The sequence below is a fragment of the Mycobacterium sp. ENV421 genome, from assembly GCF_002887815.1.
GTDB lineage: Bacteria > Actinomycetota > Actinomycetes > Mycobacteriales > Mycobacteriaceae > Mycobacterium.
This window is the reverse complement of the sequence record NZ_PDHO01000002.1, coordinates 284,626-341,012: the sequence shown is the minus strand read 5'-3', so window position 1 is coordinate 341,012 and position 56,387 is coordinate 284,626. Positions and strand designations below refer to the sequence as shown.

The following is a 56,387-nucleotide window of genomic DNA, read 5'->3' as shown; positions in this document are numbered from 1 at the left end:
ACCTGGTCGGCGCCGACGCGCTGATCCTGCTGTCCGACATCGACGGGCTCTACGACGCCGACCCGCGCAAGTCGGACGCCCGCTTCATCCCGGAAGTGACCGGGCCCGACGACCTCGGCGGGGTGGTGGCCGGTGAAGGCAGCCGGCTGGGCACCGGCGGGATGCGCTCCAAGCTGTCCTCGGCGCTACTGGCCGCAGACGCCGGAGTTCCGGTTCTGCTGGCCGCATCGGTCGACGCCGCAACCGCACTGACCGACGCATCGGTGGGCACGGTGTTCGCACCGCGGCCCGACCGGATGTCGGCGCGGAAATTCTGGGTTCGCTACGCCGCCGAAGCGTCCGGCGCATTGACGCTCGATCCCGGGGCGGTCCGTGCGGTGGTCAAGCAGCGCCGGTCGCTGCTGGCCGCAGGCATCACCGGGGTATCGGGCCGATTCTTCGGCGGTGACGTCGTCGAACTGCGCGATACCGACGGTGACATGGTCGCCCGCGGGGTGGTGGCCTACGACGCCGGTGAACTGACCACCATGATCGGCCGCTCGACCTCGGACCTGCCTGCCGAAATGCGCCGTCCCGCAGTGCACGCCGACGACTTGGTGGCCGTCTAGCCACGCGAGCGTGTTTGGTCGCCGAAGTATGGCACTCGCTCGATCCCACGGTGGCCACCGGTGCACCGATGCATCGGAACTATAGGTTCCATTCCAGGGCAAGCAGCGCTAGTCGACCCTCAAGCGGAATCGACCAGCCCGTCTGAAACCCACTATTGGTGATGTCAACCGCAACGCTGACGCTCTCATGGGTAGGTGTGCTCACCTTGGCGACCGCCGAGTAGTTGCCGAGCAGCGTAGGGGTCACATCCACTGAATCGAAATGGAAACCGTACTTCGAATAATTCGAATCCGTGTCGAAGTAGCTCTGCAGACTCTGCCGTACTAGGGCACCCAGCTGCGCGTCGCCGCCGAGAGCAAGGTCGTAGATCAGTGAGGCGACAGGTGCGCCCACGATGGGAATCAACCCGATTGTGTCAGCCACTATCTGCCCGATTTCGTTACCGACTCGGCCGGCGTCGAGTGATAGGGCTGCGGTGACCAACTCAAGGGTGTCGACCGCCATCTTGACGGCGTTGATGACAGTGCCGACGAACGGAACCCAGCCGATAGAACTGTTGAACCCGTTGAAGACGAGGTCGAGCGGCAGGTCGGCCGCATCAGCCGACGCCATACCTTCGGTCCGCGTGCCTGTCGAGCGTTCGACTGCAGAATTGGATAGGGCAGCTGCGGCGACTGATACGGCAGCTGGGCCGCCGGTGTCGTCGTTTTTGATGGTGACGGATGTGAAGTTGGTGGTGCCGATGATGGCGTTGGTTGCGGTGTTGAGGAAGACGTAGAGGGTTTCGTCGTTTTCGTAGGTGGTGTCGCCGTAGATGGTGACGGGGATTGTTGCCTGGGTTTGGCCTGGTGTGAATGTGAGTGTGCCGGTGGTGGATTGGAAGTCTTCGCCGGCGGTTGCGGAGTCGAGGACGCTGCCGACGGTGTAGTTGACGGTGATGGTCTGGGTCGACGCGCCGGAGAGTTGGACGGTCAGGGGGACTGTTGTGGTTCCGCTGTTGCCTTCGTCGACTGGGGGGACGTAGCCAACGAGATTGGCCGTGACGCCGCCGGTGTCGTCGTTTTTGATGGTGACGGATGTGAAGTTGGTGGTGCCGATGATGGCGTTGGTTGCGGTGTTGAGGAAGACGTAGAGGGTTTCGTCGTTTTCGTAGGTGGTGTCGCCGTAGATGGTGACGGGGATTGTTGCCTGGGTTTGGCCTGGTGTGAATGTGAGTGTGCCGGTGGTGGATTGGAAGTCTTCGCCGGCGGTTGCGGAGTCGAGGACGCTGCCGACGGTGTAGTTGACGGTGATGGTCTGGGTCGACGCGCCGGAGAGTTGGACGGTCAGGGGGACTGTTGTGGTTCCGCTGTTGCCTTCGTCGACTGGGGGGACGTAGCCAACGAGATTGGCCGTGACGCCGCCCGTGTTGTTTTCTTTAACCGTGATGTTGACGGTGGCAGGCGTCGACGCGACGCCGTCGGTGGCGGTGTAGGTGAAGCTATCGGGACCAACGTAGTTGGTAGTCGGCGCGTATACGAACGACCCATTCGGATTCACGCTGACCGAACCGTGGGATGGCCCTGTCGCCAGAGCGGCGCTGAGCGGATCTCCGTCAGGGTCGGAGTCGTTGGTCAGCACATCGCCGGTGATGGCTGTGCCTTCTACGGCTGTGAAGTCGTCATTGCCGGCCACGGGCGCTTCATTGATCGATGTGCCCAGGATCGTGACGGTCACAGTCTTGGTAGCGGTGCGCACGCCGTTCGATGCGGTCACCGCGATGGTGTCGGCGGTCGCGTCGGAGAGACGTTGTGCGTGAGTCGGGGTGTAGGTGAATACGCCGGTTGCCGCGTCGATGCTGACTGCTCCGCCGCCGGTGCTTGTGGTGACAACGCTGTAGGTGACGGAGCGTCCAGCAGTGTCGGTGAACTTCGCACTGCCAGTCACGACGCCCGTCGTCGGGTCCGGACTGTTGACCAATGCCGTGCCTGCCACCGGGGTTCCCGGGTCGAGGGGAACCACCACCGTCACTGACCTCGTCGAGAGACCGCTGTGCACGGTGGCGACGAAGGCGTCGGTGGTGGAGCCAGTTGCAGCTTGCCGGGCGGCTTCCGTCGGCGAGTAGGTGTAGGTGCCGTCGTCAGTCACGGTCACCGTGCCCTGGCTAGGGTCGGTCGCCGTGAACGTTAGGCCATTGCCCGTGGCAAAACCCAGCGATCCGGCGACGGCGCCGGTCACCGGATCAGGTGTCCCTACTGTTGGGGTACCGGGGCCCGGAGCTGGATCGAACGTATTGCTAACGCTCTTGGCAAGTGAATATAGCGCTCGCTGAAGAGGATTCGTCGGTGCCGGACCGGTAGTTGTCGCGCCGCTCAATGACAGAAGTATGCCTACTACCACTCGAGCCAGCGGAGCCAGCGGGGATGTCGACCGTCTGGCCGTCGCCGCAGCGATCGGTGTGCTGGTATCGATTGCGATGGCCGCGGACGCGGCCGTAGGCGCCGACGCCGACGGCGTAACCTGTCCTGCGCCGGTTGCCGCTGATGACGCCGCTTCTGACAGCGCGGACGGGGCTTCGTCAGCGGTCGACGCCGACGAGGAAGTCGTTGATTCGGTTGGAGTGCGGTTTATGTTTGACCCTGTGGGAGCGGAACGAGTCGCGCGCCGTGAGGTGCGATCGGAGTGTCCACTGCGTTTGGCTGCGGTGGTGTCCTTGCCTCGTGTGCCGGTCAAACCGGATTTCTGGGGCCGGGACGATTGGCCGGTGCTCTTGGAGTGTCCGGGAGCCTCCGACCCCGCCGAGGTGGATCCATGCCCGCTGGTATCGGCATTGGCCAAGGCCAGGCTTGATGAGATGCCCATCCCGACGCCCAACGCGACGGCCAAAGCTCCCACGCGACCCACATTCCGACCAGCGCCCACTATCGGTTCCTCCCGATATCTCTGCCATACGCCGAAATGTCGGCGGCGTTAAATATTGCACAAATAGCCAGCGGTTTTCCAAACAGTTCACAGCAACTGCGATGGTTCGTACTGGAGGCTCTCGCGTTCGACTGGTCAAGGAAGCGGAGATTGAACGTGACCCAGCGGCGCCGCTAAACGTTGGTGTCCGGTATCACCCGGGACATGGTCGCCCGCGGGGTGGTGGCCTACGACGCCGGTGAACTGACCACCATGATCGGCCGCTCGACCTCGGACCTGCCTGCCGAAATGCGCCGTCCCGCAGTGCACACCGACGACTTGGTGGCCGTCTAGGTCGCGGAGGTCAGGCCGGACAGTTCGTCGGCCAGCAGCGCCAGCATCGGCGAACAGCCGCTGTCCACTGTGACGGTGGCCAGCGCGTCACCGCGCGTGGGCCCGCGGTTGATGATCGCGACGGGCATGCCCGTCGCGGCGGCGTGCCGCACGAACCGGTAGCCGGAGAACACCGTCAGCGAGGACCCGGCCACCAGCAGTGCGTCGGATTCGTCGACCAGTGAATACGCCTGGGCCACAACATCTTTGTGCACGCTCTCGCCGAAATAGACGATGTCGGGCTTGAGCATGCCAGCGCACGACGGGCAGTCGATGAACCGGAACGACTCGGTATCGGTGACCATGGCGTCCGCGTCGGGGGCGACGGCAATACCGCCGAGCCGTTCGGCGCGTTCGGCGAATCCCGGGTTGGCCGCCTCGAGTTCGTCGGCCAGCGCCGCGCGCGACATGGTGTACCCGCAGTCCAGGCAGACCACGTGCGCGTAGGTGCCGTGCAGGTTGATGACATTGCGGCTGCCCGCCTTGGTATGCAGCAGGTCGACGTTCTGAGTGATGATGCCGGTGACCACGCCGGCGCGCTCCAGATGGGCCAGCGCCCGGTGCCCGGCATTGGGCATGGTCTGGGCCATGTGGCGCCAGCCCAGATGATTGCGCGCCCAGTAACGCTGCCGGAACGCCTGACTCGAGGTGAACTGGCGAATCGTCATCGGATTTGCCGGCGGCGAATCCGGGCCGCGATAGTCGGGAATGCCCGAGTCGGTGGAGATCCCGGCACCGGTGAGCACGGCCACACGCCGGCCCGCCAACAACGAGACCAGTTCGGGGCTTTCCACGCCCTCCAGAGTAGGCGGGCTAGCCGAAGTTGGTGAGCGGGCTCAATACGTCGTGAGCGAACTGCGTGATGTTCAGCGTCGGGTTGCCGTCCGGATAGCTCACGGTGGCCAGCAGATTGGCGCCGGCATCGACGAAATCGCCGTCAGCACGACCCTGATGAGTCGACGACGTCACCAGGATGATGCCCGAGGTGCCGGCCTTCTTGGCCAGCGGCACCGAGAACTGGGCGTTCTGCACCGTGCTGTTGGCCCGGTCCTCGACGATGATCCGGCTGTCCGGAAAGTTCAGCATCAACAGCATCCGGCGCATCTGGGCGGCTTCGGTCACGCCGTTCTGCGGGTTACCGCCAGTGACGATGATCGGCGAGTGCGGGTACATCTGAGCGACCGCTAGCCCGGTCAGCACCCGGCGTCGCAGGATCATTCGCATCGAGCCGTCGGGTAGCAGGCCGTAACCCAGAATGACGATCGCCGGATTGGAGAAGTCCTTGGCCGCGGCCACCGGCTCGGCGTGGGCAGCCGGCACAACCTCGCCGATCAGCGTGGCGACAACCAGGAGCGCGGCGCCGCAAGCGGCCTTCCATCGACGACGCACGCTTCCTCCGACCCGTTTGACGGTGCTGCTTGCGTAATCGCGCGGGTCTGCACAGGTGTTACTTGCGTCGCATCGGTCACAGGTGTTCCATAGCCCGCGCCATCGCCGAATGCTCGAGAAATTCGTAGTGCACCGGTGAGTACCGCTGGCGCTGGTGCCGAGCTTCGGTAGCCGCCCGATGATGAGTGAGCCACCGCTGCAGCAGCCCCGCCTTGGTGGACGGCATCGCCGCGGCGGCCGTCAGCATCTTGACTTCGTGCTCGGTGATGAGCACGGTCGGCCGGGTGTCGACGATTCGAGGCGTCGGTTGGACAGGTGCGTGTATGGACATTTCGATCCCCCAATCTGTCGGCCGGCAACTCCGGCCATGGGGCAAACGTACGACCGCAGGCACCGGTGGGGGCGCGTAGATCGCTACTCGAAAACGGCGCGGAACCCCGCAAAAGCCATGCGCCACAACACGAGTAGCCCTGTGACCCAGGTCACCGATGATGTGCTAGCTAGTTAGCGCTTATGGCGAGAACTCGTTGAGCATGGCGTTGGCCCAACGCATTTGGCGTAGCGACTGGGGATGACAGTGTTGCGAGAGATCACTCAAGGCAGGCACTTCTCGGCCGTGACGATGTCGGCACTCATGTTGCGTTGCATCATCGCCAGGGCGGCTGCGCCGAGGTCCGTATCGATGTGCGCCGCCGCGTCTTTGGGCACCATCACCGAGTAGTGGCGAACATAGGCGTCCAGGGCGCTGTAGAGGATGCACTGTTCGGTGACCTGCCCCGTGATAATGACCTTGTCGACGTCGAGCCGAGTCAACAGGTAGTCCAGCGGGGTGGCGTAGAAGGCGCTGTGCCGCACCTTCGTCATGATCCGGGCACCCACGTGCGGGGCGATGGGGCGGACCAACTCCGGCCGGGCCCCGTCCAGGGCGTTTCGAACGAGGTCACTGGGCTCGGCAGTGAAATCGCCGTAGTTGTCGTTGACGTAGATCAGCTCGACGTCGTCACGGTCCCTGGCCTCGGTGATCAGGTTAGCCAAGGGTTCGACGATGTCGGTGACGTTGCCGGCGAGCATGTCGGCGTCGGGATGTTGGTAGGCGTTGAGCATGTCAACCACCAACAGCGCGGTATTGGACATGTCCCGGCGACCACCCGCTCAGGGCCGAAAGACACGTCGGAGGCGTCCGAACGGGTGGTTCCCGTTCCGCCGCGGGAGTGACGGGCAACAATAGGGCCATGGATTTCTACTCCGCCTACCGGCACGGGTTCGTGCGGGTCGCTGCCTGCACACACCACACGGTGCTGGCGGACCCCGCAGCCAACGCCGAGTCGGTGCTGCGGATCGCGCGGGCCAACCACGACGACAGCGTCGCGGTGACGGTGTTCCCCGAGCTCACCTTGTCGGGCTACTCGATCGAGGACATCCTGCTGCAGGACTCGCTGCTCGACGCCGTTGAAGACGCCCTGCTCGAGGTGGTCGCGGCGTCGGCCGATCTGTTCGGCGTGCTGGTGGTCGGAGCGCCGCTGCGGTATCTGCATCGCATCTACAACACCGCAGTGGTCATCCACCGCGGTGCGGTGCTCGGGGTGGTGCCGAAGTCCTATCTGCCGAACTACCGCGAGTTCTACGAACGTCGTCAGGTCGCGGCCGGTGACGACGTGGCGGGCACGATCCGCATCGGTGGTGTCGACGTGCCGTTCGGTCCGGACCTGTTGTTCGCCGCCGACGACGTGTCCGGGCTGGTGTTGCATGTCGAGATCTGCGAGGACATGTTCGTCCCGATTCCGCCGAGCGCCGAGGCAGCTCTGGCGGGTGCGACGGTGTTGGCGAACCTATCCGGTAGCCCGATCACGATCGGCCGGGCCGAGGACCGCAAGCTCCTGGCCCGTTCGGCGTCGGGGCGCTGCCTGGCTGCCTACATCTACGCCGCGGCGGGCGAGGGGGAGTCCAGCACCGATTTGGCGTGGGACGGCCAGACGATGATCCACGAGAACGGCCGTCTGCTGGCCGAATCCGAGCGATTTCCGAAAGGGGAGCGACGCTCGGTCGCCGATGTCGACCTGGATCTGTTGCGCTCCGAGCGGCTCCGGATGGGCACCTTCGACGACAATCGTCGCCACCATCAGGATCGGTTGAAGGCGTTCCGGCGCATCGGGTTCCGCCTCGACCCGCCGAGTGGAGACATCGGATTGATGCGCGAGGTGGAGCGCTTTCCGTTCGTGCCGAGCGATCCGCTTCGCCTGGAGCAGGATTGCTACGAGGGCTACAACATCCAGGTCGCCGGTCTCGAGCAGCGATTGCGGGCACTGAACTATCCGAAGGTCGTGATCGGGGTGTCCGGCGGCCTGGACTCGACGCACGCCCTCATCGTGGCCGCCCGGGCCATGGACCGGGAAGGCCGGCCCCGCAGCGACATCCTGGCGTTCACCCTGCCGGGGTTCGCGACCGGTGAGCGCACCAAGAGCAATGCGATCAAGCTGTCGCAGGCGCTGGGAGTCACGTTCTCCGAGTTGGATATTCGAGACACCGCCACGCTGATGTTGACGGAGATCGGTCACCCCTTCTCCCGCGGCGAGAAGGTGTACGACGTGACCTTCGAGAACGTGCAGGCAGGGCTGCGCACCGACTACCTGTTCCGGATCGCCAATCAGCGCGGCGGGATCGTCCTGGGTACCGGCGACCTCTCCGAACTCGGCCTGGGCTGGTCGACCTACGGTGTCGGCGATCAGATGTCACACTACAACGTCAACGGCGGAGTGCCGAAAACCCTTATCCAGCACCTGATCCGGTGGGTGATCTCGTCCGGAGAGTTCTCCGATGAGGTCGGCGAGATTCTGCAGTCGGTCCTCGACACCGAGATCACCCCCGAACTGGTGCCGACCGGTGAGGACGAGGAGATCCAGAGCAGCGAAGCCAAGGTCGGCCCGTACTCGCTGCAGGATTTCTCATTGTTTCAGGTGTTGCGATACGGCTTCCGGCCGTCGAAGATCGCGTTCCTGGCCTGGCACGCCTGGAGCGATCCGGCCGGCGGAGCCTGGCCGCCGGGATTCCCCGAAGGCAAGCGTCCGGCCTACTCGCTCAAGGAGATTCGGCATTGGTTGAGTGTCTTTGTGCAGCGCTACTACTCGTTCAGTCAGTTCAAGCGGTCGGCACTGCCGAACGGGCCCAAGGTGTCGCACGGCGGATCGCTGTCGCCGCGCGGTGATTGGCGAGCGCCGTCGGACATGTCGGCGCGGATCTGGCTTGCCGAGATCGAGCAGGAGATCCCGGAGGACTGATCACCGGCAGCAATCGTCTCCGCGCGACAGGCTGAACTACAGCCTGCCGTCGATGCGCAGATCCGGATGCACCCAGTCTGGCGACCGGCGTTCCTTGAACGCCATGAAACCTTCGATGGACTCCGGCGATCCGAGACTGCGCTGCATGCCGATCCGGTCGTACAGCCCCAGATAGTTGTCGATGCTGGACTTGACCACCGAACGCGCGACCGGAGCGGTGCGGCAGCACTGGGCGAGGATGTCCCGTGCCGTCTCGGCCAGTGCGTCGTGTGGAACCACCCGGGCGACCATGCCCCAATCCAGCGCCTCGTCGGCGGTCAGCGTGCGGCCGGTGAACATCAGGTCGCGGGTCCGGACCGGGCCGATCAGCCGGGCCAGCATCTGGCTGTAGTAGGTGTCGGCGATCCCGCGGTAGAGCTCGGGGACGCGAAACGTCGCGCGGTCACTGACCACCGCCATGTCGGCGCACAGTGCGATCTGCAGCCCGCCGCCCTGACACAGTCCGTTGACGGCAGCCACCACCGGCTTGGCGGACTGCCGCAGCGTGTCGAACGGCAACGCGTCCATGCCGAGCGCCGCCCCGAACGTGAGCCAGTTGTCCACCCCGCCGCCGCCCATGTCCCCGCCGGGGGCGAACACGTCGCCGGTGCCGGTGATCAGCAGACCGGCCAGGTCCGGGTCCGCCGCGACGTGGTTAACCGCGTACTTGATGCCGAAGTACATCGCCGGCGTCATGGCGTTGCGCGCCTCGGGGCGGTCCAGGGTGCACACCCCGAACGCGCCCTCCCGGGTGAATTTCAGGAACGGGGTGCCGAGCCAGTCGCCCTCGGGCGGCCGCGGACTGTCGCTGTGTGTCATCGAGTGCACACTATCGCCCCAACCGTAACGAATTCAGTACCGGGTGAGGGCGTCGTCGATCGCCTCGCTGCGTGGTGCGCAATCGCCTGCGCCGGCGATCAGTGTCGCCAGCGACCCCGCGGCGCAGGCCCGCCGTAGTGCGCGGTCACGGCCGCTTGCCCAGCTGGCGGCGAGCACGCCCGCGAAGACGTCGCCTGCGCCGGTGGTGTCGATCGCCTCGACCTCGGGACTGGGGACGTCGACAGCGCCGTGCGGCCCACGGTACGTCGCGCCGCGGGAACCGCGGGTCACCACGAGATGTTCTGTCGGCCAACGCCAGTGCGGTTCCTCGGCCTCGTTGACGATGACGACGTCGGTGACATCGGCCAGCTCGGCCAGTCCCTGGTCGGCGCTGACCGGGGAGGCGTTGACCATCACCGTGGCCCCGACGGAGCGCGCCTCCCGGGCGGCGGCCACAGCCGTCGCGACCGGCACCTCCAACTGAACGAGCAGCACGTCGCAGTCCGCGATGACGGCGCGGGCAGCCGCGTTGAGCGTCAGATGCCCGTTGGCTCCGGGCGCCACCACGATCATGTTCTCGCCGTGGTCGTCGACCAGGATGACAGCCCGGCCGCTGGCAACCGACAACGCCTCAACACCGTCGAGGCGAACGCCGTTCGCGCGCAGATGGGTCCGCAATTCATCGCCCTCCCGGTCGGTGCCGACCGCTCCGACGAACTGCACATCGGCGCCGGCGCGGGCCGCGGCCACCGCCTGGTTGCCGCCCTTACCGCCCGGGGCGGTCACCACCGACGAGCCCAGAACCGTCTCGCGGGCCCGCGGCAACGCGGCTACCCGAAAGAATTGATCGACGTTCACGCTGCCCACCACGCACACTCGTGTCACGGAGTCCACGCTAGCCCCCACCTGCCGGTTGGTCGGGAGACCGATATCCTGGGCGAATGAGTGTCGAAGCACCGTCCGTGGACCAGGGCTTGCGCGGTCAGGTTCACGACGCCGCCCGCCGGGCGCGGGTCGCCTCACGCACCCTCGGCACGCTAACCACCACCATCAAAGACCGCGCCCTGCACGCCGCCGCGGACGCCGTGCTGGCCCACGCGGATGCAATCCTGGCCGCCAATGCCGCCGACCTCGACGCCGCACGTGCGGCGGGCACCGCGGAGGCCATGCTGGACCGGCTGGCACTCAACCCGCAGCGCATCGACGGCATCGCCGCCGGCCTGCGTCAGGTCGCCGGGCTGCCGGACCCGATCGGTGAAGTGTTGCGCGGCCGCACCCTGCCCAACGGGCTGCAACTGCGCCAGCAGCGGGTCCCGCTCGGAGTCGTCGGGATCGTCTACGAGGGCCGGCCCAACGTGACCGTCGACGCCTTCGGACTCACCCTCAAATCCGGCAACGCCGTCCTGCTGCGCGGCAGTTCCTCGGCCGCCAACTCCAACGCCGCGCTCGTCGCCGCGCTGCGCGGCGCCCTGGCCGCCGAAGGCCTGCCCGAAGACGCGGTCCAGCTGCTGCCCAGCGCCGACCGCGCCAGCGTCACCCACCTCATCCAGGCCCGCGGGTTGGTGGACGTGGTGATCCCGCGCGGGGGCGCCGGCCTGATCGACGCCGTCGTGCGCGATGCCACGGTGCCGACCATCGAAACCGGCGTCGGCAACTGCCACGTCTACGTGCATTCCGCCGCGGACATCGACGTCGCTGAACGAATCATCCTCAACGCCAAGACCCGTCGGCCCAGCGTCTGCAATGCGGCCGAGACCCTGTTGGTCGACCAGGCGCTGGCCGACACCGCGCTACCTCGCCTGGTCGACGCCCTGAGTCGGGCCGGCGTCACCGTCCACGACAACCCGACCGAGGATGACCTGCGGGCGGAGTTCCTGTCGATGGACATCGCGGTGGCCACCGTGGCCGGCCTCGACGCCGCCATCGAGCACATCAACACCTACGGCACCGGGCACACCGAGGCGATCGTCACCACCAATCTCGAAGCGGCGCAACGGTTCACCGAACGTGTGGACGCCGCCGCGGTGATGGTCAACGCCTCCACGGCATTCACCGACGGCGAGCAGTTCGGCTTCGGAGCCGAGATCGGCATCTCCACCCAGAAGCTGCATGCCCGCGGCCCGATGGGTTTGCCCGAATTGACGTCAACCAAGTGGATCGTCTGGGGAGACGGCCACACCCGACCTGCCTGAGACGACAACAGGAGAATCCGTGACTGAAACCCCGGCCCGCCCGGCGCCGCTGTTCGCTGACATCGACGATGTCGCCAAGCGGCTGGCCGAGACCGGCTACCTGCCCGACACCGCAACCGCCACCGCGGTGTTTCTCGCCGACCGGCTGGGCAAGCCCCTGCTGGTCGAGGGGCCGGCCGGCGTCGGCAAGACCGAGCTCGCCCGCGCGGTCGCCCAGACCACCGGGTCGGGCCTGGTACGCCTGCAGTGCTACGAGGGTGTCGACGAGGCCCGCGCGCTTTACGAGTGGAACCACGCCAAGCAGATCCTGCGGATGCAGTCCGGGTCGAACGACTGGGATCAGGCCAAGTCCGACATCTTCAGCGAGGAATTCCTGCTGTCCCGCCCGCTGCTGACCGCGATCCGGCGCACCGAACCCACCGTGCTGCTGATCGACGAAACCGACAAGGCCGACATCGAGATCGAAGGCCTGCTGCTGGAGGTGCTCAGCGATTTCGCGGTCACCGTGCCCGAACTCGGCACCATCACCGCCTCGCGCACTCCGTTCGTGGTGCTGACCTCCAACGCCACCCGGGAGCTGTCCGAGGCGCTCAAGCGTCGTTGCCTGTTCCTGCACATCGACTTCCCCGACCCCGACCTCGAGCGACGCATCCTGTTGTCGCGGGTGCCCGAACTACCGGAGTCGCTGGCCGCCGAACTGGTGCGGATCATCGGGGTGCTGCGCGGCATGCAGCTCAAGAAGGTGCCCTCGGTCGCCGAGACCATCGACTGGGGCCGCACGATCCTGGCCCTCGGGATGGACACCATCGACGACGCAACCATCGCCGCGACGCTCGGGGTGGTGCTCAAGCACCAGTCCGATCAGCAGCGCGCCACCGGCGAACTTCGGCTGAACTAGCCCGATGGCCGTCCGCAGGGTGCGTCCCGCACAGCCGCTGGCCCCGCACGGGTTGCCCGGGCATCTGGTGGGGTTCGTCGAAGCGCTACGCGCCCAAGGTATCTCGGTGGGCCCCTCGGAGACTGTCGACGCCGGCCGGGTGCTGACGGTGCTGGGGCTGGGGGAGCGGGAAGCGCTGCGGGAGGGACTGGCCTGCGCGGTGCTGCGGCGCGCTGACCACCGGCAGACCTACGACGCGTTGTTCGACCTGTGGTGGCCTGCCGCGCTGGGCGGCCGCACCGTGCTGGTCGACGAGGATGCCGACGAGGAGCCCCAGCAGGGCCTGCCGCCCGAGGACATCGAGGCCATGCGGGAAATGCTGCTGGACCTGCTGGCCGACAACCCCGACATCGGCGACATGGACGAGCGGCTGGTCGCGATGATCGCCCAGATCGTCGAGGCGTACGGCCGCTACACCTCGAGTCGCGGCCCGTCGTACTCGTCGTATCAGGCGCTCAAGGCGATGGGACTCGACGAGCTGGAAGGCCGGCTGCTGGCCGGCTTGCTCGCACCGCACGACGACGACCCCACCCCCACGCAGGAGCAGATCGCCAAAGCGCTTGCCGCGCAGAAGATCGCACAACTTCGCCGGATGGTGGAGAGCGAGACCAAGCGGCGCACCGCCGAACAGCTGGGCCGTGACCATGTCCAGATGTACGGCATCCCGCAGCTGTCCGAGAACGTGGAGTTCCTGCGGGCGTCCGGGGATCAGCTGCGCGAGATGCGCAAGGTCGTCGGCCCGCTGGCGCGAATGCTGGCCACCCGCCTGGCGGCCCGCCGTCGTCGGTCCCGGTCCGGTGCCATCGACCTGCGCAAGACCCTGCGCAAGTCGATGTCGACGGGGGGTGTGCCGATCGACGTTGTGCTGCGTAAGCCGCGCCCGGCTCGGTCGGAACTCGTTGTGCTGTGCGATGTCTCGGGTTCAGTGGCGGGCTTCAGTCACTTCACCCTGCTGCTCGTCAACGCCCTGCGTCAGCAGTTCTCCCGGGTTCGGGTGTTCGCCTTCATCGACACCACCGACGAGGTGACGCACCTGTTCGGTCCGGACGCCGACCTCGCGGTCGCGATCCAGCGCATCACCCGCGAGGCGGGGGTGTACACCCGCGACGGGCACTCCGACTACGGCAACGCGTTCGTCTCGTTCACCGAGAACTTCCACAACGTGTTGTCGCCGCGCAGTTCGCTGTTGGTGCTCGGCGACGGTCGCACCAACTACCGCAATCCGGCCGTGGAGGTGCTGGCCCACATGGTCACCTCGAGCCGTCATGCGCACTGGCTCAACCCCGAGCCGCGGCACCTGTGGGGCAGCGGCGATTCGGCGGTCCCGCGCTACGAAGACGTCATCACCATGCACGAATGCCGGTCGGCCAAGCAGCTTGCCGCCGTGATCGACCAACTGCTGCCGGTCTAGCGCGCCTACCCCTCGCCCAAACCGACGTTTCGCCGAATTTGTGCGAGTGGAGCCCGACGCAACGTCGATCTCGGTCTAGTCGCTAGGCCCTGGGCGTCGCGTCGCCGCCGGTGCGCCGCGACCAGATGTACAGCGCCCACATGACAATCGGCAGCAGAAAATCAGTCCACAACGGGAACCCGATGTTGTACGGCCGGGTGTTGTTTTCGGCCAGCCAGTAGTAAATGTGGCCGGCACCGTCGCCGAGGTACTGGATGGTCAGCACAATGATCGTGCACAGCCAGAAGTGGCCGCGAAACCAGTACGCCAGGATGCCGACGACGCCGATTGCGGTGTCGCCCATCGCGTTCTCCCATTGGAAACCGCCATTGCCGCGGGTGTAGCCGATCAGTTCCGCCGTGTGCGGGCCGTCGAAGATGTGGAAGGCGGCGCCCAGCAGCGACGCGACACCGACGACTGTGACCATCCACCACACCATGTGGACGTCGGCCGGGTTGCGGTCCCTATGACGGCGACTCTGAATCAGGGCACCGATCACCGCGATCAGAGCGGCAACGACTGTGGGCATAGCCGATCATGACATGCGCCAGCCCTGAAAGATCCGGCCTAGCTCGCCTTCTTGGCCGACGGCCGCGCGCTGCCGCCGGTGGACTTCTTCTTCGGTGCAGCGCTGCCCGACGAGTCGCTCGACGCGGCGCTCTTCTTCGCGCCGGTGGCCTTCTTGGCGGGACTGCCGGCTTTCGGCGTCGACGCGGCCGCCAGTGCGCTCACTTCAGGTGTGCTCACCGCCGGCTTGCTCACCTCGGCTGTGCTCGCCTCCGGTTCGGCTGCCGCCGCCGTCACGGCCTTCGGCGCGGCGCTGGGCGCAGCGGGCAGGCTGGGGAAGGCGGGCAGGCTGATGCCCGGCAGCAGTTGGGCCCTGGTCGGCGTGCTGTAATCGGCGCGGTTGTAACCCATTTCGATGAACTTGCGCAGGACCGGATCGATGGCGCCAAGTATCGGGTCCGGCACGATTCCCTTGAGCGGCATCAGCAGCGGGACCAGCGGGGTCCGAATGAGGTAGTACGTGGTGTCGCCGTGCTGTTGGTAGTACGCGCTGCCGCCGGCCTTCGCGGCCTCGATGTCGGCGGCGGTGAGCTCGGTCTGGGTCTGACCATGGACGTAGATCATCCCCATGATCGCGTTGACCGTTGCCAACAGATTCAAGGGGTAGGTGGGGAAGTCGGCCCAGCCGTCGTACTGGCGGGCGACGTCCACCGTAGTATCGCCGTTGTCTGGAGTCGCCCCGCTCACGCTGATATCGAGGACCGGAATGTACAGTCCGGCAAACCTTTCCAGAATTCCACCGTTGGGTCGGCTCGGGTTCTCGACGAGGACGAAGGTGTTCCCGGTGCCCTCGGGGTGGGCGGCTTTGTAACGGGACAGCACCACCGCGCCCTGCGACAGTCCGAAGATGACGTCGCCCTGGGGGTCACGCGCTTCGACGTTCTGCACGCCCTGCGCAACGGACTGGTTCCACGTTTTGTCGAAGATGTAGTTGTTCGACACCGGCCAGAAACCGGCGTTGTAGGCGATGTTGCCTGCCGAGGTGGGGGTGGCCGCCGGGGTGTCGGTGCCGTCGAGCACGCGGGAGATGAAATCGCGGTACTGCTGGTCGGTGGGGGTCCAGCCGATATTCGTGCCGCGCAGATAATCCACGGTGGCGGCGGTCAACACCGGTGCCGACGACACCGTCGGCGTCAGCCCCACCGCGACGGCCGCGGCCACAGCCACCACACTGGTCACAGGCACAGATATCCGTCGGCTACCGAGCTTCTTCATCACAGGCCCCCTGATCGGCATAACTCGACTCGGGGAAAAGGCTACCTGAACTTTAGTGATATCCCTCACGTGCCTTTGCCAGGGCACAGAGTCCGCGACCGATCGCGAGCGTGCGGAAACGCACCAGCGCCTCCCGTAAGCTGGTCAATCGTGGTTTCCTCGGCGCGGCGCAGGCTCGGCGTGATGGGTGGGACGTTCGATCCCATCCACAACGGCCACCTGGTTGCGGCCAGTGAGGTCGCCGACCTCTTCGAGCTGGACGAGGTGGTGTTCGTACCCACCGGCCAACCGTGGCAGAAGTCCCGGGAGGTGACCCCGGCCGAGGATCGCTACCTGATGACGGTCATCGCGACCGCCGCCAACCCCCGGTTCTCGGTGAGCCGCGTCGACATCGACCGTGGCGGAGCCACCTACACCAGCGACACCCTGCGCGATCTGCGCGCGCTGAATCCCAACGCCGACCTGTACTTCATCACCGGAGCCGACGCACTGGCCTCGATCCTGTCCTGGCAGAACTGGGAGGAACTGTTCGCGCTGGCGAAGTTCGTCGGTGTCAGCCGGCCCGGTTACGAGCTCAACGGCCAACACATCGTCGCCGCGTTCGACCAACTGCCCGAGGAGGCACTGAGCCTCGTCTCGGTGCCCGCCCTGGCCATCTCATCCACCGACTGCCGGCTGCGCGCGGCCAAGAACCGGCCCATCTGGTATCTGGTGCCCGACGGCGTCGTGCAGTACGTGTCCAAGCGCCACCTCTACAGCGACTTGGGCCAGGTGGACCGTCTGTCCGTCACCACAATCGAGGAGACCACCACGTGACCGCGTCCGACGAAGCCGTCCAGATGGCGACGGTGGCCGCGCGGGCCGCCGCCGCCAAGCTCGCCCAGAACGTCGTCGTGATCGACGTGTCCGGCCAGCTGGTGATCACCGACTGCTTCGTGATCGCCTCGGCGTCCAACGAGCGACAGGTCAACGCGATTGTCGACGAGGTCGAGGAGAAGATGCGGCTGGCCGGATACAAGCCGGCCCGCCGGGAAGGCACCCGCGAAGGCCGCTGGGTGCTCCTGGACTATGTCGACATCGTGGTGCACATCCAGCATCAGGAGGAGCGCAACTTCTACGCCCTGGATCGGCTGTGGCGGGACTGCCCCTTCCTGAGCGTGAACCTGGATGACGTTGAGGTCGAGGACGCTCCATGAGGGTGCGCAGGCTGGTGATGCTGCGCCACGGACAGACGGAGTACAACGCCGGAAGCCGTATGCAGGGCCAGCTCGACAGCGAGCTCACCGACCTGGGCCGGGCTCAGGCTGTTGCCGCCGCCGAGGTGCTGGCCAAGCGTCAGCCCGTCCGCATCGTGTCCTCAGATCTGCACCGCGCCTACGACACCGCAGTGGCGCTGGGGGAGCGCACCGGCCTGCGGGTGGAGGTCGACACCCGGCTTCGCGAAACCCACCTCGGCGACTGGCAGGGTATGACCCACCACGAGGTGGATGCCGTGTCGCCAGGTGCGCGGCTGGCGTGGCGCGACGACGCGACCTGGGCTCCGCACGGCGGCGAGAGTCGGGTTGATGTTGCCAACCGCAGTATCCCGCTGGTCGCTGAATTGGTTGCCGCAGAACGCGAATGGGGCGTCGACGAGCCCGACCGCCCGCTGGTGCTGGTGGCCCACGGTGGACTGATCGCTGCGTTGTGTGCCGGGCTGCTCGGGCTTCCGGTCGGGAACTGGCCGGTGCTGGGTGGCATGGGCAACGCGAGTTGGGCGCAGCTGTCCGGACACGGTGCCGACGACGCGGTCTTCGAGGACATCCGCTGGCGTCTCGACGTGTGGAACGCTTCGGCGCAGGTGGCCAACGATGTCCTCTGAGTCGACGTTGCTGATCTTCTGCGACTCCCTGTCCTACTACGGTCCACAAGGCGGCCTGCCCTCCGACGATCCGCGGATCTGGCCGAATATCGTTGCCCGTCAACTGGGTTGGGATGTCGAACTGATCGGCCGCATCGGGTGGACCAGCCGCGACGTCTGGTGGGCGGCCACCCAGGATCCGCGGGCGTGGGCCGCGCTGCCCCGTGCCGGTGCGGTGATCTTCGCGACCAGCGGGATGGATTCGCTGCCTTCGCCGCTGCCCACCGCGCTGCGTGAGTTGATCCGCTACGTCCGGCCGTCTTGGCTGCGCCGCTGGGTGCGCGACGGCTACGGCTGGGTTCAGCCGAAACTCTCACCGATCGCGCGCCCGGCGCTGCCGCCTCATCTGACGGTGGAGTACCTCGAAATGACCCGCGGTGCAATCGACTTCAACCGCCCCGGCATTCCGATGGTCGCGTCGGTACCCTCGGTGCACATCGCGCCCACCTATGGCATGTCCCATCGCGGCAGGCCCGGCACAGTTGCCGCGATCAACGAGTGGGCGGCGCAGCATGACATTCCGGTGGTCGATCTGAAAGCCGCCGTGGCCGAAGAGGTGCTGGCCGGCCGCGGCAACCCGGACGGTATCCACTGGAACTTCGAAGCGCATTCCGGCGTCGCCGAGCTGATGCTCAAGGCCCTCGCCGAAGCAGGCGTCCCACTCGACAACCCGCACCGCTGATCCATGGCCGTCGTCGTGGTCACCGATTCGTCGGCTCGGCTTCGGACCGATGATGTCCGCGCCTGCGGTATCCACGTTGTGCCACTGCACATCTTGGTCGACGGCCGCGACCTGCGCGACGGGGTCGACGCGACCCCGGCCGATCTGTATCAACGCGGTCATGTGACGACCGCCGGCGCGACACCGAGTGAATTGTCCGCGGCCTATCGGGAGGCTTTGCGCGCCAGCGACGGTGACGGGGTGGTGGCCGTGCACATCTCCGGTGAGCTATCCAGCACGCTGGGGGCCGCCGAATACGCGGCCCGCGAGTTCGACGGCGCCGTTCGGGTGGTGGATTCCAAGTCGACGGCGATGGGCACCGGGTTCGTCGCACTGGCCGCTGCGCGTGCCGCGCTCGGCGGAGCTGACCTGGAAGCCGTTGCTGCCGAGGCGGAATCGGCCGTGTCGCGGGTGCGGGCCTACATCGTGGTCCAGCGGCTGGACAACCTGCGCCGCAGCGGCCGGATCGGTGCCGCGGCATCCTGGCTGGGCACGGCACTCGCGCTCAAACCGCTGCTGCGCCTCGACGAACAGGGCCGGCTGGTGCTGGCCCAACGGGTGCGCACCGCATCCAAGGCGCAGGCCGCGATGATCGAGCAAGTCCTCGAGGTGGTGGGTGAGCGGCACGCCGCGCTCGCCGTCCACCACATCGACAGTCCCGACGCTGCAGGAGAATTGGCCGCCACGCTGGCGTCGGCGCTGCCCGGTTGTTGGGACGTGGTCGTCACCGACCTGGGCCCGGTGCTCGGCGTGCACGTCGGCGCCGGCGCGGTGGGAATCGTCGTCGCACTCGATCCCACCCCGCCGGATCGCCTCACGCCTGCTTGAGGGCTTCGATCTCCAGGGTGATGGTGACCTTGTCGCCGACAACCGCGCCGCCGGTCTCCAACGGCATGTCGATGTCGATGCCGAAGTCCTTGCGGTTCAGCACCACTGACGCCTCGAACCCGGCGACCGCGCCGTGCCCCATGCCGGGGTTCACGCCGTTGAACTGCACGGGAAGGCTGATCCGGCGAGTCACACCCTTGAGGGTGAAGTCGCCCTCGAGCCGGTAGGAATCCCCGTCGGGGACCACCGACGTCGAGGCGAATGTGGCGGTGGGGTACTGCTCGACGTCGAAGAAGTCGGCCGCGCGCAGATGCGCGTCACGCTGCTCGTTGCCGGTGTAGACCGAGGTGACGTCGATCTCGGCGGTCACCGTTGGCGTGCCGTCGGCCGCGACGGTGACGGCGCCGCTGAACGCGCCGAACGTCCCGCGGACCTTGCTGACGACGAGGTGGCGTACTGAGAAGCTGATCGACGAATGGACGGGGTCGATCGCCCAGGTTCCGGTGAGTTCGGTGGCCTGAACTGCTGCGGTCATCGTGAGGTCTCCTTGATCGGCGGCGCCGTGCCCTGTGCCCGGCGCCTCTCACGAAGTAACCGGACCGTGGTCCGGTTTCATTCCCGCGCCGTCAGCTGGCGGCGAACCGGCCCGTGACCGGCGGCAGATCGGCCAGCGTCGCGATGCCAGGCTTGGCGGCGACAACGGCGGGCACCGCGTTGGTGACCGGCAGCGCGGTGTAGATCATGCCCAGCCCCATGAAACCCGGCTCAGGCCAGTTCTTGGGCGGCAGGCAATGCAGCACCGTGCGCATGTTGGGCACGCCGTACACCTGGATGACGTGACCGTGCTCGAGTGGTTTGGGCGGCACCACGTGGCTGCCCATGATCCAGTTGAACCCGACGCTGACCACATTGCGGTCGCCCACCCAGCCGCGGTGGTAGCCGTACACGCCGCCGACCGTGCCCTCCGGGATCGTCATGAAGCCGAGGTCGCTGTCGCCGGTGGCGGTGGTGAACGTGACGTCGAAGGTCATCCGGTCCAGCTTCGCGCCGATCGCGTCGGCCATCATCGCCGCGGATTCGGCGAACACCTCGCTTTCCACCCGCACACTTTCGGCCAGACCCTCGGTATCGGGATCGCAGCCGAACCCCATCGCAGACTGGGTGCCCGCCGACTCATACGTCGAACAGTCCACCGACTCGGTGATGCGGATCTCGTCGACGCGCTCGCAGGCGCCGGAGAGCACCATGCCGACCATGTTCGTCATGCCGGGATGCGCGCCGCTACCGAAGATCGTGGAATTGCCTTGCTCGCAGGCCTTTCGGATCCGGGCCAGGTCTTCGGGCGACTGCTTGCCGCCGGTGATCCACGCGGCCGACGAACACACGTTGACGCCGGCCTCCAACAGCCGTACCAACTCATCCACGCTGGGCCATAACGGGTTGTAGCAGCAGGCGTCCGGCTTGGCCGCCAGCAGCGCATCGATGTCGTTGGTCGCGCTGACGCCGGTGGGTTCGGGCCAGCCGGACAACTCCGCGGCGTCGACGCCGAGCTTGTCTTCGCCGTGGGCGTACACCCCGACCAGTTCCAGGTCCGGCCGGCTGATGATCGCGTGCAGCGACCGGCGGCCGATGTTGCCGGTGGTCCACTGGATCACCCGGATGGGGCGGTCGGTGATGGCGGTCATGGGGTGCTCCCTGGGTGGCGAGGTTCGGACGTGTACACAGTTCCGGATTCATCCACAGGTTCGCACCGCGCAGTCCCGCACAGCGGATCTCCAGTCGCCATCGCGCCCTACGGTCGCGGCATGCGAACCGATCAACCGCTGGCCGGCCTGCAACGCCGCCTCCGGGGTGACCCGCCGGGTGAACCGACTGATGCTGACGACGATGACGAGGTCCCGGTCCCCAGCTGGATCCCGGACGGGCGCGCCGACCGCGGCGCGAACTGGCTCGCCGCGATCCGCGCTGATCCCGGCCGTTCGGGTGGCATCGCCCTGGCGGTGATCGCCGTTGTGGCGGTGCTCATCACGGTGTTCGCCCTGATGCGCGACGACCCACCACCGGTGGTGTCGGCCAAGCTGCCGCCGGTGGAGATGGTGTCCTCGGCCGCCGCGCGGCCCGGACCGGATCCCAACCAGCCCGTGGTGGTCAGCGTGGTCGGGCTCGTCACCAAGCCAGGGCTGGTGACCCTGGCCCCGGATGCCCGCATCGCCGACGCGGTGTCGGCCGCGGGCGGCGCACTGAACGGAGCCGACACGCTGGGGCTCAATCTGGCACGCCACCTCACGGACGGTGAACAGATCGTCGTCGGCATCGGCACCCCGGCCGGCCAGCCGAGCGCACTCGGCAGTTCGGTCAAGGGCACACCGCCCGCCGCGTCCGATCCGCCTGCGGCGCCGGGAAAGGGCGGGCCTGCCGAGCCGGTCAACCTCAACACCGCCACCGTCGAGCAACTTGATGCGCTGCCGGGGGTGGGGCCGGTGACGGCCGCCGCGATCGTCGCCTGGCGGGACGCCAATGGAAAGTTCGCCAGCGTCGACCAGCTCGGTGAGGTCGACGGCATCGGTCCGGCGCGCCTGGAGAAACTACGGGCCCTGGTCCGGGTGTGACGGATCTGGGCGCCGCGCTTGATCTGCGGCTGGTGCCCGCGGCGCTGACAGCCTGGGCGGTCACGGCGGCGGCGATCACGTGGGCGGTGGGGCCGCAGCTGGCCGCGGCCTGCGCGGGCATCGCGATCGGTTGGGTGGCGCTGGCCCGATGGCGTGGCGAACAGGTACCAGTTCTCCGCACGGCCGGTGTCGCGGTGGTGGGCGCGGCGGTGGTCGGTGCGGGTTTCGCGGTGGCCGCGGCGATGCGCAGCGACGCCGTTCGCGAACATCCGGTCGCCCAACGGTTCGGCGCGGTCGCGACAGTGACGGTGACGCCGCAGGAGGAGCCTCGTCAGCTCGGCGGTGGACGACTGATGTTTCGTGCCGCGCTCTCGCAGTTCGACGGCGCCGAGATGACCGGCAGCGTGGTGGTTTTCGCTCAGACGCAGGGTTTCGGCGAGTTGATGGCCGGCCAGCCGGTCCGCTTCGCAGCCCGCATCAGCCGGCCGACTCGGCGCGACTTGACGGTGGCCGTGCTGAACGCGACCGGCCGGCCCACAGTGGGGCGGGCGTCGCCACCACAGCGGGCGGCCCGTGCGGTGCGTGACCATTTCGCCCGATCCGCCCGCGACGCGCTACCCGCCGATCAGGCTGCCATCCTGCCGGGGCTGGTGCTGGGTGACACCTCCGCTGTATCAGCCACCACCACAACGGAATTCAAAACCGCCGGGCTGACCCACCTTACCGCGGTCTCCGGCGCGAACGTCACGATCGTCTGCGGCGCCGTGCTGCTGTCCGCAGGCCTGGTGGGACCGCGCGCGGCGGTCGGGCTGGCGGCCCTCGCGCTGGTGTCGTTCGTCATCGTCGTGCAGCCCACGGCCAGTGTGCTGCGCGCGGCGGTGATGGGTGCCATCGCATTGGTGGCCATCGTCAGCGCTCGCAGACGGCAGGCGATTCCGGTGTTGGCGGCCACCGTCCTCGGATTGCTGATAGCGGCACCGCAGCTGGCGGTCGATGCGGGCTTCGCGCTGTCGGTTTCCGCGACCGCCGCACTCATCCTGCTGGCCCCCGGCTGGTCGGCTCGGCTCGTCGCCAGAGGTTGGCCCAAACCCCTGGCCGAGGCGTTGTGCATCGCGCTGGCCGCCCAATTGGTCACCGCACCGTTGGTTGCCGCGATATCGGGCAAGCTGAGCGTAGTCGGTGTGCTCGCCAATCTGGCTGTCGCCGTGGTGATCCCGCCGATCACCATGCTGGGTACCGCGGCCGCCGCACTGTGCTGGCTGCTGCCGCCGGTCGCCGGGCTGCTGATCCGCTTCACCGGTCCGGAGCTGTGGTGGCTGCTGCGCGTCGCGTCCACCGCAGCGGATGTTCCCGGCGCCGCGGTGAGCGTGCCGTCCGGACTCGGTGGCGTGTTGACTGTCGCGGGGACCTCGCTCGCCGCGCTGCTGGTGTGGCGATCCGTGAAGGTCGGTGTCCGCCGCTGTCGGCCGCACGTGAAACGATCATCGGGTGAGCGCGACGGTAGACGGTCTGCATCTGATCCTGGGTGACGAGGAGTTACTGGTCGACCGCGCCATCTCCGAGGTGATGCGGCTGGCCCGCGACGCGTCTGGCGGCGGCGACGTTCCGGTGGACCGGTTGCGGGCGGGCGATGTGTCGGTCAACGAGCTCGCCGAACTGCTCAGCCCGTCGCTGTTCGCCGACGAGCGGGTGGTGGTGCTCGAGTCGGCCGCCGAGGCGGGCAAGGAGGCCGTCGAGCTGATCGCGACGGCGGCCGCCGACCTGCCGCCCGGCACCGTGCTGGCGGTCGCGCACTCCGGTGGTGGGCGCGCCAAGGCGCTCGCCGATCAACTCAAGAAACTCGGCGCGCAGGTGCATCCGTGCGCCAAGATCACCAAGGCCGCCGAGCGGGCCGACTTCGTGCGCGCCGAGTTCCGCAGGCAGAAGGTCAAGGTCGACGACGACACCGTCACCGCGCTGCTCGACGCCGTCGGATCCGACATCCGGGAACTCGCGTCGGCGTGCTCACAGCTGGTCGCCGACACCGCCGGTCACGTCGACGCGATCGCGGTCCGGCGCTATCACAGCGGCAAGGCGGAGGTCTCCGGCTTCGATATCGCCGACAAGGCCGTGGTGGGTGACGTCGCGGGCTCGGCCGAGGCGTTGCGGTGGGCGATGCTGCGCGGCGTCCCGCACGTCGTGCTCGCCGATGCGCTCGCGGAGGCGGTGCACACGATCGCGCGGGTGGGCCCGGTATCCGGCGACCCCTACCGGTTGGCCTCGGAGCTGGGGATGCCGCCGTGGAAGATCCAGAAGGCGCAAAAGCAGTCGCGGCGCTGGTCGCGCGACAAGGTGGCGACGGCAATGCGGCTGGTCGCGGCGTTGAACGCCGACGTCAAGGGTGCCGCAGCCGACGCGGACTACGTGTTGGAGGACGCGGTGCGCAAGGTGGCGCAATTGGCCGCCGGAAGCGGCCGGGACTGAATCAGATCTTGTTGAAGGCCTGCGCCAGCGCGGACTTCTTGTTGGCCGCCTGATTCTTGTGAATGACGCCCTTGCTGGCGGCCTTGTCCAGCTTGCGGCTGGTCGACACGAGCAGCTCGGCGGCCTTGTCCTTGTCGCCCTCAGCAGCGGCCGTCCGGAACCCGCGGATCGCGGTGTGCAGCGCACTCCTCACCGACTTGTTGCGCACCCGGCGCCGCTCGTTGGTGCGGATGCGCTTTTCCTGCGACTTGATGTTGGCCACGCGTAAGTTCCTCGTCTTCAAGCTTGGGTTCGTCAGTCTTGCCGGGGCCGTCAGGCCCTCGGGCAGCGACTGCTCAGAGTACCAGTGGGGGCCCTGAACTCACAAAATGGAGGCCACTGGCCTGCCGAAACGGAGAACGTGCGGCAGCATGGGACACGTGAGCCTGCGAACCCTGCCTTCGGAAACCAACCGGTCGTCGCGCAATGGGTCGCGACAACCCCGGCGCCACGACCATATCTTCGGCGGCTACAACAACCTCGGCTCCTATGCCAAGGCCTTCGACGAGATGTTCGACAACCAGGGCAACGTCCGTGGGCCGTACAAGGGAATTTTCGCCGAACTCGCGCCGTCCGACGCCGAGGAGCTCGAGGCCAGGGCCGAGGCGCTGGGCCGGGCGTTCATCGATCAGGGCATCACGTTCTCGCTGTCCGGGCAGGAGCGGCCCTTCCCGCTCGACCTGGTGCCCCGGGTGATCTCCGCCGCCGAGTGGTCCCGGCTCGAACGGGGCATCACCCAACGGGTCAAGGCCCTGGAGATGTACCTCGACGACATCTATGGCGACCAGGAAATCCTGCGCGATGGGGTCATCCCGCGCCGACTGGTCACCTCCTGCGAGCACTTTCACCGGCAGGCCGCCGGCATCAGCCCGCCCAACGGGGTGCGCATCCACGTCGCCGGCATCGACCTGGTTCGCGACGCCCAGGGCACCTTCCGGGTCCTCGAAGACAACCTGCGGTCCCCGTCGGGCGTGTCCTACGTGATGGAGAACCGGCGCACGATGGCCCGGGTGTTCCCCAACCTGTTCGCCACCCACCGGGTACGCGCGGTCGGTGACTACTCCTCGCACCTGCTGCGGGCGCTGCGCAACGCCGCGGCCACCAACGAAGCCGATCCGACGGTCGTCGTGCTCACCCCGGGGCCGTTCAACTCGGCCTACTTCGAACACTCCCTGCTGGCTCGGCAGATGGGCGTGGAACTGGTCGAGGGGCGCGACCTGTTCTGTCGAGACAACGTCGTCTACATGCGCACCACCGAAGGCGAGCGCCAGGTCGATGTCATCTACCGCCGCATCGACGACGACTACCTCGACCCCATGCAGTTCCGTCCCGACTCGGTGCTCGGCGTTGCGGGCCTGCTGAATGCCGCACGTGCCGGCAACGTCGTGATCTCCAGCGCGGTCGGCAACGGCGTCGGCGACGACAAACTGGTCTACACCTACGTGCCGACGATCATCGAGTACTACCTCGGTGAAAAGCCGTTGCTGGCCAACGTCGACACGTTCCGCTGCTGGCTCGACGAGGAACGCGACGAAGTGCTCGACCGGGTCGACGAACTGGTGATCAAACCCGTCGAGGGATCGGGCGGCTACGGCATCGTCTTCGGCCCGGACGCGTCCGACAAGGAGTTGGCGACCATCCGCAAGAAGGTGATCGCCGATCCTCGCGGCTGGATCGCGCAGCCGGTGGTCCAGCTGTCGACGGTGCCCACCAAGGTCGGCGACGCGCTGGCCCCGCGCCACGTCGATCTGCGGCCATTCGCCGTCAATGACGGCGAGGACGTCTGGGTGCTGCCCGGTGGACTCACCCGCACCGCGCTGATCGAGGGGTCGCTGGTGGTCAACTCCAGCCAGGGCGGGGGATCCAAGGACACCTGGGTGCTGGCCTCCAAGACATCGGTGGCGGCCCGCGAACTCGGCGATGCCGAGGTGGTGCGCAAGATTCCGAAACCCGGCAAGGCGGCGGTCGCCGAGAAAGGCCCCGAGTCGTCCGGTCAGCAGCAACAAGGCCAACAGCAGCAACAGCAACAGCAGGTGATGCGCTGATGCTGGCCCGTAACGCCGAGGCGCTCTACTGGATCGGACGCTACGTCGAGCGCGCCGACGACATCGCCCGCATCCTCGATGTGACTGTGCACCAGCTGCTCGAGGACTCGAGCGTCGATCCCGACCAGACCTCTCGGATTCTCTTACAGGTGCTGGGCATCGAGTCGCCGAAACATGAGCTCGACCTGTGGTCGCTGACTGATCTGGTGGCATTCAGCCGCGACACCGCGGGCGGCTGCTCGATCGTCGAGGCGATCTCGGCGGCCCGTGAAAACGCCCGTTCGGCAAGGGAAGTCACATCCAGCGACATGTGGGAGTGTCTGAACACCACGTATAACGCGCTGGCCGAACGGGAGCGGGCGGCCCGCCGGCTGGGCCCGCACGAGTTCTTCAGCTTCATCGAGGGCCGGGCTGCGATGTTCGCGGGGTTGGCTGACTCGACGCTGTCCCGCGACGACGGGTACCGCTTCCTGGTGCTCGGACGCGCTATCGAGCGGGTCGACATGACGGTGCGGCTGCTGCTGTCCCGGGTGGGGGACAGCGCCTCGTCACCGGCCTGGGTGACGGTGTTGCGATCGGCGGGTGCCCACGACACGTATTTGCGCACCTACCGCGGTGTGCTCGACGCCAGCCGGGTTGTCGAATTCATGTTGCTGGACCGGCTTTTCCCGCGGTCGATCTACTACTCGCTGAAGCTGGCCGAGCACAGCCTCGACGAGCTCATGCACCGCCCGCACAACCGGCTGGGGTCCACCGCAGAGGCGCAGCGTCTACTCGGTCGTGCCCGCAGCGAGTTGGAGTTCATCCGTCCGGGCGTGCTGCTCGAGTCGCTGGAGGAACGGCTGGCCGGGCTGCAGGCAACCTGTCGCGACGTCGGAGAAGCGGTGGCGCTGCAGTACTTTCACTCCGCGCCGTGGGTCGCGTGGTCCGATGCCGGGCAACGCGGTGCGCTGGTCATCGAGGAAGGGGAGATCTGATGTGGCGGATGCGGGTCGTACACGCGACGGGGTACGCCTACAAGTCACCGGTCACCGCGTCGTACAACGAGGCTCGGCTGACGCCGCGCTCGGACTCCCGGCAGAACGTCATCCTCAACCGCGTGGAGACCATACCGGCCACCCGCAATTACCGTTATGTCGACTATTGGGGCACGGCGGTAACGGCTTTCGACCTGCACGCGCCGCACACCGAGTTGGAGGTGACCGCGTCATCGGTGGTCGAGACCGACAAACCGGAAGCTCCGAGCGAGGAGGTGACGTGGGACGAATTGGCCTCCGCGGCGGTCCGGGACCGTTTCGACGAGGTGCTGACTCCGACGCACTACACGCCGGCCAGCCGGCGACTCGAGCGGGTCGGCAGACGCATCATCAAGGAGAACGATCCGGTGCAGGCCGTGATCGCCGCCGCCCAGTGGGCGCACAGCGAACTCAGTTACGTTCCCGGTACCACCGGGGTGCACTCGTCGGGTCTCGACGCACTCCGTGAAGGCAAGGGTGTATGCCAGGACTTCGCCCATCTGACGCTGATCCTGTTGCGCGGCATGGGAATTCCGGCCCGGTATGTGTCGGGGTATCTGCACCCTAACCGCGATGCCGTGATCGGCGACACCATCGACGGGCAGAGCCACGCGTGGATCCAGGCCTGGACCGGTGGCTGGTGGAACTACGACCCGACCAACGATGCGGAGATCAACGAGCAGTACATCAGCGTCGGCGTCGGCCGGGACTACGCCGACGTCACCCCACTGAAGGGCATCTACTCCGGTGAGGGCTCGACCGATCTCGATGTGATCGTGGAGGTCACCAGACTGGCGTGATCGGACGGTGGCCGCCGGGCACTGATGATCGCTTCGGCCACCAGCACCACCAGCAGCGAAATACCGAAGGCCGGGAACAGGATTCCGAGAACGACCGCGATCACGGCCACTGTGATCATCGCCTTCTTCGGGGTGTTCGCCCGGGTGGATTCGCTGGCCGGTCCGGGCAGCCCGCTGGCGCCGGTGGGGCGGCGTTTCCACCACATCAGCACTCCGGTCGCCGCGCTGAGGAGAACCCCGAGGCAGGCGACGGTGGCCGAAATGCGGGTGAGCCAACCCATCTGGTTGCCCATGTGCATGGCGATCCCGAAGCTCGTCAGCCGGGACAGGGCACCGTCCTGGGCGGCGGTGGCGTTGGTGATGGTGGCGCCGGTGAACTGGTTCAGATACAGCGTCCGCTGTTCGGACACGCGTTGCGGCCACCGGTTGACCACCGTGTAGCTGCCGTAGACCGTCGCGCCATCCTGCATCGTGTCCGTTGGTGGGAAGATCGAATAGCCGGGCACCATGTGCTCGTCCTTCGCGATCCGGTCAATGTCGTTGTAGGACAGCCGGGCCGCGCCCGCGGTGGGCTGCGATGCGTAGATCGGGTCGTCGGTGGCGGCCCAGGCGATGCGGCGCCCCAGGCGGTCGTAGTCGCCGAGCTTGGCCGGCGTTGAGGGAGCGTCGATTTCGGTGGACGGGGTGACCGTCGCGGTCACCGCCCGCCAGTTCTCACCCCAATAGCGCGTCCAGGTCATCCCGGACAGGATGTAGCAGATCAGGATGACCGCGACGACAACACCGGTCAGCGCATGCACATCGCGCCACCGCAGCCGGCCGCCGGCGCGCCATCGCACGCCCAGCAGCGGTTTCGCGGCTTCGATGGCGCGCGGCCACCACAGATAGATCCCGCTGCCGAGCAGAACCAGGATCCAGGTCGCGGTCAGCTCCATCCAGAGGTTGCCGATCCCGACCGGGATGGTGGACTCGGGATATGCGGACGGATTGATGAGGTGTCCCAATGACGGCAGCTGGATGTGCGGGCCGTCGTTGCCGAACATTCGGTGCAGCTGATTGGCCCAGCCCACCAGGCCGGACAGTTGATCGCGCTGCCCCAGATAGGCGCCCGTGTAGGGATCGACGAACACCTGGATGACGTCGGCTTCGGCCTGCGGGTAGCCCTTGGCGTCGGCGGCGGAGAAGTCCACCCGGGTCGAGGAGTTCGGGCCGTCCGGCGGGGTGACCGCTTCCAGTGTGCTTCCGGCGCCGGCGTGTTGGGTGGCGGTGGCCACCTGCGCATCGAGGGGAACCGTCTGCGGTCCCTGCTCGACCACGAGCAGGTGCCGGTTGAGCAGGGCGTCCAGCGGCTGGCTGTAGAGGATCACCAGGCCGCTGCAGGCCAACACCACCAGCACCGGCGCGGCGAACAGCCCCACCCAGAAGTGCAGCCGCCAGATCCGGCGCAGCACAGCCGCGTCACCGCGGCGCGTCGAAGTCTCGGTCGTCGTCATCGCCCATAAGTCGGACGACGGCGCGGCTTAGTTCCCGACGGATACCCGAAGCAGGTCGTTGCCGATCTCCACCGGGCCACTGAACTCGGTGGCCGCCTTCGCGCGCCACTGGTCCTCCTGGCCGGGCACCAGGGGCGGTACATAGTGGGTGAGCACCAGTGTGCCGACCCCGGCGCGGGCGGCGGTCGCGGCGGCCTGCTCGACCGACGAGTGATAGTCGAGGATGTCCCGGAGCCGCTGAACCGGCATCTGCTCGACGAGATCCGCGCGGATGACGGTGTGCACCAGTGCGTTCGCCCCCTTGGCGAGTTCGTCGAGGCCGGCGCAGGGCACGGTGTCACCGGCCAGCACCACCGCCGCCCCGTCGTATTCGACGCGGAAACCGAGTGTCGGCTCGACCGGACGGTGGTCGGTGGGCGCCGCGGTGATCCGGACGCCGCCGTCGTCCCACACCTGGCCGGAGGCGTACTCGTGCACCTGAATCGACGGAGGTTCGGTGATGTCGGGGTGGTGGCCGATGCGGTAGGAGATGTCGGGGGCCAACGCCGCCAGCGTCGCGTCGACGACGGCTTTGGTGCCGGGCGGGCCGATGATCGGCAGCGGGGTGGGCACGAACGTGGTGACCCACCGGGTGGTGATCACATCGGACAGGTCGGTGATGTGGTCGCTGTGCAGATGGGTCAGCAGCAGCGCGGTGATGTTGGCGGCGCCGACGCCCGCAGCGGCGGCCCGCATCAGCACCCCCCGCCCGCAATCCACCAGGAACAGCGAGTCGCCGGCTTTGACCAGGGTTGACGGCCCGGCGCGATTCGGGTCGACCATCGGGCTTCCGGTGCCGAGCAGCGTGACGTCGATCATGGGGTTAATTACTACCCTGCCGGGCAGCTGCTCGGGAGCAATTGGCCCTCGGTATGGCGGGTTTCACTACGCAGGCGCTTTTCAATGACCTATTGACACAACTGTGCCGGCGATGACCGCCAACTGCTCTGTTCACAGCCGTCATCGCCTGCCAAGTTTCAATAGGTCATTCATTATTTGGAAACAGCGCAGTTACAGAGCGTGGCTACGGTGGCGTCGACCGGTGCGAGAAAGGGAACAGATGACAAGCACGCTCAACGGGCAGGCGCACACCGACGTCCGCGAGGTCGCCGAGAAGCTGACCGCCGCGGGAGTCCGCTACGCGGCGATCAGTTTCGTCGACATGCACGGCAAGCCGAAGGCGAAGATGGTGCCGCTGGGCCATTTGGAGCAGGCCGCGAACGGGTCGGAGATGTTCACCGGCGCCGCCCTGGACGGTGTGCCGCAGGACGTCAACGACGACGAGGTCGCGCCGCACCCGGACCTCGACGCGGCGATCGTCATGCCGTTCAATCGCGAGATCGCGTGGTTTCCCGGCGATCTGTGGATCGGTGACAGCCCGTTCGAGTCGTGTAGCCGTCAGATCCTCAAGCGGGTCACCGCCGAGGCGGCGACGTTGGGCTACACCTTCAACCTCGGGATCGAGACGGAGTTCTTCCTGCTGTCGGATCGCACCGGGGTGCCGGAGCCGGCCAGCCCCGACGACAACCTCGACAAACCCTGCTACGACCTGCGTGGGATGCTGCACAACTTCGGCGTGGTCGACGAGATCGTCGCGGCGATGAACGAACTGGGCTGGGATGTCTACTCTTTCGACCACGAGGACGGCAACGGTCAGTTCGAGACCGACTTCACCTACACCGATGCGGTGTCGATGGCGGACCGGTTCGTCTTCTTCCGGATGATGGTCGGCGAGATCGCCCGCAAGCACGGCCTGTTCGCCTCGTGGATGCCCAAACCCTTCGCCGATCGAACGGGCAGCGGAGCGCATTACAACATGTCGCTCGCCGACGCCGGTGGGACCAACCTCTTCGAATCCAGCGACGATCCGCATGGCTGCGGGCTTTCCTCGCTCGGCTACCAGTTCATCGCCGGAGTGCTGCGCCACGCCCGGGCGATCTGCGCGGTCATCGCGCCGACGGTCAACAGCTACAAGCGACTGGTCAAGCAGGGCAGCATGTCCGGTCTGACGTGGGCACCGATCTTCGCCTGCTACGGCGACAACAACCGCACCAACATGCTGCGGATCCCCCGGGGCGGCGGCCGTGTCGAATGCCGCGCCGCCGACAGCGCCAACAACCCATATCTGGGTGCGGCCCTGATGCTGGCCGCCGGACTGGAAGGGATCCGGGAGGGGCTCGACCCCGGTGCTCCCAACCGCGACAACCTCTACCGGCTCTCGGAACCGGATCTGATCGAGCGCGGCATCACCTGGCTGCCCCGCTCGCTGGGTGAGGCCATCGACGCGATCGAAGCGGACCCGTTGGTGCACAGCGTGTTCGGGACCGCAATGTACGATTCGTTCGTCTCCGAGAAGAAGCTCGAGTGGGATTCCTACAACGCACACGTCTCGTCGTGGGAGTCCGAGCGCTACCTACGGTTCTTCTGATGAGCAGTCGCTGGGACGACCTCAACTCGGTGCAGATCGCCCACCGGCTTTCCGCCGACCCCGACACCGTGGCCCTGATTCCGGTCGGCGCCACCGAACAGCATGGGCCGCATCTGCCGGTGGGCACCGACACCATCATGGCCACCGCCATCGCCGAGGCTGCCGCCGGTGAGCTCGCTCTCGTGTTGCCTGCGATCGCGTTCGGCGCCAGCTTCTTTCACGGGACCGCGCTGCCTGGCACGGTGGCGTTCGACGGGGACCAGATCGCGACGGCGGCAGTCCGGGTCGGCGAGGCGTGTGCGGACTCCGGGGTGCGCCGCATCCTGTTCGTCAATGGTCACGTCGGTAACAGCGCGCCATTGTGGTTGGCCTGCGACCGGTTTCGCCGACAGCATCCCGACCGGCGGATCGGCGTCATGCAGTGGTGGGACTTGACACCCGACATCGCCCGGCGAGCCACCGAGGACGCGGTCGACTGGCACGCCAATGCGGCGGAGACCTCGCTGATGCTGGCGGTCCGGCCGGAACTGGTGGACGTCGACGCGATGCGCGATGCCGACGACCCCGACCGCACCGCGGGCACGGTGTTCCGTTATCCCGTCCAGCAGGTCTCCACCAACGGAGTGACCGGGTACCCGTCGCGGGCGTCGAAGAGCTACGGCCTCCAGTTGTGGGCAGACGTCGTGGCCGCAGCGCGTGACGTGGTGATGCGTGCGCACGCTGAAGTCCCACCGCTGGAATGACGGCGGATCCCGGCCGTACAATTCGCGACGTGCCGACACCGCAGGACCGGTCACGGGTTCGCGTGATCGGACGGCCCCGCAACGATGCCGATTCGGCGGCGACGACCTCGCCACGCACCGGGATCGTCAACGCCGCGACCCGGCTGTTCTCCGAAAAGGGTTATGCGCAAACCACAATGAGCGACATCGCGCGGGCCGCCGGCCTGCAGCAGTCGTCGCTGTACTACTGGTTCCGCAACAAGGAGCAGCTGCTGGGGGAGACGCTGCTGGTGAACCGGGCGCCGCTGAAGTTCATCGCCGAGGTCGGTGCCGGTTCGGGATCGCCGGCCGTCAAGCTCTACCGGCTGTTGCGGTTCGACACCATCCAGTTGGCGCTCTCGCCGATCGACTTCAACGAGATCCAGCGCATCGCCCACGACCAGCGGGCCGACTTCCACCAGTTCTGGACCGACTATGAGCGGCTCAAAGACTGGGTGTCCGACCTGATCGGTGCGGCGATCGCGGAGGGCAAGTTCATCGACTGCGACCGGGAGGAAACCGCCGGGTTGCTGCTGAACTTCGATGAGGGTGCGCAGAAGCGCACCCGCCTGCACACCGAGGGGGGCGACCGGGTGGCCGAGGCGGTCCGGGTCGCCGAACAGGTTGCCATCATCTCGGTTCGCGGATTGCTCAAGCGGCCCAGCGAGATCGGCCGGATCAGCGCTCAGGCTGCCCAATTCGACGACACCGCGGTGGCCTTGTCGGTGAGCCAAACCTCGTCGGGGACGTGACCGCCGGGGTCACTCCCGCGCCGAGGACACCCAATTCGGATCGATGGACCGGTGGCCGGACACACTGGCGCCGGCCGCCTCCAGGGCCACCACTTGATCGGGGTTGAGCTGCACCGCCAGCGACGCGGCGTTCTCGTCGACGCGGGCCGCGCGTCGCGTACCCGGGATCGGCACCGACGCCACACCGAGGACCTCGGCGCGCTGTCGCAACCACGCCAGCGCAACCTGCGCCGGCGTCGCGCCCACTTCGTCGGCGATCGAGCTGACCACCTGCACCACAGCAAGATTGGCGTCCAGTACGTCTTCGGCGAAGCGCGGTATGCGGCTGCGGAAGTCCCCGGCCGAGGAGAGGTCGGCCGCCGACCGGATGGTCCCGGTGAGGAATCCGCGTCCCAGTGGCGAATACGGCACGAAGCCGACGCCGAGTTCGGCGGCCGCCGGCACCACATGGCGTTCGACGTCGCGGCTCCAGATCGACCATTCGCTCTGCACGGCGGCGATCGGGTGCACGGCGGCCGCGGCCCGCAGCTCGTCTGCAGTCACCTCCGACAGGCCGAGGTGGCGCACCTTGCCCGCGGTCACCAGCTCGGCCATGGCGCCCACCGTCTCCTCGATCGGCAGCGACACGTCGCGGCGGTGCATGTAGTAGAGGTCGATCACGTCGGTGCCGAGCCGGCCCAGGCTCTCGTCGACACAGCGCCGGACGTACTCCGCGTCACCGCGGGCCTTGAGCTTGCCTGTCGTCGGGTCACCGTCGATCCCGAACTTCGTCGCCAGCGTGACCTCGTCGCGGCGGCCGGCCAGCACCTGGCCGATCAGTCGTTCGTTGGCGCCGCCGCCGTAGACGTTGGCGGTGTCGATGAAGGTCATCCCGACGTCCAGGCAGTGGTTCAGCGTCGCCAGTGACTCGGTGTCGTCGACCGCGCCGTAGACCGGCGTCAGCGCCATGCCGCCGAACCCGATCGCGCTGACCGTCAAGCCGTCGCCCAACTCCGTTTTCGGCAAGGTGCCCATGCAGATCTCCTGTTGTCTCGTGGTCAGCCTGTTCTGTCTTAACGCAACCGATGCGGTTTGCTTCCCCGGCGCTCTCACAAGCCTTAACCTGGTGTGACATCCATCACAAGGGGGTGGCGATGCGTATCGCCGACATCCTTCGCAGTAAGGGAACGACGGTGGCCACGGTCACCGAGACCACCACGGTCACCGGCCTGCTGGCCGAGCTGGTCATCCACAACATCGGCGCGATGGTCGTCGTCGGCCCGGACGGCGGCGTGGTCGGCATCGTCTCGGAGCGCGACGTCGTGCGCACGCTGCACGATCACGGTCCGGACCTGCTCCGCAGCGCGGTCGCCGACATCATGAGCACGGTGCTGGTGACGTGCTCGCCCGACGACCAGATCGACGACCTGAGCGCGCTGATGACCAACAACCGGGTGCGGCATGTACCGGTGATGCAGGGCGGGCGGCTGGTGGGCATCGTCAGCATCGGGGACGTGGTCAAGAACCGGATGGAGCAGCTGCAGGCCGAGCAGGAGCATCTCCAGGCCTACATCACGCAGGGCGGGTAGCGGCTCGCTTCTGCGCCGAGATCGACCTCAGGGTCGTGATCCGTGCCTGGCGACAACCCTCACGTCGATCTCGACCGTGACGTCAGGGGCGCCCGCGCACCGCGGGCACAACCGTCAACTCCAGGAGTATTCGGCGCGCAGCCGCGCAGCGACCAGCTCGAAGGTGTGCTGATCCAGAATCGCGCCCTCGCGACGGATGCCCTCTTCGGGAACATCGAGCACCCGGTCCAGGCGCACCCAGCTGGGGCGGCCGTCGTAGTCCCAACCGCCCGAGCCGATCGCGATCCAGTTGCGGTCCTCGGCGTGGTGGGCCTGGCTGGACAGCATCAACCCGAGCAGCGTCCGGCGATCCCGGCCGACCACCAGCACCGGCCGGTCCTTGCCTTTGGTCGGGTCGTCCTCGTAGACCACCCAGGTCCAGACCACCTCGCCAGGGTCGGCTCGACCGTCGAGATCGGGTGCGTAGACCAGCCGGCGGGCGCGATGCGCCGTCGGGACACTGTTGTCGGTGACCGGGCGGCCCGCGGTGATCGCGGCGGGCTGATCGATCGGGGTGGTGCTGGCCACCAGAACTTCGATGCCCAGCCGCAGGCCCTGTTGGATGGTCCGAGGTACGGCCTGGGGTATCGGCAACTGTCGGATGAACTTGGGCGCCTCGGTGAAAACGAGGTGCTCCGCGATTCTCTGAAACGTCCTCCACTGCGACGCCATTCTGATGAGCATAGGCGGATCGCGCGAGCCTCGTGGCGCGCGATTGTGCCGGGCCGGGCCCTACTCGATACGCTGGAGACGCCCGAGGGCCCCCTCGAAGTACCACCCGACCAGGAGATTTCCCATCAGCAGTTTCGCCGACCAGACGTTCACCGCGCCGGCGCAGATTCGGAACTTCTGCATCATCGCCCATATCGATCATGGGAAGTCGACGCTGGCCGACCGGATGCTGCAGCTCACCGGCGTGGTCGATGAGCGGTCGATGCGCGCGCAGTACCTGGACCGGATGGATATCGAGCGGGAACGCGGCATCACGATCAAGGCGCAGAATGTGCGCCTGCCCTGGGAAAGCAACGGCGAGAAGTACGTCCTGCACCTGATCGACACCCCGGGCCACGTCGACTTCACCTACGAAGTGTCCCGTGCGCTGGAGGCCTGCGAGGGTGCGGTGCTTCTGGTCGACGCCGCCCAGGGCATCGAAGCTCAGACCCTGGCGAATCTGTATCTCGCGCTGGACCGCGATCTGACGATCATCCCGGTGCTCAACAAGATCGACCTGCCCGCCGCCGACCCCGACCGCTACGCCGGTGAGATCGCCCACATCATCGGCTGCGAACCGAGCGACGTGCTGCGGGTGTCCGGCAAGACCGGCGAGGGCGTGGGAGAGCTGCTCGACGAGGTCGTGCGTCTGGTGCCCGCACCGACCGGAGATGCCGACGCGCCGGCCCGGGCGATGATCTTCGACTCGGTCTACGACATCTACCGCGGCGTGGTCACCTACGTCCGCGTGGTCGACGGCAAGATCACCCCGCGCGAGAAGATCAAGATGATGTCCACCGGGGCCACCCACGAACTGCTCGAGGTGGGCATCGTCTCGCCGGAGCCCAAACCCACCGCGGGGCTGGGCGTCGGCGAGGTGGGCTATCTGATCACCGGCGTGAAGGACGTCCGGCAGTCCAAAGTCGGTGACACGGTGACCAGCGCGCGGCACGGCGCCACCGAAGCGCTCACCGGGTACCGCGAGCCCAAACCCATGGTCTATTCGGGGCTGTATCCGGTCGACGGCTCGGACTACCCGAATCTGCGTGAGGCGCTCGACAAGCTGCAACTCAACGACGCCGCGTTGACCTACGAGCCGGAGACGTCGGTGGCGTTGGGCTTCGGATTCCGCTGCGGCTTCCTCGGCCTGCTGCACATGGAGATCACCCGGGAACGCCTCGAGCGCGAGTTCGACCTGGATCTGATCTCCACCTCGCCGAACGTGGTCTACCGGGTGATCAAGGACGACGGCAGCGAACTGATCGTGACCAATCCGTCGGACTGGCCAGAGGGCAAGGTCCGCGAAGTGTATGAGCCGGTGGTGAAATGCACCCTGATCGCGCCCAGTGAGTTCATCGGAACCATCATGGAGCTGTGCCAGTCGCGGCGCGGCGAACTCGGCGGCATGGATTACCTCTCGCCGGAGCGTGTCGAGCTGCGCTACACGATGCCGTTGGGGGAGATCATCTTCGACTTCTTTGATGCGTTGAAATCGCGCACCCGTGGGTATGCCAGCCTGGACTACGAAGAGTCCGGTGAGCAGGAGGCGGCGCTGGTGAAGGTGGACATCCTGCTACAGGGTGAGGCCGTCGATGCGTTCAGTGCGATCGTGCACAAGGATTCGGCGCAGGCCTACGGCAACAAGATGACCACCAAGCTCAAGGAGCTGATCCCGCGTCAGCAGTTCGAGGTGCCGGTGCAGGCTGCGATCGGCTCCAAAATCATTGCCCGCGAGAACATTCGGGCGATCCGCAAGGACGTTCTCGCCAAGTGCTACGGCGGTGACATCACCCGTAAGCGCAAACTGCTGGAGAAGCAGAAAGAGGGCAAGAAGCGGATGAAGACGATCGGGCGGGTCGACGTTCCTCAGGAGGCGTTCGTCGCCGCGCTGTCCACCGATTCGGCCGGGGACAAGGCCGGCGACAAGGCCAAGAAGTAGGGGGCGAGGGCTCAATCACACGCGACCAAGCTGTCGTTCGGGGGCGATCGATTGTTGGTGCCGTGGTCGGCATCGCTGTGCTGGCAGGGTGCACGAGCACCCTTGACGGCTCGGCGGCACGCCAAGACGACGGTGTTGTCCTGCGCGATTTGGCCGAGGTGTTGCCCACCGGTGCGGAGGTGAGCCGGGCAGCGGGGAATCCGTTGTCCGACAGCGAATCGCCAACCGTCGGCGGAATCGATGCCCTGCCCAACGGAATTCGCGACAATGCCGCCGCCAACCCCATCGAATGTCTCGGGCCTGCCACACCCTTCATGCGCGTGGTGTACGAGGTGGGTGACGTGCGCCGGGCGGCCTGGCAGGAATTCTCGAACTTCGGTGGCGGCCAAACCGTTTCCAGCGTGGATGCCGGTGTTGTCCAATTCGCTTCCGATGCTGAGGCGCAACGGATGTTCGGTGCTTTCGTCAACCAATGGAAGGCGTGCGAAGGCAAGACGGTGCGTTCCGCCCTGCCCACCCCGGCCGGCGCCGAGATGCGCCAGAAGGTCACCGACGTGAGAGTCGATGGTCCGGTGTTGTCTGCGACGGTGGTCAACTCCGACAACCAGGGCGACGCGTCGTTCCCCACCGAGCGGGCCATCGGGCTGGCGGCTGATTGCGTGGTGGACGTGGACGCCGCGGTCACCGGCGGTCAGCGGCGGCCCTCGGGCCGGGCCGTGAGCCTGGCCGGAACCATGCTGGACAAGGTCGCGCACGGACGGTGATCGGTCGTTGACCCACTGGAGCGGGTCGCCCGGGGGACAATGTCGTGCGTGAGCCGCATGCCCGTGTTCTGCGCCGCCGTCCTGGTCAGCGTGCTGCTGTCCGGTTGCGTGTCCACCGTCGGGGGTACGGCACTGCGCGCCGACAGCGCCGTCCCCACGTCCGTTGACGTCCCCACCCTCACGGAGTCCGACCTCGACCGGGTGCTGCTCAGCGCGGGAGAGATGAACGGCATCATGGGCGCCACCGGGATCCGGGTGACCGGGTCCTCGCAGAACATGAGCGACAACTCCGACGGAGTGTCCGACGTCGACTGCCTCGGGGCGATCTACGGTGCCGAACAGATGGTGTACCAGGGCAGCGACTGGACGGCGGTCCGCGACCAGTTGCTCCAGGAGCCGACCGCCGACAATGCGCACTGGGTCGAACAGATCGCGGTGCTCTATCCGTCGAGTGAGAAGGCCACGGCGTTCGTCGACAGCTCGCGCACCACGTGGCAGAAGTGCGGCGGCACATCGATCGACATCGACAACGCCGACGTGCACTCCACCTGGAAGATCGATGCTGCGGATGTGAGCGGTGACGTCCTGACGCAGGTCTCCACTCAGCGCAACGCCGGCGGATGGGGCTGCCAGCACGCGCTGACCTCGGCGTCCAACGTGGTGGTCGAGGCATGGGCGTGTAGCAATTCCATCGCCGACGAGGCCAGTGCCATCGCCTCGGACATGATCAAGAATGCGGCAAAGAAGTAACTACCGTTCTTGAAGGCGTTGTAGTGCAACGGATCTCGTGCTCGCGGCTCAGCCAGGCCTGATCAGCTGACCCGGCGGCCGACGAGGAAGGCCGCCAGCGCCAGCACCGCCAGGGTCACCATCACCACTGCCAGCGGCAGGGCGGTGTGCTCTCCGCCCAGGCTGACCAGCGGTGAGACGGCGGCGCCGAGTCCGAATTGCAGCGCGCCCAGGCCGGCCGACCCCGTGCCGGCAGCGCGGGGGACTGCGGCCAGCGCCAGCGCGGTGGCATTGCCGAGGATCAGGCCCTGGGATGCGACGGCCACGAAGATCGGGATGGGGATCAGCCAAGCCGGTGCCCCGGTGAGAACCAGACCGAGTAGCACGAGCGTGGCGGCCATGGTCAGGCCCAGGCCCACACCCAGCAGCGTGGCGGTGGCGATGCGCCGGTTCAGCCGCGCCGACAGCGAGCTGACGCTGACGATGCCCAGTGCGTTGATGCCGAAGGCGACGCCGTACTGCGTCGGGGTGAGCCCCACCATCACCTGGTAGACGAACGGTGAGGCCGAGATGTAGGCCATCATCACCGAGAAACCGAACGCAAAGGCCAGCGTGTTGGCGATGTAGGCCCGGGACCGTAGCGCTGTCCACGGCGAGATACCGTGTGCGGCATCGGCTTTCAATTCTTCCCTACGATGAGCCGGGTGTGATTCGCGCACCACGGCCACGGTCGCGACCAGCATGGCCACCGTGAGGCCGCAGACCACCCAGAGGATGCCGCGCCAGCCGACGGGGCCGACCAGCAGTCCGCCGGCGAACGGTGCGACCACCGGCGCGACGCCGCCGACGATCATCATCAGGCTGAACGCCCGGCCCGCGCTCTTGCCGCCCGCGAGGTCGGAGATCACCGCGCGACCGATCACCATGCCCGCGGCGCCGGTGAAGCCCTGGGTGAACCGGGCCGCGATGAGGACGGCGATGTTCGGGGCGGTGGCGGCGACGACGCTGGCCAGCACGCACAGCAGCGCCCCGACGATCAGCGGGGTGCGCCGGCCCAGTCGGTCGGACAGGGGGCCGAACAGCAACTGGCCGAACGTCAATCCGAGCAGGAACGCCGTCAGGGTCAGCTGCACGGCCGTGGCGCTGGCCTGCAATTCGGCGGTCATCTCCGGGAAGGCGGGGAGGTAGAGGTCGGTGGCCACCGGTGCGACCGCATTGAGCAGCGCGAGTACCACCAGCAGCCACGGCGAGATCGCGGTCTCGTGGGTCTGGGTGTCCCGGGTGGCGGTCGTCATGAAAGAACCTCATCTAGATAGTTATGAGAAAATAACTATCAAAGAATAACTAATGCGCTAGGATTTGTCCATGGATGGTGAGTTGGCCGATCTCGCCGAGGCGATCATCGGAGTGGCGCGGGAGCTTCGACTCCACCTCGACACGGCAGCTGCATCGGACGCCGACATCGTCGAGTTGACGGCGTCGGAAGCCCACTTGATGCGGCACATCGACCACCACCCGGGCGTCACGCCCAGCGACCTGGCCCGGGCGACCGGCCTGCAGCGCAGCAATATGTCCACCGCGCTCCGAAGCTTGGAGAACCGCGGCTTCGTCGAACGCCGTGCCGATCCGCACGACGCGCGCGGCGTGAATCTGTACCCGACCGATCGGGCTGCCGAGAACCTCGAGCGCCTGCGGCGGCAGTGGTCCCAGCTGATGGACAACGGCCTCCGGGGAGATCGACAGGATGCCGCGGCCGCGAAAGCTCTCCTCGAACGGGTCGAAGCGGCTCTGAAGGTCGACCGGCTGGGGTGACGACCTCCGCCTACATCTGCCCATTTGTAGGCCATCCGCCTACATCGGGGCGTTGGCCGGCTGGAACACGCCCGTGCTGTCGGCCTCTTCCTCGGCGCGGATCACGTGCACCACGGCGTTGATCAACGCCAGGTGGGTGAACGCCTGCGGGAAGTTACCCAGATGCCGGCCGGTGCGCGGTTCGATCTCCTCGGCGTACAGATGCAGCGGGCTGGCGAAGGACAGCAGCCGTTCGCACAGATGCCGGGCCCGGCTGACCTCGCCGATCTCGACCAGCGCCGACACCAGCCAGAACGAGCAGATCGTGAACGATCCCTCCTCGCCGGACAGGCCGTCGTCGGTTTCCTCGACGCGGTAGCGCAGCACCAGACCGTCCTCGGTGAGCTCGTCGGCGATCGCCAGCACCGTGGCCCGCACCCGCGGGTCGTCCGACGGCAGGAACCGCACCAACGGCACCAACAGCAGTGACGCATCCAGGGCGTCGTCGCCGTACCGCTGGGTGAGCACCCCGCGGTCGTCGACGCCGTGCGTCAGGATGTCGGCCTTGATCTCCTCGGCGATTGCTCGCCACTGCTGCGCGTAGCTCTTCTCGCCGACCAGTTCGGCCAGCTTCGAGCCGCGATCCAGCGCCACCCAGCACATCACCTTCGACGAGGTGAAGTGCTGGGGTTCGCCGCGCACCTCCCAGATGCCCCGGTCGGGTTCCCGCCAGTGTTTGATCGCCTCTTCGACCTGCTCCTTGAGCACCGGCCAGAGCTGATCGGAGATCTGTTCGCGCGACTTGGCGTGCAGGTACACCGAGTCCAGCATGGTGCCCCAGATGTCGTGCTGCATCTGGTTGTAGGCGCCGTTGCCGATGCGCACCGGCCGGGCGTTGTCGTAGCCGGACAGGTGGTGCAGCTCCTCTTCGACCAGTTCGCGTTCCCCGCCGACGGCGTACATCACCTGCAGCGGATGCCGTTCACCGTTGTTGGCGCCGGAGACGTCGGCGATGAAGGAGAAGAAGTCGTCGGCCTCACGATCCAGACCCAGGGTGTACAGACCCCACAGCGCGAACGTCGAGTCCCGCACCCAGGCATAGCGGTAATCCCAATTGCGTTCGCCCTGAGGTGTTTCCGGCAGCGACGTGGTGGACGCGGCCAGCAGTGCGCCGGTCGGCGAATACGTCAGACCCTTGAGGGTGAGCGCGCTGCGTTGCAGATACGACCGCCACGGGTGATCGGGGAAGTCGCCGATGTTGATCCACTGCCGCCACGCCTCGCTGGTCTGCCACATCTTGTCGGCGGCTTCCTCGTAGGTCTGCGGCGACGGATGCTTCGACCAGGACAGGGCGACGAACACGTTGTCGCCTTCTTTGAGGCGGGTGCGGGCGCGTGCTTCCCGGCCCTCGAGGCCGATGCGAAGGTTCGTGGTCAGCCGCAGCGTCGGATGCGCGTCAGGATCGGTCCTGGCCCGCGCGATCGCCTCGCCGTAGGCGCTGGCCGAGTACTCCCAGGCGGCGTTGACCCGGCCGTAGTCGAAGGACGGTTCGCAGTTCATCACCACTTCGACCGTGCCGCTCACACAGCGCACCGTGCGCAGCAGGATGTGCTCGGCGTCCCAGTCCATGGGGGTGCGCCGGTGGGTCCGCGACCGGGCCTCGATGTCGTGCCACGGGCCCATCACGAGTGCTTCGCGCACGATCAGCCAGCCGGTGTGCGTCTGCCAGGTGGTCTCCAAGATGAGGCTGCCCGGTAGATAACGGCGGGCCGCCGGAACCGACACACCGTAGGGGCCCAGCCGGAAATGCCCGGCGCCGCGGTCCAGAATCGCCCCGAAAACGCTGGGGGAGTCGGGCCGGGGAACGCACAGCCACTCCACGGCGCCCGCCGACGAGATCAGACAGGTGTTCTCGCAGTCGGAGAGGAAGCCGTAGTCCGCGATCGGTGGGAACGGGTTGCGCAGCGCAGCCGGCGAGGCATAGGGCACCGGGGCGGTCACGGACAACGGCGCGGGCGCCTGGACGCGCACGGCGTCGGTGTTCTCACCGGCTGGCTGGGCTTGGAGGACCATCTGGACATCATCGAACGCCGACCCTGTTGCCGTCTACTTATGCCCCGATCCGTGGCTTTGCTGTTACCGCGGCAAAGACCCGCAGGCAGGCACCGCCTACGCTGGAGCAATGCAGGGAGTGCTGAGCTGGTGGGACGGCGTCGAACTGTGGTTGTCCGGGCTGGGTTTCGTCGTTCAGACCATCGTCGTGATGCCGGTCGTTCTGCTGCTCGCCTACGTCATCGCGGTGGTGATCGATGCGCTGCTCGGCAACGGCATGCGGCTGGTGCGCCGGGTGCGTCACGCCGACCGGCGGCAGGAGTGACCGGGATGCCACGATCACGCGTGACGCTCGCCCTGGTGGCCCTGCTGGTCTTGATCATCGTCCTGTGGCTGGTCAACCGCTGATACCTCCGCCGGTCGTCCATCGGAACTCTGTTAAGCTTCGCGCCATGCATTCGGCGACCGGTTACGGCGAGGGCCACATTTTGGCCCTCATTGCCGTTGGCCCGTTGGCTGTTGCTGATGTTGCATGTTGTCGCTGACACCGTTGTGCCCGTCCGCGGTCTGGTGTCGGTGATGGTCGTTGACACTTCGTTGTCCAACATCGCCATTCCGTTGCGACGGGGCTCGATTCGCCCGTAACCCGCAATGAGAAAGGCCAGTAATGCCCAAGATTCACCTTCCCGGTCGCCGGTGGGGTACCGCCGTCGCGTTGGCGACGACCGCAACGGTGCTCGCCGCCTGCGGAGGCGGGTCCAGCGACGTTCCCGGTGGCGGCAACCAGCCGAAGGCTGACACCACCCTCACCCTGGTGGCCTATGCCGTCCCCGAGCCAGGCTGGAGCAAGATCATCCCGGCGTTCGCCGCCACCCCGGAGGGCAAGGGTGTCGCAGTGACGACCTCCTACGGTGCCTCCGGCGACCAGTCGCGGGGTGTGGTCGACGGCAAGCCGGCCGACATCGTGAACTTCTCTGTCGAGCCCGACGTCACCCGCCTGGTCAAGGCGAACAAGGTGGCCGCCGACTGGAACAAGTCCACCACCCAGGGCATCCCGTTCGGTTCGGTCGTGTCCCTGGTCGTCCGCAAAGGCAACCCGAAGAACATCAAGGATTGGGACGACTTGGTGAAGCCCGGCATCGAGGTGGTCACCCCGAGCCCGCTCAGTTCGGGATCGGCCAAGTGGAACCTGTTGGCGCCCTACGCCGCCAAGAGCAACGGCGGCAAGGACGCGCAAGCCGGCCTCGACTTCGTCAACAAGCTGGTGACCGAGCACGTCAAGACCCGTCCGGGGTCGGGCCGCGAGGCCACCGACGTGTTCCTGCAGGGCACCGGAGACGTGCTGATCAGTTATGAGAACGAGGCGATCAACACCGAGCGCCAGGGCAAGCCCGTCGAGCACGTCATCCCGCCGCAGACGTTCAAGATCGAGAACCCGGTGGCGGTGGTGACCACCAGCGCCCATCTGGACAAGGCGACCGCGCTGAACAACTACCTGTTCACGCCGGAAGGCCAGAAGATCTGGGCACAGGCCGGTTTCCGGCCGGTCGATCCGTCGGTGGCCGCTGACTTCGCCACCGACTTCCCGACGCCACAGAAGCTCTGGACGATCGCCGATCTCGGTGGCTGGAGCACGGTCGATCCGGCCCTGTTCGACAAGGACAATGGCACCATTACGAAGATCTACAAGCAGGCCACTGGATGACAGCAGCTATCGAGCCAAATCCTCAGGCGGTCCGGCCCGAGCTCACTCCGAGTGAGCCGGGCGGGCCGTCCGGCTTCCTGGCCCGCAGGCACGGCACCACCAGCCTGCGGGTGGGGGCGGCGTCGATCTGGCTGAGCGTCATCGTGCTGCTGCCGCTGGCCGCGATCATGTGGCAGTCGGCCAAGGGCGGCTGGCACGACTTCTGGGCGACCGTCACGTCCAACGCGGCGCTGGAGTCGTTCAAGGTGACGCTGACGATCTCGATCGGCGTCACTGTGGTCAACGCGGTGTTCGGGCTGCTGGTCGCCTGGGTGCTCACTCGCGACGAGTTCGTAGGCAAGCGGTTGGTCGATGCCGTGATCGACCTGCCGTTCGCGCTGCCCACCATCGTGGCGAGCCTGGTCATGCTGGCGCTCTACGGGCCGAACAGCCCGATCGACTTGCACCTGCAGCACACCAAATGGGGTGTGGGCGTAGCGCTGCTGTTCGTCACGCTGCCCTTCGTGGTGCGGTCGGTTCAGCCGGTGCTCCTCGAACTCGACCGCGAGGTCGAGGAGGCCGCCGCGTCGCTCGGTGCGACGAACTTCGTCATCTTCACCAAGGTGGTGCTGCCCGCGTTGCTGCCGTCGCTGCTGTCCGGCGCCGGTCTGGCGTTCTCGCGTGCGATCGGTGAGTTCGGCTCGGTGGTGCTGATCGGTGGCGCGGTACCGGGGGAGACCGAAGTCTCCTCGCAGTGGATCCGCACGCTGATCGAGAACGACGATCCTTCCGGTGCGGCGGCGATTTCGATTGTGCTGCTGGTCGTCTCGTTCATCGTCTTGTTCATCCTGCGCGCCATCGGTTCCCGCGCCGCCAAGCGGGAGGAGCTGTCGGCATGATCCCGTCGCCCCTGGTCCGCTTTCTCACCCGTTACGTGGCGCTCGCCTACATCGCGGTCCTGGTGCTCGTGCCTGTCGGCCTGATTCTGTGGCGGACGTTCGCACCCGGCTTCGGTACGTTCGTCGAATCCATCACCACGCCCGCCGCGATTTCGGCACTGCAGTTGTCGCTGCTGGTGGTGGCGATCGTGGTGCCACTCAACGTGGTCTTCGGGGTGCCGACCGCACTGGTGCTGGCGCGCAACAAGTTTCGCGGCAAATCCGCGCTGCAGGCCGTCATCGACCTGCCGTTCGCGGTGTCGCCGGTGGTCGTCGGTGTGGCGTTGATACTGCTGTGGGGTAGCTCGGGATTGTTCGGGTTCGTCCAGAACAATATGGGCTTGAAGATCATTTTCGGCTTGCCCGGCATCGTGCTGGCCAGCATCTTCGTCACTGTTCCATTCGTGATCCGCGAGGTCGAACCGGTTCTGCACGAGCTTGGTACCGATCAGGAACAAGCGGCGGCGACACTGGGATCCAGCTGGTGGCAGACGTTCTGGCGAATCACGCTGCCGTCGATCCGGTGGGGCCTGACCTACGGCATCGTGCTGACCGTCGCCCGCACGCTCGGCGAGTACGGCGCGGTGATCATGGTGTCCTCCAACCTGCCCGGCACGTCGCAAACCCTGACCCTGCTGGTCTCCGACCGTTACAGCCGTGGTGCCGAGTACGGCGCCTACGCCGTTTCGACTCTGTTGATGGCCGTCGCGGTACTGGTCCTGGTCGTCCAGGTGGTTCTGGACGCCCGGCGGGCCAAGGCGAGCGAGTAATCCCACTAGGAGAACGACTCTCATGACCAATGCCATCACCGTCGCGGGCGCGAACAAGCGTTATGGCGACTTCGCTGCCCTCGACAACGTCGATTTCGTGGTGCCGGCCGGGTCGTTGACCGCACTGCTCGGCCCCAGTGGATCGGGAAAATCGACACTGCTGCGTGCGATCGCCGGGCTGGATCAACCCGACACCGGCACCATCACCATCAACGGGCGGGACGTCACCAACGTGCCCCCGCAGCGCCGCGGGATCGGCTTCGTGTTCCAGCACTACGCCGCGTTCAAGCACCTGACCGTGCGGGAGAACGTCGCGTTCGGATTGAAAATTCGCAAGAAGCCGAAAGCTGAGGTCAAGGCGAAGGTCGACGACCTGCTCGAGGTCGTCGGGCTGGCCGGCTTCCAAACGCGTTATCCCAACCAGCTTTCCGGCGGTCAGCGCCAACGGATGGCGCTGGCACGTGCGCTGGCCGTCGACCCTGAGGTGCTCCTGCTCGACGAACCGTTCGGCGCGCTGGACGCCAAGGTCCGCGACGATCTGCGGACCTGGCTGCGGCGACTGCACGACGAGGTGCACGTCACGACGGTGCTCGTCACCCACGATCAGGCCGAAGCTCTGGACGTGGCCGACCGGATCGCGGTGCTCAACAAGGGCCGGATCGAACAGATCGGCTCGCCGACCGACGTCTACGACAGTCCGGCCAATGCGTTCGTCATGTCCTTTCTCGGCACGGTCTCGTCGCTCAACGGAATCCTGGTGCGCCCGCATGACATTCGGGTCGGCCGCAATCCGGAGATGGCGATCGCGGCGGGGGATGGCACGGCCGAGTCGACCGGAGTAACCCGTGCCACCATCGATCGGGTGGTGTATCTGGGCTTCGAGGTACGAGTCGAACTGACCAGCGCCACCAACGGCGCCCCGTTCACCGCGCAGATCACCCGCGGCGACGCCGAGGCGCTGGCCCTGAAAGAGGGCGACACCGTCTACGTGCGGGCCACCCGGGTCCCGCCGATCGCCGGCGAGGTCCAGGTCGCGGCCAGTTAGGCGGCCATTCGGGTCGCGACGGCGGTATCGAACCGGTCGAGCACCGTCTCGGCCACCAACCGATGCGCGCCGAGCGGGGCGACCATGGACAGGCCTGCGGCATCGGCGATCGCGGCCACCCGGTCGGTGATGCGGCCCGGCGCGATGAACCACGGCGCCACCACGATCCGCCGCGCGCCGCTGTTGCGCAGCAACTCGATCCCGTCCTGCACCGACGGCTGGGGACCGGTGGCGTAGGCGACGTGCACTCCCGACCATCGGGTACCGCGGCCCAACGTGTCGGCGAGCGCCGCGGTGCGGGCGTTGGCGGCGGCACGGGACGAACCGACCGCCACCACCAGCACGCCGAGGCCGCGCTCGAACTGATGAATCTGGTGCTCCGCCAAGCGTTCCCGCATGACGGTCAGCAGACGTGGATCCTCGCCGAGGGTGTCGGCCTGGATCACGTCGGCGCCGGTGTCGGCGATCATCGCCGGGATGTCGACGCGGGCGTGGTAGGCGCTCGCCAACAGCAGCGGGGTGACGACCGCGGGGCCGTCGAGTGACCGCAGGACATCACTGAGGTTCGGGGCGTGCTTCTCGCAGAACGCCACTCGCACGTCGAGCTCGGGCCGCAGCATGCGGATGTGCTCGGCCACCCCGTATGTGGTCACCGCGGAACGCGGATCGGCACTGCCGTGCGCGGTGAGGATGAGCCTCACGAAACGTGAAGCCCGCATTCGGTTTTGGCCAGGCCCTGCCAGCGTCCACTACGCGGGTCGGCGCCCTCGACCGGCTTGGCCGTGCACGGCGCGCAACCGATCGACGGATAGCCTTCGTCGACAAGCGGATTCACCAGCACGCCGTTGGCCTGGATGTAGGCGTCCATGTCCTCATCGGTCCATGCGGCCAGCGGGTTGATCTTCACCAGCTTGAAGCCTTCATCGAAGCTGATCAGTGGCGCGTTGGCGCGAGTGGGTGCCTCGACCCGACGGATACCGGTGACCCAGGCGGTGTATCCCCCCAGCGCCTTGCTCAGCGGCACCACCTTGCGCAGCCGGCAGCATTCGCCCGGATTGCTGGCGAACAGGTCCTTGCCCAGCAGTTGATCCTGCTCGGTCACGCTGTGCTCGGGCGTGACGTTGACGACGTGAATGTCGTACACCGCCTCGACCGCATCGCGGGTGCCGATCGTCTCGGCGAAGTGGTAGCCCGTGTCGAGGAACAGCACATCCACGCCGGGGCGCACCTTCGAGGCCATGTCGACCAGCACCGCGTCCTGCATGTTGGAGGCGACGACGTAGTCACCACCGAAGTGCTTGTCGGTCCAGGCCAGCAGTTCGAGCGCGCTGGCGCCGTCGAGTTCGGCCGCGCCACGTTCGGCAAGCTCCCGCAGCTCGGCCTCGGTCGCCCTGTCCACCCCAATACTCATCGCAACTCTTCTTCCTGTGCCCGTACGGCCCACTGGGCGAAACGCTCGCCGTCGCTTCTTTGTTTCACGAAGTTGCGCACCACTCGCTCGATGTAGTCGCCGAGCTCGGTGCTGGTGACCTTGTGCTGGCGCAGTTTGCGGCCGAAACCGCTGTCCAGCCCCAGGCTTCCGCCCAGGTGCACCTGGAACCCTTCCTCCGGGCCGTTGCCGTCGTCGATCATCTGACCCTTGAAGCCGATGTCGGCGATCTGGATGCGCGCGCACGAGTTGGGGCAGCCGTTGATGTTGACCGTGACCGGGACGTCGAGCTGGGAGTTGATGTCCTCGAGCCGCTTCTCCAGATCGGGCACCAGGCTCTGAGCGCGCACCCGGGTCTCTGCGAAGCTGAGCTTGCAGAACTCGATTCCTGTGCAGGCCATCAGGTTTCGTCGCCAGTGCGACGGTGTTGACGGCAGGCCGAGCGCGTCGAGCCCACTTCGAAGTTCGTCAAGCTTGTCATCGGGAACGTCTAGGACGATCAGTTTCTGGTACGGCGTGAACCGGACGCGATTGGAGCCTGCGGCCTCAGCCAGGTCGGCGACCTTCGTGAGGATCGTGCCCGAGACGCGTCCGGCGATCGGCGCCACCCCGACAGCGTTGAGCCCGTTCTTGAGCCGTTGCACACCCACGTGGTCGATCGGGCGGACGACGGGCTCGGGTGCGGGCCCGTCGATCAGGGGCCGCTTCAAGTACTCCGTCTCGAGAACTTCGCGGAACTTTTCTACTCCCCAGTCCTTGATCAGGAACTTCAGCCGGGCTTTGGCGCGCAGCCGCCGGTAGCCGTAGTCGCGGAACACACTGACCACGGCCTCCCAGACGTCGGGCACCTCGTCCAGTGGCACCCAGGCGCCGACGCGTTGTCCGAGCATCGGATTGGTGGACAGACCGCCGCCGACCCACAGGTCGAAACCGGGACCGTGGTCGGGGTGGTTGACCCCGATGAAGGCGACATCGTTGACCTCGTGCACCACGTCCTGCAGACCACTGATCGCGGTCTTGAACTTGCGGGGGAGGTTCGAATACTCCGGCTTACCGATGTAGCGCTTCACAATCTCGTTGATCGCGGGCGTGCCGTCGATGACCTCGTCGAGCGATTCTCCCGCCAGCGGCGAGCCCAGCACCACGCGTGGGCAGTCACCGCACGCCTCGGTGGTTTGCAGACCCACCTCATCGAGGCGGCGCCAGATCTCCGGCATGTCCTCGACCTGGATCCAGTGGTACTGGACGTTCTCGCGGTCGCTGATATCCGCGGTATCGCGGGCGAACTCGGTCGAAATGCCGCCGAGAGTCCGAAGCGCGGCGGTGGTCAGAGCGCCACCGTCGCTGCGCACCCGCAGCATGAAGAACTCGTCTTCGAGCATGTCGGTGTTCTCATCACCGGTCCAGGTGCCGTCGTAACCGGGCTTGCGCTGGGTGTACAGACCCCACCAGCGCATCCGGCCGCGCAGGTCGGTCTTGTCGATGCTCGCGAAGCCCTGCTTGGCGTAGATGTTCTCGATACGGTCCCGGACGTTGAGTGCGTCGTCTTCCTTCTTGAACTGCTCGTTCGGGTTCAGCGGCTCGCGCTCACCCAGAGCCCACTGGCCTTCACTGCGTGTCTTCGCCGCGGCCTTGGTCGGCTGAGTCATGAAATGTGCTCCTCGATGTCAAGGAGCTGGCGTTCGAATCGCGCGAATCCACCGGTGAGCTGTTCCGGCGGCGCAGATCCGGCCGGCCAGCTGAGGTACAGGTGGGCGGGTCTACGGCGTCAAGCCAGACAACAACAGGTACAGACGCGCTTGAAATCCACATGCCGCCGAGCCACCAGTGCCACACGGCGCAGGTTCTGGGGGGCGAGCATGCGGGCCATTCTGCCACGAACGGCCCCGATAGCTCTAACCGGGCCAAATTTCGGCTCGCGGTGAGCGAAAGTCGGGTCTGGGACACTGAACGGATGTCGGTCCGCCCCGCGCCGGCCGCCCTACCGGAACTCGCACTGACTCCCGGAACGGCGTTCGGCATCTACGTCCACGTGCCCTTCTGCGCCACGCGGTGCGGGTACTGCGACTTCAACACCTATACGGCTGCTGAGCTCGGCGCCGCCTCGCCGCAGGGCTGGCTGACCGCGCTGCGCTCCGAACTGGAGTTGACCGCCGCCCTGCTGGGTGAAGTGGCCGTCGACACGGTCTTCGTCGGCGGTGGCACCCCGTCGCTGCTCGGTGGCGCGGGATTGGCCTCGGTGCTCGAGGCCATCCGCGCCAACTTCACGCTGGCTGCTCAGGCCGAGGTCACCACCGAGGCCAACCCGGAGTCGACGTCGCAGGCGTTCTTCGCCGAGATCCGCGCCGCGGGCTACACCCGGGTGTCGTTGGGCATGCAGTCCACGGCGCGACGGGTGCTGGCGGTGCTGGACCGGACCCACTCCCCGGGGCGGCCGCTACAGGCCGCCGCCGAGGCGATGGCGGCGGGCTTCGAGCACGTCAACATCGACCTCATCTACGGCACGCCGGGGGAGTCCGATGACGATTTGGCACGTTCGGTCGACGCCGCGCTGAGCGCCGGCGTCGACCACATCTCGGCCTACGCGTTGGTGGTCGAGGATGGTACGGCGCTGGCTCGCCGGGTGCGCCGCGGCGAAATCGAAGCGCCCGACGACGACGTCCTCGCGCACCGTTACGAAATACTCGACCAGCGGCTGGCGGCGGCGGGGCTGAGTTGGTACGAGGTGTCCAATTGGAGCCGTCCCGGCGGTGAGTGCCGGCACAACATCGGCTACTGGAACGGCGGGCAGTGGTGGGGTGCGGGGCCCGGGGCCCACGGGTTCGTCGGGGACACCCGGTGGTGGAACGTCAAGCACCCCAACACGTACGCCGAGCTGCTGGCTGACGGGCGGCTGCCGGTGGCAGATTTCGAGCGGCTCGGTCCCGATGCCCGCCACATCGAGAACGTGCTGTTGGGAATCAGGTTGCGCACCGGGTTGCCGGTCGCCGCGCTGACCGAATCCGAACAGGCGCGTGCGGTCCGGGCGGTGGACGACGGGCTGTTGACGCGGGCCGGAGAGCGGTTGCTGCTCACCGACCGTGGCCGGCTGCTGGCCGATGCCGTGGTGCGCGACCTCCTCGACGACTGAGGGCCGGACACGGCAAGGCCGCGGGGGAGCCTTAGGGGGGTAGGCACATCCCGCGGCCTTGCCCGGCATACCTGCCGGTTAGCCCAGCGCCCACATCGGGATGCCGTTGAACCCGAACGCCTGCTGAGGCGAGGTGGCAGGAGGTGTGGCGTGGATTCGTGCGTGGCCCTGCTTCTGGCACATCGTGGCACCGCCCTTGTCCAGGCAGTCCATCGGGTTGGGCGATGCGCCGGCGCTGGGCGCGAGGCTGACGGCCAGCGCCGCGGCACCGGCGGCGACGAGCGGGGCGAGGTGGCGGAGTTTGATCGTCATTGATCGTCCTTTCTTCTTCCGGGAGAGAAACCTTGGGGGGATTAGGTTTTCGTTGACTCTTCCCGATAACTCAACTCTATGTCTTGTGGGGGATCCAGTCACGGAGTTCATATCAGAGTCAAATCTATTGATGGACAAATGAACTCAATCAGCGCACAGCAATCCCGTTGGTATGCAATGACAGTGCTGGCGTGGGCTCGACGTGAAGAACCTGGGCGCTGGCGATGTCATAGAACAGGCCGATGACCTTCAACCGGCCCTGCTCGTGCAGGTCGTGGATCAGTGGGTGGCGCACCAGGGTGTCGACCTGGACGGCAACACTGACCATGCTCAGCTGGTCGGCGGTGTTGAACCCCTGCTCGGCGGCCGATTGTGCGATCGGGTGCCGGCCCTCGTCGAAGGCGTCCAGGGCCGGCTGAGCGTACTTCAGCCAGGACCGGAGGTGTTCCTCGCCGGGTGGGCGCGGCGCCGCGACGCTTTGCCCCCGCAACGCGGCATGCATTGCGCTGCAGGCGGAATGGCCGCACACGACGATCGATGACACGTTCAACCTACCGACCGCGAAGGCGATCGCCGCTTCCACGGAATAGTCGTGCTGGTCGGCGGGCACCAGGTTGCCGACGTTGCGCACGGTGAACAGGTCACCCGGCCCACTGCTGGTGATCGCGTTGGGCACGATCCGGGCGTCGGTGCACGTGATGAACAGCGTCTCGGCGGTGTTGGTGTGCGCCAATTTCTCCATGTGCGGCCGTATTTGGGGAGCGGTCCTGCGGTGGTACACCTCCAGGCCGTGGAGAACGGACTGGCCTGCGGTGTCGTGCCGTTCGTGGCCGTTGGTGGTCAGCGGGTCCTGCCACGAACTCCACGGCACGATGCCGAGCCGCTTGTCGACCATGCCGAAGGAGCGCTGGGGCGGCCCGTCCAGCGCGCTGCTCAGTTCGACGGAGCCGACTTCCTGCACCAGAACGCTGCCGCCTGAAGCCTCGTGCTGCCGCTGCCAATCCTCGATGACCTGGTGTGCGGCGTGGTCGATGAAGTCCACCGAAATCTCCAGTGTGACGCGCACACCGGGCGGCACCGACGCCAGCGTCTTGTGCAGCTGGGGCAGCGACAGGAACGTCGCCGAGCCTTCCACGGCGACGCGCCAATCATCGTTGTCGTCGTCGTCATCGTCGGCGGGTTGGGCATGGATCCTGGCGCGCGCCACCCGCCAGACGGTCAGCACGACGGCCAGCGCCAGCCCGAGCAGAACGCCTTCGAGCAGGTTGAGAAAGACCACCCCGGTGATCGTCACCAGATAGACGGCGATATCGCCGGTTCGGCGTGCTGTCTTGATGTGGCTGAGTTTGACCAGCTGGATGCCGATGACGATCAGCAATCCGGCCAGCGCCGCAGTCGGAATCTGCTGAGCCAACCCGGCGAACGGCAGCGCGAAGACCAGCACCCACACGCCGTGCAACATCGCCGATGCGCGGGTCTTGGCGCCTGCGGTCACGTTGGCCGAGCTGCGCACGATCACGCCCGTGATCGGAAGTCCGCCGACCGCTCCCGAGACGACGTTGGCAGCGCCCTGTCCCACGAGTTCGCGGTTCAGGTTCGACCGCGGGCCGTCCTGCATCCGGTCCACGGCGACCGCGGTGAGCAAGCTCTCGACGCTGGCGATGAGGGCGACGGTGATTACGCCCGTCGCGAACGCACCCCAGTTGCCCTCCGGCAGGCCCGGCGGCTTCAAGGCGTCGAGCAGTGACCCGTTGAGTTGGATGCGGGGCACGTTCATCGCGAAGAGCACCGACACGGCGCTGGCGACGACGATCGCGACCAGCGGCCCGGGCACCTTGCGGATCTTCGCGGGCATCCAGCGCCAGCTCACCAGGATCCCGATCACCAGCAGCCCGACGGCCAACCCCGCGTGATCAGCGGCGAGCAGCTGACCGGGCAGTTCGGTGATGTTGCGCCAGGCCGAGCTCTCGGAGCTGCCGCCCAGCAGGACGTGGACCTGCTGAAGCGCGATCGTGACGCCGATGCCGGCCAGCATGGCGTGTACCACCATCGGTGAGATCGCCAGCGCTGCGCGGCCCACCCGGCTGACTCCCAGCAGTACCTGGAGGATGCCCGCGCAGACGGTGATTGCGCAGGTCACGGCCCAGCCGAATTCGGCCACCAGGCCCGCGACGATCACAGTGAGCCCGGCGGCGGGACCGCTGACCTGCAGCGGCGATCCGCCAAGGGCGCCGGCAACCACACCGCCGACGATCGCCGCGATCAGTCCCGCCAGCACCGGTGCATCGGAGGCGATGGCGATGCCCAGGGACAGCGGCAGGGCCACCAGGAAGACCACCAGCGAGGCCGGTAGGTCGTAGCGCAGGAGGGTGGACATCCTGCCCGGGTCTTCGGAACCCTCGAGTGGCGCAGTTGAACGCTGCAAGGCCAGACTCCTGTCTGCGTATGCGAGATCTATTAATTGACAGTCGATTCACGAATCGTGCCGCCGAAGCGAAACGAATTCACAAGCGCGACAGTAGGTGTGGTGAAAGATCGACTTCAAGGAATCCATATCGGATCCATATCTGCGGACACTCGGCGCGGTCGAGTTGTGACCAAAATGTGTCGCGTCTAACAGATGAGTGCGGAATGCTCTGGCCGCGAACGCAATACGACAACACCGTCAGTAGGGCTGCGACCGGGCAAGATATGAAACAGATATGGGGTCCATGACAGATTCATGTGTCTTCACCAGAATCGAAGTATGGCTATCCCGGTCGCACCCTCAACGTCTCGTCCTCTTCGCCCCCGTCAGGCCATCCTCGGTCAGCTTCCGCGCATCTCTCGCGCAGATGGTTCGCCCATCCGCGTACTGCTCGTCGACGACGAGCCGGCGCTGACGAATCTGGTCAAGATGGCCCTGCACTACGAGGGTTGGGAAGTGGAAACGGCCGGCGACGGTCGTGACGCCTTGTCGAAGTTCCGGGAGTTCGAGCCGGATCTGCTGGTGCTCGACATCATGCTGCCCGACACGGACGGACTGCAGATCCTCAAGATGACCCGGGAGACCGACGGCTATACACCGACGCTGTTCCTGACGGCGCGGGATTCGGTGATGGACCGGGTGACGGGGCTGACTGCGGGAGCCGACGACTATCTGACCAAGCCGTTCAGCCTCGAGGAGTTGGTCGCGCGGTTGCGGGGCCTGCTGCGGCGGTCCAAGGCCACCACCGCGCCCGAGGACGAGGTGCTGAAGGTGGGCGATCTGGTGCTGGACGGGCCGAGCCGTGAGGTCACCCGGGGCGACGAGCAGATCTCGCTGACCACCACCGAGTTCGAGCTGCTGCGGTATCTGATGCGCAACCCGCGCCGCGCTGTCACGCGCGCCGAGATCCTGGACCGGGTGTGGAACTACGGCTTCGGCGGCCGTTCCAGCATCGTCGACCTCTACATCTCCTATCTGCGCCGCAAGGTCGACGCCGGACGCGAGCCGATGATCCATACGGTGCGCGGTGTCGGCTACATGCTGCGGCCCGAGCGGTGAGGCCGGCCACCCACGGCGAGAGGCGGTGGCGCCCGCGTTCACTGCGCAGGCGGTTGGTCATCTGGGTCTCGGCGATCAGCAGCGTGGCGATGATCGCCATCGGCGCGGTCGCCGTGATGAGTCTGCGCGACGAGGCGATGAGTCTGGCCAACAGTCAGGTGTCGAATTCGCTTGCTGCGTTCAGCTATTCGTATTCCAAGGCCAAGCGGTTCGGGGACATCGAGCAACCTTCCGAAGACGGCAGTGCCGGTCACGGCGACCTCGGTGAGTTCCCGGGTCAGGGGCCGGGCACGGTGATCGC

The 56,387-nt window shown here is 66.9% G+C and carries 56 protein-coding genes and 2 pseudogenes (2 of these 58 only partly in view); 34 read left to right on the top strand and 24 right to left on the bottom strand.

The features are described from left to right. Positions 1-608 carry the 3' portion of a glutamate 5-kinase gene (proB, locus tag CRM90_RS03880; RefSeq protein ID WP_102805665.1) on the top strand. Its footprint begins 493 nt before the window's first position, so the window shows 608 of its 1,101 coding nt (coding positions 494-1,101); its start codon lies beyond the left edge, outside the window; the stop codon is at positions 606-608. A gap of 79 nt (positions 609-687) precedes the next feature. Here the strand turns inward: proB and CRM90_RS03875 are convergent, their stop codons facing one another. Further along, on the bottom strand, positions 688-2,964 hold the full coding sequence (locus tag CRM90_RS03875) for an Ig-like domain-containing protein (protein WP_158248980.1): 2,277 nt from the start codon (positions 2,962-2,964) through the stop codon (positions 688-690). 750 nt (positions 2,965-3,714) lie between these two features. On the opposite strand from CRM90_RS03875, the pseudogene CRM90_RS03870 reads away from it, so the two are divergent. Next, positions 3,715-3,843, top strand: a pseudogene (locus CRM90_RS03870) (glutamate 5-kinase); the annotation flags it as partial. Here CRM90_RS03870 and CRM90_RS03865 read toward each other — a convergent pair. The 4 genes from CRM90_RS03865 to CRM90_RS03850 all read right to left on the bottom strand — a co-directional run bounded on the left by CRM90_RS03865 (position 3,840) and on the right by CRM90_RS03850 (position 6,405). Next, the gene (locus tag CRM90_RS03865; protein WP_102805663.1) at positions 3,840-4,676 is read right to left on the bottom strand and encodes an NAD-dependent protein deacetylase; all 837 of its coding nucleotides are present in this window, start codon (positions 4,674-4,676) and stop codon (positions 3,840-3,842) included. The pseudogene CRM90_RS03870 and the gene CRM90_RS03865 sit on opposite strands and share 4 nt — an antisense overlap. Before the next feature lie 19 nt (positions 4,677-4,695). Then, complete coding sequence (locus tag CRM90_RS03860; protein ID WP_102805662.1) at positions 4,696-5,271, bottom strand: YdcF family protein; 576 nt, start codon at positions 5,269-5,271, stop codon at positions 4,696-4,698. A gap of 76 nt (positions 5,272-5,347) precedes the next feature. Beyond that, positions 5,348-5,602, bottom strand: a complete 255-nt coding sequence (locus CRM90_RS03855) for a hypothetical protein (protein ID WP_102805661.1) — start codon at positions 5,600-5,602, stop codon at positions 5,348-5,350. A gap of 263 nt (positions 5,603-5,865) precedes the next feature. Then, positions 5,866-6,405, bottom strand: coding sequence for a cysteine hydrolase family protein (locus CRM90_RS03850; RefSeq protein ID WP_102805660.1), 540 nt, complete (start codon positions 6,403-6,405; stop codon positions 5,866-5,868). Positions 6,406-6,503: 98 nt separating this feature from the next. On the opposite strand from CRM90_RS03850, the gene CRM90_RS03845 reads away from it, so the two are divergent. Next, positions 6,504-8,546, top strand: coding sequence for an NAD(+) synthase (locus CRM90_RS03845; protein ID WP_102805659.1), 2,043 nt, complete (start codon positions 6,504-6,506; stop codon positions 8,544-8,546). Between the two features lie 36 nt (positions 8,547-8,582). On the opposite strand, the gene CRM90_RS03840 is transcribed toward CRM90_RS03845, so the two are convergent. Further along, the gene (locus tag CRM90_RS03840) at positions 8,583-9,404 is read right to left on the bottom strand and encodes an enoyl-CoA hydratase/isomerase family protein (RefSeq protein WP_102805658.1); all 822 of its coding nucleotides are present in this window, start codon (positions 9,402-9,404) and stop codon (positions 8,583-8,585) included. Between the two features lie 33 nt (positions 9,405-9,437). Next, positions 9,438-10,289, bottom strand: a complete 852-nt coding sequence (locus CRM90_RS03835) for a ribokinase (protein WP_102805782.1) — start codon at positions 10,287-10,289, stop codon at positions 9,438-9,440. Between the two features lie 56 nt (positions 10,290-10,345). Here CRM90_RS03835 and CRM90_RS03830 point away from each other — a divergent pair, with 56 nt between their 5' ends. From CRM90_RS03830 to CRM90_RS03820, 3 genes are read left to right on the top strand one after another with little or no spacing between them, the layout of a single operon-like run. Next, the gene (locus tag CRM90_RS03830; RefSeq protein ID WP_102805657.1) at positions 10,346-11,596 is read left to right on the top strand and encodes a glutamate-5-semialdehyde dehydrogenase; all 1,251 of its coding nucleotides are present in this window, start codon (positions 10,346-10,348) and stop codon (positions 11,594-11,596) included. A 19-nt stretch (positions 11,597-11,615) separates the two neighbouring features. Beyond that, on the top strand, positions 11,616-12,494 hold the full coding sequence (locus CRM90_RS03825; RefSeq protein WP_102805656.1) for an AAA family ATPase: 879 nt from the start codon (positions 11,616-11,618) through the stop codon (positions 12,492-12,494). Between the two features lie 4 nt (positions 12,495-12,498). Beyond that, positions 12,499-13,944, top strand: coding sequence for a vWA domain-containing protein (locus CRM90_RS03820; protein WP_102805655.1), 1,446 nt, complete (start codon positions 12,499-12,501; stop codon positions 13,942-13,944). A gap of 82 nt (positions 13,945-14,026) precedes the next feature. On the opposite strand, the gene CRM90_RS03815 is transcribed toward CRM90_RS03820, so the two are convergent. Both CRM90_RS03815 and CRM90_RS03810 read right to left on the bottom strand, forming a co-directional pair. After that, on the bottom strand, positions 14,027-14,512 hold the full coding sequence (locus CRM90_RS03815; RefSeq protein ID WP_102805654.1) for a DUF6790 family protein: 486 nt from the start codon (positions 14,510-14,512) through the stop codon (positions 14,027-14,029). Between the two features lie 38 nt (positions 14,513-14,550). Further along, a complete protein-coding gene (locus CRM90_RS03810) occupies positions 14,551-15,735 on the bottom strand; it encodes a PE-PPE domain-containing protein (protein ID WP_158248979.1) in 1,185 nt (394 codons plus the stop codon). A gap of 180 nt (positions 15,736-15,915) precedes the next feature. Between CRM90_RS03810 and nadD the strand changes: the two genes are divergently transcribed. From nadD to CRM90_RS03785, 5 genes are read left to right on the top strand one after another with little or no spacing between them, the layout of a single operon-like run. Continuing rightward, a complete protein-coding gene (nadD, locus tag CRM90_RS03805; RefSeq protein WP_286145613.1) occupies positions 15,916-16,581 on the top strand; it encodes a nicotinate-nucleotide adenylyltransferase in 666 nt (221 codons plus the stop codon). Continuing rightward, positions 16,578-16,961, top strand: coding sequence for a ribosome silencing factor (rsfS, locus tag CRM90_RS03800; protein ID WP_102805651.1), 384 nt, complete (start codon positions 16,578-16,580; stop codon positions 16,959-16,961). Before nadD ends, rsfS begins: the two co-directional genes overlap by 4 nt. Continuing rightward, positions 16,958-17,626, top strand: a complete 669-nt coding sequence (gpgP, locus tag CRM90_RS03795) for a glucosyl-3-phosphoglycerate phosphatase (RefSeq protein WP_102805650.1) — start codon at positions 16,958-16,960, stop codon at positions 17,624-17,626. Before rsfS ends, gpgP begins: the two co-directional genes overlap by 4 nt. Then, complete coding sequence (gene octT / locus CRM90_RS03790; RefSeq protein WP_102805649.1) at positions 17,616-18,347, top strand: diglucosylglycerate octanoyltransferase; 732 nt, start codon at positions 17,616-17,618, stop codon at positions 18,345-18,347. Before gpgP ends, octT begins: the two co-directional genes overlap by 11 nt. Positions 18,348-18,350: 3 nt before the next feature. Further along, positions 18,351-19,214, top strand: a complete 864-nt coding sequence (locus CRM90_RS03785; RefSeq protein WP_102805648.1) for a DegV family protein — start codon at positions 18,351-18,353, stop codon at positions 19,212-19,214. On the opposite strand, the gene CRM90_RS03780 is transcribed toward CRM90_RS03785, so the two are convergent. Beyond that, a complete protein-coding gene (locus CRM90_RS03780; RefSeq protein WP_102805647.1) occupies positions 19,201-19,749 on the bottom strand; it encodes a YceI family protein in 549 nt (182 codons plus the stop codon). The genes CRM90_RS03785 and CRM90_RS03780 overlap by 14 nt on opposite strands. 91 nt (positions 19,750-19,840) lie before the next feature. Then, positions 19,841-20,899, bottom strand: coding sequence for an NAD(P)H-dependent amine dehydrogenase family protein (locus CRM90_RS03775; protein ID WP_102805646.1), 1,059 nt, complete (start codon positions 20,897-20,899; stop codon positions 19,841-19,843). Between the two features lie 120 nt (positions 20,900-21,019). On the opposite strand from CRM90_RS03775, the gene CRM90_RS03770 reads away from it, so the two are divergent. The 3 genes from CRM90_RS03770 to holA are packed head-to-tail and all read left to right on the top strand — an operon-like array spanning position 21,020 to position 24,286. After that, positions 21,020-21,823, top strand: coding sequence for a ComEA family DNA-binding protein (locus tag CRM90_RS03770; protein ID WP_102805645.1), 804 nt, complete (start codon positions 21,020-21,022; stop codon positions 21,821-21,823). A 23-nt stretch (positions 21,824-21,846) separates the two neighbouring features. After that, the gene (locus tag CRM90_RS03765) at positions 21,847-23,352 is read left to right on the top strand and encodes a ComEC/Rec2 family competence protein (RefSeq protein ID WP_199189773.1); all 1,506 of its coding nucleotides are present in this window, start codon (positions 21,847-21,849) and stop codon (positions 23,350-23,352) included. Further along, positions 23,333-24,286 (top strand): DNA polymerase III subunit delta, encoded by a 954-nt coding sequence (gene holA / locus CRM90_RS03760; protein ID WP_199189772.1) that lies wholly within the window; start codon positions 23,333-23,335, stop codon positions 24,284-24,286. Before CRM90_RS03765 ends, holA begins: the two co-directional genes overlap by 20 nt. Position 24,287: 1 nt before the next feature. Here holA and rpsT read toward each other — a convergent pair whose 3' ends face one another. Next, entirely contained in the window at positions 24,288-24,548 is a 261-nt protein-coding gene (gene rpsT / locus CRM90_RS03755) for a 30S ribosomal protein S20 (protein ID WP_102805642.1), read from the bottom strand. Between the two features lie 148 nt (positions 24,549-24,696). Here rpsT and CRM90_RS03750 point away from each other — a divergent pair, with 148 nt between their 5' ends. The 3 genes from CRM90_RS03750 to CRM90_RS03740 are packed head-to-tail and all read left to right on the top strand — an operon-like array spanning position 24,697 to position 28,186. Continuing rightward, entirely contained in the window at positions 24,697-26,370 is a 1,674-nt protein-coding gene (locus CRM90_RS03750; protein WP_199189762.1) for a circularly permuted type 2 ATP-grasp protein, read from the top strand. Further along, complete coding sequence (locus CRM90_RS03745) at positions 26,370-27,347, top strand: alpha-E domain-containing protein (protein ID WP_102805641.1); 978 nt, start codon at positions 26,370-26,372, stop codon at positions 27,345-27,347. The genes CRM90_RS03750 and CRM90_RS03745 overlap by 1 nt, the downstream gene beginning before the upstream one ends. Next, on the top strand, positions 27,347-28,186 hold the full coding sequence (locus CRM90_RS03740; RefSeq protein ID WP_102805640.1) for a transglutaminase family protein: 840 nt from the start codon (positions 27,347-27,349) through the stop codon (positions 28,184-28,186). Before CRM90_RS03745 ends, CRM90_RS03740 begins: the two co-directional genes overlap by 1 nt. On the opposite strand, the gene CRM90_RS03735 is transcribed toward CRM90_RS03740, so the two are convergent. Next, entirely contained in the window at positions 28,126-29,679 is a 1,554-nt protein-coding gene (locus CRM90_RS03735; RefSeq protein WP_102805639.1) for a PepSY-associated TM helix domain-containing protein, read from the bottom strand. The genes CRM90_RS03740 and CRM90_RS03735 overlap by 61 nt on opposite strands. A gap of 27 nt (positions 29,680-29,706) precedes the next feature. Next, positions 29,707-30,537, bottom strand: a complete 831-nt coding sequence (locus tag CRM90_RS03730) for a ribonuclease Z (protein WP_102805638.1) — start codon at positions 30,535-30,537, stop codon at positions 29,707-29,709. Positions 30,538-30,778: 241 nt separating this feature from the next. Between CRM90_RS03730 and glnT the strand changes: the two genes are divergently transcribed. The 3 genes from glnT to CRM90_RS03715 are packed head-to-tail and all read left to right on the top strand — an operon-like array spanning position 30,779 to position 33,659. Next, positions 30,779-32,146, top strand: coding sequence for a type III glutamate--ammonia ligase (gene glnT / locus CRM90_RS03725; protein ID WP_102805637.1), 1,368 nt, complete (start codon positions 30,779-30,781; stop codon positions 32,144-32,146). Next, positions 32,146-32,889 carry a creatininase family protein gene (locus CRM90_RS03720; protein WP_102805636.1) on the top strand — a complete coding sequence of 248 codons (744 nt, stop codon included), beginning with the start codon at positions 32,146-32,148 and terminating at the stop codon, positions 32,887-32,889. The genes glnT and CRM90_RS03720 overlap by 1 nt, the downstream gene beginning before the upstream one ends. Before the next feature lie 29 nt (positions 32,890-32,918). Further along, positions 32,919-33,659, top strand: coding sequence for a TetR/AcrR family transcriptional regulator (locus tag CRM90_RS03715; protein WP_233209146.1), 741 nt, complete (start codon positions 32,919-32,921; stop codon positions 33,657-33,659). A 9-nt stretch (positions 33,660-33,668) separates the two neighbouring features. Here CRM90_RS03715 and CRM90_RS03710 read toward each other — a convergent pair whose 3' ends face one another. Beyond that, complete coding sequence (locus CRM90_RS03710) at positions 33,669-34,673, bottom strand: aldo/keto reductase (protein WP_102805634.1); 1,005 nt, start codon at positions 34,671-34,673, stop codon at positions 33,669-33,671. Positions 34,674-34,792: 119 nt separating this feature from the next. Here CRM90_RS03710 and CRM90_RS03705 point away from each other — a divergent pair, with 119 nt between their 5' ends. Then, the gene (locus tag CRM90_RS03705; protein ID WP_102805780.1) at positions 34,793-35,227 is read left to right on the top strand and encodes a CBS domain-containing protein; all 435 of its coding nucleotides are present in this window, start codon (positions 34,793-34,795) and stop codon (positions 35,225-35,227) included. A 114-nt stretch (positions 35,228-35,341) separates the two neighbouring features. Here CRM90_RS03705 and CRM90_RS03700 read toward each other — a convergent pair whose 3' ends face one another. Next, positions 35,342-35,938 carry a type II toxin-antitoxin system PemK/MazF family toxin gene (locus CRM90_RS03700; protein WP_102805779.1) on the bottom strand — a complete coding sequence of 199 codons (597 nt, stop codon included), beginning with the start codon at positions 35,936-35,938 and terminating at the stop codon, positions 35,342-35,344. A gap of 42 nt (positions 35,939-35,980) precedes the next feature. Between CRM90_RS03700 and lepA the strand changes: the two are divergent. The 3 genes and pseudogenes from lepA to CRM90_RS03685 all read left to right on the top strand — a co-directional run bounded on the left by lepA (position 35,981) and on the right by CRM90_RS03685 (position 39,430). Continuing rightward, a pseudogene (gene lepA, locus CRM90_RS03695) lies at positions 35,981-37,916 on the top strand (translation elongation factor 4). 62 nt (positions 37,917-37,978) lie between these two features. After that, a complete protein-coding gene (locus CRM90_RS03690) occupies positions 37,979-38,680 on the top strand; it encodes a sensor domain-containing protein (RefSeq protein WP_158248978.1) in 702 nt (233 codons plus the stop codon). Between the two features lie 39 nt (positions 38,681-38,719). After that, positions 38,720-39,430 carry a sensor domain-containing protein gene (locus CRM90_RS03685; RefSeq protein WP_102805632.1) on the top strand — a complete coding sequence of 237 codons (711 nt, stop codon included), beginning with the start codon at positions 38,720-38,722 and terminating at the stop codon, positions 39,428-39,430. Positions 39,431-39,492: 62 nt separating this feature from the next. Here the strand turns inward: CRM90_RS03685 and CRM90_RS03680 are convergent, their stop codons facing one another. Then, positions 39,493-40,704, bottom strand: coding sequence for a multidrug effflux MFS transporter (locus CRM90_RS03680; RefSeq protein WP_102805631.1), 1,212 nt, complete (start codon positions 40,702-40,704; stop codon positions 39,493-39,495). Between the two features lie 70 nt (positions 40,705-40,774). On the opposite strand from CRM90_RS03680, the gene CRM90_RS03675 reads away from it, so the two are divergent. Further along, positions 40,775-41,221, top strand: coding sequence for a MarR family winged helix-turn-helix transcriptional regulator (locus CRM90_RS03675; protein WP_102805630.1), 447 nt, complete (start codon positions 40,775-40,777; stop codon positions 41,219-41,221). A gap of 39 nt (positions 41,222-41,260) precedes the next feature. Here CRM90_RS03675 and CRM90_RS03670 read toward each other — a convergent pair whose 3' ends face one another. Beyond that, complete coding sequence (locus tag CRM90_RS03670) at positions 41,261-43,273, bottom strand: glycoside hydrolase family 15 protein (RefSeq protein WP_233209145.1); 2,013 nt, start codon at positions 43,271-43,273, stop codon at positions 41,261-41,263. Between the two features lie 109 nt (positions 43,274-43,382). Between CRM90_RS03670 and CRM90_RS03665 the strand changes: the two genes are divergently transcribed. The 6 genes from CRM90_RS03665 (at position 43,383) to CRM90_RS03645 (ending at position 47,689) form a co-directional block, all read left to right on the top strand. Next, entirely contained in the window at positions 43,383-43,577 is a 195-nt protein-coding gene (locus CRM90_RS03665) for a hypothetical protein (RefSeq protein WP_102805629.1), read from the top strand. After that, complete coding sequence (locus tag CRM90_RS31420; protein ID WP_353616971.1) at positions 43,510-43,797, top strand: Ms4533A family Cys-rich leader peptide; 288 nt, start codon at positions 43,510-43,512, stop codon at positions 43,795-43,797. The genes CRM90_RS03665 and CRM90_RS31420 overlap by 68 nt, the downstream gene beginning before the upstream one ends. 122 nt (positions 43,798-43,919) lie before the next feature. Beyond that, positions 43,920-44,957 (top strand): sulfate ABC transporter substrate-binding protein, encoded by a 1,038-nt coding sequence (locus CRM90_RS03660; protein WP_102805628.1) that lies wholly within the window; start codon positions 43,920-43,922, stop codon positions 44,955-44,957. After that, on the top strand, positions 44,954-45,835 hold the full coding sequence (cysT, locus tag CRM90_RS03655) for a sulfate ABC transporter permease subunit CysT (protein ID WP_102805627.1): 882 nt from the start codon (positions 44,954-44,956) through the stop codon (positions 45,833-45,835). Before CRM90_RS03660 ends, cysT begins: the two co-directional genes overlap by 4 nt. Further along, entirely contained in the window at positions 45,832-46,644 is an 813-nt protein-coding gene (cysW, locus tag CRM90_RS03650; RefSeq protein WP_102805626.1) for a sulfate ABC transporter permease subunit CysW, read from the top strand. Before cysT ends, cysW begins: the two co-directional genes overlap by 4 nt. 22 nt (positions 46,645-46,666) lie before the next feature. Then, positions 46,667-47,689 (top strand): sulfate/molybdate ABC transporter ATP-binding protein, encoded by a 1,023-nt coding sequence (locus tag CRM90_RS03645; protein ID WP_102805625.1) that lies wholly within the window; start codon positions 46,667-46,669, stop codon positions 47,687-47,689. Here CRM90_RS03645 and CRM90_RS03640 read toward each other — a convergent pair. The 4 genes from CRM90_RS03640 to CRM90_RS31415 all read right to left on the bottom strand — a co-directional run bounded on the left by CRM90_RS03640 (position 47,686) and on the right by CRM90_RS31415 (position 50,979). Then, positions 47,686-48,390, bottom strand: coding sequence for a sirohydrochlorin chelatase (locus CRM90_RS03640; protein ID WP_102805624.1), 705 nt, complete (start codon positions 48,388-48,390; stop codon positions 47,686-47,688). The genes CRM90_RS03645 and CRM90_RS03640 overlap by 4 nt on opposite strands. After that, positions 48,387-49,100, bottom strand: coding sequence for a phosphoadenylyl-sulfate reductase (locus CRM90_RS03635; protein ID WP_102805623.1), 714 nt, complete (start codon positions 49,098-49,100; stop codon positions 48,387-48,389). The genes CRM90_RS03640 and CRM90_RS03635 overlap by 4 nt, the downstream gene beginning before the upstream one ends. Further along, complete coding sequence (locus CRM90_RS03630) at positions 49,097-50,767, bottom strand: nitrite/sulfite reductase (RefSeq protein WP_102805622.1); 1,671 nt, start codon at positions 50,765-50,767, stop codon at positions 49,097-49,099. Before CRM90_RS03630 ends, CRM90_RS03635 begins: the two co-directional genes overlap by 4 nt. A 119-nt stretch (positions 50,768-50,886) precedes the next feature. Further along, the gene (locus tag CRM90_RS31415) at positions 50,887-50,979 is read right to left on the bottom strand and encodes an Ms4527A family Cys-rich leader peptide (RefSeq protein WP_353616970.1); all 93 of its coding nucleotides are present in this window, start codon (positions 50,977-50,979) and stop codon (positions 50,887-50,889) included. Between the two features lie 93 nt (positions 50,980-51,072). On the opposite strand from CRM90_RS31415, the gene hemW reads away from it, so the two are divergent. After that, positions 51,073-52,248: a radical SAM family heme chaperone HemW gene (gene hemW, locus CRM90_RS03625; RefSeq protein ID WP_102805621.1), complete on the top strand. Its 1,176-nt coding sequence runs from the start codon at positions 51,073-51,075 to the stop codon at positions 52,246-52,248. A gap of 78 nt (positions 52,249-52,326) precedes the next feature. Here hemW and CRM90_RS03620 read toward each other — a convergent pair whose 3' ends face one another. Both CRM90_RS03620 and CRM90_RS03615 read right to left on the bottom strand, forming a co-directional pair. Next, positions 52,327-52,560, bottom strand: a complete 234-nt coding sequence (locus CRM90_RS03620; protein WP_102805620.1) for a hypothetical protein — start codon at positions 52,558-52,560, stop codon at positions 52,327-52,329. Positions 52,561-52,708: 148 nt separating this feature from the next. Beyond that, positions 52,709-54,937, bottom strand: a complete 2,229-nt coding sequence (locus tag CRM90_RS03615) for a SulP family inorganic anion transporter (RefSeq protein ID WP_102805619.1) — start codon at positions 54,935-54,937, stop codon at positions 52,709-52,711. Positions 54,938-55,306: 369 nt separating this feature from the next. Between CRM90_RS03615 and CRM90_RS03610 the strand changes: the two genes are divergently transcribed. Next, positions 55,307-56,086 (top strand): response regulator transcription factor, encoded by a 780-nt coding sequence (locus tag CRM90_RS03610; protein WP_102805618.1) that lies wholly within the window; start codon positions 55,307-55,309, stop codon positions 56,084-56,086. Further along, a protein-coding gene (locus CRM90_RS03605; protein ID WP_233209144.1) for a sensor histidine kinase crosses the window boundary here: on the top strand, positions 56,083-56,387 show its beginning. Its footprint extends 1,231 nt past the window's final position; the window shows 305 of its 1,536 coding nt (coding positions 1-305); the start codon lies at positions 56,083-56,085; its stop codon lies beyond the right edge, outside the window. Before CRM90_RS03610 ends, CRM90_RS03605 begins: the two co-directional genes overlap by 4 nt.

Coding starts and splice junctions, on each gene's coding strand:
- CRM90_RS03855 (WP_102805661.1), bottom strand. CDS start 5,602: ATGTCCATACACGCACCTGTCCAACCGACGCCTCGAATCGTCGACACC.
- CRM90_RS03850 (WP_102805660.1), bottom strand. CDS start 6,405: ATGTCCAATACCGCGCTGTTGGTGGTTGACATGCTCAACGCCTACCAA.
- CRM90_RS03845 (WP_102805659.1), top strand. CDS start 6,504: ATGGATTTCTACTCCGCCTACCGGCACGGGTTCGTGCGGGTCGCTGCC.
- CRM90_RS03840 (WP_102805658.1), bottom strand. CDS start 9,404: ATGACACACAGCGACAGTCCGCGGCCGCCCGAGGGCGACTGGCTCGGC.
- CRM90_RS03830 (WP_102805657.1), top strand. CDS start 10,346: ATGAGTGTCGAAGCACCGTCCGTGGACCAGGGCTTGCGCGGTCAGGTT.
- CRM90_RS03820 (WP_102805655.1), top strand. CDS start 12,499: ATGGCCGTCCGCAGGGTGCGTCCCGCACAGCCGCTGGCCCCGCACGGG.
- CRM90_RS03815 (WP_102805654.1), bottom strand. CDS start 14,512: ATGCCCACAGTCGTTGCCGCTCTGATCGCGGTGATCGGTGCCCTGATT.
- gpgP (WP_102805650.1), top strand. CDS start 16,958: ATGAGGGTGCGCAGGCTGGTGATGCTGCGCCACGGACAGACGGAGTAC.
- octT (WP_102805649.1), top strand. CDS start 17,616: ATGTCCTCTGAGTCGACGTTGCTGATCTTCTGCGACTCCCTGTCCTAC.
- CRM90_RS03785 (WP_102805648.1), top strand. CDS start 18,351: ATGGCCGTCGTCGTGGTCACCGATTCGTCGGCTCGGCTTCGGACCGAT.
- CRM90_RS03780 (WP_102805647.1), bottom strand. CDS start 19,749: ATGACCGCAGCAGTTCAGGCCACCGAACTCACCGGAACCTGGGCGATC.
- CRM90_RS03775 (WP_102805646.1), bottom strand. CDS start 20,899: ATGACCGCCATCACCGACCGCCCCATCCGGGTGATCCAGTGGACCACC.
- CRM90_RS03770 (WP_102805645.1), top strand. CDS start 21,020: ATGCGAACCGATCAACCGCTGGCCGGCCTGCAACGCCGCCTCCGGGGT.
- CRM90_RS03750 (WP_199189762.1), top strand. CDS start 24,697: ATGGGACACGTGAGCCTGCGAACCCTGCCTTCGGAAACCAACCGGTCG.
- CRM90_RS03745 (WP_102805641.1), top strand. CDS start 26,370: ATGCTGGCCCGTAACGCCGAGGCGCTCTACTGGATCGGACGCTACGTC.
- CRM90_RS03740 (WP_102805640.1), top strand. CDS start 27,347: ATGTGGCGGATGCGGGTCGTACACGCGACGGGGTACGCCTACAAGTCA.
- CRM90_RS03735 (WP_102805639.1), bottom strand. CDS start 29,679: ATGACGACGACCGAGACTTCGACGCGCCGCGGTGACGCGGCTGTGCTG.
- CRM90_RS03730 (WP_102805638.1), bottom strand. CDS start 30,537: ATGATCGACGTCACGCTGCTCGGCACCGGAAGCCCGATGGTCGACCCG.
- glnT (WP_102805637.1), top strand. CDS start 30,779: ATGACAAGCACGCTCAACGGGCAGGCGCACACCGACGTCCGCGAGGTC.
- CRM90_RS03720 (WP_102805636.1), top strand. CDS start 32,146: ATGAGCAGTCGCTGGGACGACCTCAACTCGGTGCAGATCGCCCACCGG.
- CRM90_RS03710 (WP_102805634.1), bottom strand. CDS start 34,673: ATGGGCACCTTGCCGAAAACGGAGTTGGGCGACGGCTTGACGGTCAGC.
- CRM90_RS03705 (WP_102805780.1), top strand. CDS start 34,793: ATGCGTATCGCCGACATCCTTCGCAGTAAGGGAACGACGGTGGCCACG.
- CRM90_RS03700 (WP_102805779.1), bottom strand. CDS start 35,938: ATGGCGTCGCAGTGGAGGACGTTTCAGAGAATCGCGGAGCACCTCGTT.
- CRM90_RS03685 (WP_102805632.1), top strand. CDS start 38,720: ATGTCGTGCGTGAGCCGCATGCCCGTGTTCTGCGCCGCCGTCCTGGTC.
- CRM90_RS03680 (WP_102805631.1), bottom strand. CDS start 40,704: ATGACGACCGCCACCCGGGACACCCAGACCCACGAGACCGCGATCTCG.
- CRM90_RS03675 (WP_102805630.1), top strand. CDS start 40,775: ATGGATGGTGAGTTGGCCGATCTCGCCGAGGCGATCATCGGAGTGGCG.
- CRM90_RS03670 (WP_233209145.1), bottom strand. CDS start 43,273: ATGGTCCTCCAAGCCCAGCCAGCCGGTGAGAACACCGACGCCGTGCGC.
- CRM90_RS03665 (WP_102805629.1), top strand. CDS start 43,383: ATGCAGGGAGTGCTGAGCTGGTGGGACGGCGTCGAACTGTGGTTGTCC.
- CRM90_RS31420 (WP_353616971.1), top strand. CDS start 43,510: ATGCGCTGCTCGGCAACGGCATGCGGCTGGTGCGCCGGGTGCGTCACG.
- CRM90_RS03660 (WP_102805628.1), top strand. CDS start 43,920: ATGCCCAAGATTCACCTTCCCGGTCGCCGGTGGGGTACCGCCGTCGCG.
- cysT (WP_102805627.1), top strand. CDS start 44,954: ATGACAGCAGCTATCGAGCCAAATCCTCAGGCGGTCCGGCCCGAGCTC.
- cysW (WP_102805626.1), top strand. CDS start 45,832: ATGATCCCGTCGCCCCTGGTCCGCTTTCTCACCCGTTACGTGGCGCTC.
- CRM90_RS03645 (WP_102805625.1), top strand. CDS start 46,667: ATGACCAATGCCATCACCGTCGCGGGCGCGAACAAGCGTTATGGCGAC.
- CRM90_RS03635 (WP_102805623.1), bottom strand. CDS start 49,100: ATGAGTATTGGGGTGGACAGGGCGACCGAGGCCGAGCTGCGGGAGCTT.
- CRM90_RS03630 (WP_102805622.1), bottom strand. CDS start 50,767: ATGACTCAGCCGACCAAGGCCGCGGCGAAGACACGCAGTGAAGGCCAG.
- CRM90_RS31415 (WP_353616970.1), bottom strand. CDS start 50,979: ATGCTCGCCCCCCAGAACCTGCGCCGTGTGGCACTGGTGGCTCGGCGG.
- hemW (WP_102805621.1), top strand. CDS start 51,073: ATGTCGGTCCGCCCCGCGCCGGCCGCCCTACCGGAACTCGCACTGACT.
- CRM90_RS03620 (WP_102805620.1), bottom strand. CDS start 52,560: ATGACGATCAAACTCCGCCACCTCGCCCCGCTCGTCGCCGCCGGTGCC.
- CRM90_RS03615 (WP_102805619.1), bottom strand. CDS start 54,937: ATGTCCACCCTCCTGCGCTACGACCTACCGGCCTCGCTGGTGGTCTTC.
- CRM90_RS03610 (WP_102805618.1), top strand. CDS start 55,307: ATGGCTATCCCGGTCGCACCCTCAACGTCTCGTCCTCTTCGCCCCCGT.